Genomic DNA, 56,092 nt, shown 5'->3' with positions numbered 1-56,092 from the left:
GCTGGTCTCGCTGATCACGCTGTCCGACCTCGCCTTCAAGGCCCAGCAACTGAACCAGACGACGCTGCGCACGGTGGAAATCTTCGGCATCGTGCTGCTGATCTACCTCGCGCTGTCGCTGCTGCTGACCCTGGCCATGCGCGCGCTGGAGCGCCGCGCCGGGCGCAGGCTGCTGCGCGGCAAGGAGGCGCGTTGAACGCACACTGGGACTGGCACTACGTCCACGAGATCCTGCCGATTCTCGGCGAGGCCGCGCTGATCACGCTGCAGGCCACGCTGCTCGGCTTCGCCCTCGCGCTGGTGATCGGCCTCGTCCTCGCCATCTGCCGCATGGCGGCCAATCCGCTGGTGCGCCATGCGGCCGCCGCGGTGGTGGAGTTCATCCGCTCGACACCGCTGCTGATCCAGATCTTCTTCCTGTACTACGGCCTGCCGGAGTTCGGCCTCGCGCTCGACGCCATGCTGGCCGGCCTGATCGCGATCGGCCTGCACTACGGTGCCTACTGCGCCGAAGTCTATCGCGCCGGCATCGACAACGTGCCGCGCGGCCAGTGGGAAGCGGCGGCCGCGCTGAACCTGTCGCCGCAAGCCACCTTCCGCCGCATCATCCTGCCGCAGGCGATCCCGCCGATCGTGCCCGCCCTGGGCAACTACCTGGTCGCACTGTTCAAGGAAACGCCGCTGCTGTCGGCGATCGGCGTGCTGGAGCTGATGCAGACGGCGAAGATCCTCGGCTCCGAGAGTTTCCAATACACCGAGCCGATCACGCTGGTCGGCCTCTACTTCCTCATTTTCAGCCTGCTCTCGAGCGGACTGATCCGGCTCCTCGAACGCCGCCTCGGCGTGCGCGCCGCCTCCCGATCATGAACAACTCCACGGCCCCCTCCACCTCCGAAACACCGATGGTGCGCTTCGAGCGCGTCTCCAAGCGCTACGGCCCACTCACGGTGCTCGACCAGTTCGACCTCGACGTCGCCAGCGGCGAGAAAGTCGCCATCATCGGCCCCTCCGGCTCGGGCAAGACCACGGTGCTGCGGGTGCTGATGGCGCTCGAGCGCATCGACGACGGCGTGATCTTCATCGACGGCGAGCCGCTCACCCACATGCCGCAGGGCGACGGCCTGGTGCCGGCCGACGCCCGCCACCTGCGCAAGATGCGCAGCCGCATCGGCATGGTGTTCCAGCACTTCAACCTGTTCCCGCACATGAGCGCGGTACAGAACTGCATGGAAGCGCCGATCAGCGTGCTCGGCCTCGGCAAGGAAGAGGCCCACGCGCGCGCCGCCGAATTGCTGACCATGGTCGGGCTGGCCGACAAGCTCGACCAGCATCCCGCCCAGCTGTCCGGCGGCCAGCAGCAGCGCGTGGCGATCGCCCGGGCGCTGGCGATGCGCCCGCGCGTGATGCTGTTCGACGAAGTCACTTCGGCGCTCGACCCCGAGCTGTGCGGCGAAGTGCTGAACGTGATCCGCGAGCTGGGTTCGGCGCATCAGCTCACGATGCTGATGGTGACCCACCAGATGGGCTTCGCGCGCGAATTCGCCGACCGCGTCTGCTTCTTCGACGCCGGGCGGATCGCCGAACAGGGCAGTCCCGAGGAACTGTTCGGCTACCCGCAGCACGAGCGCACGCGGCAGTTCCTGCGCGCCGTCATGGAAGCGATCTAAGCGCGGCCTATCAGGGGTTCGGGACTTGCCCGAAACGGCGCATCAGCGTGCTCCTGAGGCTGGCGGTCGTCAGCTCGCCCATGTGGGTATCCACCAGCCTTCCCTGTTCATCGAAGAACAAGGTGGTGGGCAGGCCGCGCGAACCGAAGACCTGCATGGCCCGGGACGAGGGGTCGAGCAGCACATCCTTGAGCCTCAACTGCTCGCCTTGCAGGAAAGCGAGCGCCTGCTGCGCGCTTTCCCCCTGGTTGAGCATGACGAAGGCGAGCTGCGGGAAATCCTGCTGCGCCTGCTCGAACACCGGCATCTCGCGGCGGCAAGGCGGGCACCAGCTCGCCCACAGGTTGAGCACGACCGGCCGCCCTGCATAAGCACTCAAGCTGAGCGGCCGGGCATCGAGCGTGCTCACCTGCACCTCGGGCAGCGGCGGCCCGGACTGGTGCAGCAGCGCCAACACCCCGCCGCCGGCGAACCAGCCCAGCACGCCCGCCGCGATGCCCGCGACGACGGGGATGCGCAGCGCGGACATCGTGCGGCTTCGCCATCAGACGAGCAGCAGGGCCGCGACAACGCCGATCCACCAGGTGAAGCCGCCGTCGCCGATGGCGATCATGGAAGCCGGCGCCGCGGCGTATTCCTCCCACCACTGCGCGATATGGCCCAGGCGGGCGGCCAGCAGGCCCCAGAACACACTGTCGAACAGCAGCCCGCCAGCCGCCTTCCTGTACGCCCCGTCCGGCAGGCGCCTGGCGATCAGGCGCGCCACTGCCCAGGCCAGCAGCACGGCGCAGAAGACGATGACGACCCGGACCGGGAACGGACCGACGCCGATCATGTCGCGACTGCTTCATTCAAGCCGTAGAGGAAGGCATGCATATCGGCGCTGCGTGCCCGTTCACTGCATGCCAGGGCGTTTTCACGTACGCTGGACGAGGAGATGATCTGGATGTGTTGCATGGCATCGAAGTGTGAAGCATGAATCCGGTACAGCATATCGGCTTCCTGGCATTGCCATGGCCCCTGCTGCTCGCCGCCGGAGCCGCGGCCCTGGGTTTCGCGGTCGGCATGCTTCTGGACCGGCGCCAGGCCGCCGGGTTCTGGGCAGTGGCCTGGCGGGTGCTGCTGGCCACGCTGCTTGCCGCGCGGCTGGCTTTCGTGTTCGAGTATCGCGATAGCTATCTGCAGGCGCCGCTGGACATCCTGGACATCCGCGACGGCGGCTGGAATGGCCAGATCGGCGTGATCGCCGGCTGGCTCTACGCCCTGGCGCCGATGCGCAGGCAGCCATCCTTGCGCCGGCCGCTGATGGCGGGCATGGGCAGCGCCACCGCCGCCTGGGTGCTTGCCTCTGCGGCGCTGCTGCTGCACGCGGGCGACGACATCCGCGTTTCCGCGGCCATCGCCCGGACCCTGGACGGCACGCAGGTCGAACTGCAGTCCTTCTCGGGCAAGCCGGCCGTGGTCAATCTCTGGGCGACCTGGTGTCCGCCGTGCCGCCACGAAATGCCCTTGCTGCAACGGGCACAGGTCGAGTATCCACAGGTTCATTTCGTCTTCCTGAACCAGGGTGAACCCGCCGGAGACGTACAGCGCTTCCTCGACAGCCAGCAACTCGAGCTGCGCCACGTGCTACTCGACCCCAAAGGCCGGGCAAGTGCCAGTCTGGGCGGGCAGACGGGATTGCCCACCACATTGTTTTTCGATGCCCGGGGGCGCCTGGCCGCACGCTACGTCGGCGAGCTTTCGCACGACACGCTGGAGCGCTTGCTGGGCAGAATCGGCGTCCATCAGGCGCCTGCAGCAGCCCGGTGACGCTCGCCGGCAAGCACGGAATCCCGCGATGTTAGCGATCAGGACGGACGCAGCGGCACGGCAACACGTGCGATGGTGCCGCCGCCGGGGCGGGCAAGGAACGCCAGCCGGCCGCCGTGATGCTCGACCGCCGCATGCGCCAGCATCAGGCCGACGCCCATGCCTTCGGCGTGGCTGCCGAGCGGAGCATGGCGCGCTGCCTCGAGCCGTGCGTCGTCGATGCCGGGGCCGCGGTCCAGCACCTCGATGCGCAGCATGCCGCCGTCCGGCACGGCACGCACTTCCACCGCGGCGCCGGCCCGGCCTGCCGCCGCGTTGGCGTTGGCCGCGTTGTCGATGAGGTTCTGCAGCGCTTCGGCCAGGCTCGCGTCGGCGACGAGGCTGAGCGCGGACAGTTCGGGCGCGATGTCCAGCCGCAGGCCGGCTTCCGGGCGCAGGCGCTGCCAGCGCACCGCCGTCTCATGCAGCCAGGACCCGGCGCATTCCGCGCCGCCGCCTTCGGCACGCTGGCGGCCGGCCTCGCGCGTCAGGCTGTTGAGGATTTCGCGGCAATGCTCCAGCTGCTCGCGCATCACGCCGAGGTCTTCGCGCACCTCGGCATCCAGCTCCTTCCGCCGCAGGAGCTCCCCGGTCAGGATGCGCAGCGTGCCGAGCGGCGTCCCCAGCCGATGCGCGGCCCCCGCGGCCAGATTGCCCAGGCCGACGACGTAGGCGTCGCGCGCCCGCGCCGCGCGCGCCTCGGCCAGTGCGGCTTCGCCTTTCGTCAGTTCGGCATTGAGCCGGACGATGAACCACACCACGATCGCCGCGGCCAGCGAGAAGCTGAGCCACATGCCGGCCAGATGCCACTGCATCGCGGTGGCGGCATCGGCCAGTTGCACCGGGTGATGGAACTCCCACAGGGCCGCATAGATGCCGACCGCCACCGCGGCCAGCGCCCAGGCCTGGCGCGCAGGCAGGATCGACGCCCCCACCGCCACCACCGGCAGCAGCAGCGCAGCGGCGGGGTTGGTGACACCGCCACCGAAATACAGGAAAGCACCCCAGCCGAGCAGATCAAACAGCAGTTGCGCGAAGGCACCGCGCCGCCCATCGAGCCAGCGCGCCGGACCGGCGAGCAGCAGCAGGTTCGCCACCGCGAGGATCAGCGCCACGCCCAGCAGCGGCTGCACGGGTGATCCGGCGCCAGCAGCGGAAACACCAGCGCCGCCATCGCCACCATGGCGGCGACCGACAGCCAGCGCAGGTGCAGCAGGCGGCTGCCGCCGGTGCGCAGCGCGGCGATCTCGGGCTCGGCAGCCGCGGCGCCAGCGGGCTGCGGCTCGGTGGCGGCAGGCAGCGGGGTGTCGGGCTGGCGATGCAGTTGCTTCATTCAAATGAAATCCAGTACGGGGAGATACAGATACGGTTCGGGCGGAACGAGCATCCTTAACGCAGATCAAGGATCGCGGCTCCGGCCCGATCTAGAGTGGCCCTGCGACAAAACGCCGCAGGGCATCTTGTCAGAGGCATCCACTCCGCAAACAGGCGGGATGCGGATGTCCGGACGAACACCGATCAAGCCAGAACGGGAGCGACACGATCATGAACGAAGTAGTGAAGATGGACCAGGCCGGCACGATGCCCGACCCGAGCCGCCGCAAGTTCCTCAACACCGCCGCCTTCGCCGGACTGGCCGGTGCCGGCCTGTCGGTCGGGCTTTCGGCATGCAACAACGAATCCGCCCCGGCCGCGGCACCCGCAGCCACGCCCGCCGCTCCTGCTGCGGCCCCGGCTGCCGCGCACAGCTCGGTCCACCTGCAGCCGGGCGAGCTCGACACCTACTACGGCTTCTGGAGCGGCGGCCACACCGGCGACTTCCGCGTGCTGGGCCTGCCGTCCGGCCGCGAGCTGCACCGCGTGCCCTGCTTCAACCCCGACGCGCTGGTGGGCTGGGGCATCACCAACGAATCGAAGGAAGTCATGGGCACCAAGGCCGACGGCAGCCTGCGCTACACCGTCGCCGACACCCACCACACCCATGCCTCCTACAAGGACGGCAACTACGACGGCCGCTACGCCTGGATCAACGACAAGATCAACAGCCGCCTGGCCCGCATCCGCCTCGACTACCTGATCTGCGACAAGATCACTCAGCTGCCCAACGTGCAGGGCTTCCACGGCATCTTCCCGGACAAGCGCGACCCGGTCGACCCCGCGATCAACTACACCACCCGCGTGTTCTGCGGCGCCGAATTCCACATTCCGCTGCCCAACGACGGCCGCGACCTCGACAGCCCGGAGAAATACCGCACGCTGTTCTCGTGCGTCGACGCCGAATCCATGGAAGTGCGCTGGCAGGTGCTGATCGACGGCAACTGCGACCTCGCCGCCACCTCCTACGACGGCAAGCTGGCGGCCACCAACCAGTACAACACCGAAGGCGGCCACCACTACGAAGGCATGATGTCGGCCGAACGCGACGCCTGCCTGTTCTTCAACATCGCCCGCATCGAGCAGGCGGTCAAGGACGGCAAGTTCACCACCATCGGCAGCTCCAAGGTGCCGGTCGTCGACGGCACCAAGGACGCCAATACCGACCCGACCACCGCGCTGGTGGCCTACGTGTCGGTGCCGAAGAACCCGCACGGCGTCAATGCCAGCCCGGACGGCAAGTACTTCATCTGCGCCGGCAAGCTGTCGCCGACCGGTACCGTGATCGAACTCGCCAAGGTGCTCGACTGGTTCGACGGCAAGCTCGACGACGTCGACAAGACCATCGTCGCCGAAGTCGAACTCGGCCTCGGCCCGCTGCACACCGCCTTCGACGGCCGCGGCAACGCCTACACCACGCTGTTCCTCGACAGCCAGATCGTGAAGTGGAACGTCGATGCGGCAATCAAGTTCCATGCCGGCGACACCAGCGTGCAGTACGTCGTCGATCGCCTGGACGTGCATTACCAGCCCGGCCACATCAACGCCTCGCAGTCCGAGACCATGTTCGCCGACGGCAAGTGGCTGTGCGTGGGTTGCAAGTTCTCCAAGGACCGCTTCCTGCCGGTCGGCCCGCTGCACGCCGAAACCGAGCAGCTCGTCGATATCTCGGGCGACAAGATGGTGCTGATGGCCGACCACCCGGTCCGCCCCGAACCGCACGACTTCATCATCTTCAAGCGCGAGCTGCTGCAGCCGAAGCAGGTCTATGACCTCAACGAGTTCCCGAACGCGGTCAAGGATCCGAAGGAAGCCGGCGTGTTCCGCGACGGCAACAAGGTCACGGTCAAGATCACCTCGCTGGCGCCGGCTTTCGAGCCGCGCGAGTTCAAGGTCAAGGTCGGCGACGAGGTCACCGTGATCCTGACCAACCTGGACAAGATCGAGGATCTGACCCACGGCTTCGCGATTCCCAACTACAACATCAACTTCATCGTCAATCCGCAGGAGACCAAGTCGGTCACCTTCAAGGCCGACCAGGCTGGCGTGTTCTGGTGCTACTGCACGCACTTCTGCCATGCGCTGCACCTCGAAATGCGCAGCCGCATGATCGTCGAAGCCTGACGGTCGCACTCCGGCAACACACGGAACACAGGGGGCGCCAGCCCCTGTGGCTTTTCCGGGCCCCGGCGCAGCCCGGCAGGAATTGATCCGCGACAAATACAGCGCCGTTCCGCTTTCCTAGACTTCATCGCAATTCCCTTATGGAGAGCGCCATGAAGCTGCTGTCCGCACTGCGCGACTCCCTGTCCGCCCTGCTCCTCACCGCCGCTATCGCCGGCACCGCGGCCCCTGCGCTGGCCCAGACTGCGTACGAAGCCAAGCTGCCGCCCGAGGTCAATACCGCACCGGCACTGTGCGACCACGTGCCCTGTAGCGAAGTACTGCCCGGCGCGACGCGCTTTTCCGAGCGCAAGGGCCAGCCTTTCTACGTCGAGGGTTATGCCGAGGAGAACGGCACGCGCAAGCTGGTCGGCTACGTCGTGCTGTCGACCGACGTCACCGACACCCCGGCCTATTCCGGCAAGCCGGTGATCACGCTGATCGGCCTGACTCCCGACGGCCACTTCGCCGGCATCAAGATCCTCAAGCACTCCGAGCCCATCCTGCTGCTCGGCATTCCCGAGTCCGCGCTGGTCAAGTTCAACGACCAGTACCTAGGCAAGTTCGTCGGCGACAACATCGAGATCGGCCGCTCCCGCCCCGACGAGGACATCATCGGCCTGGACGCCATCTCGGGCGCCACCGTGACGGTCATCGCGCAGAACCAGGTGATGATGATGTCGGGCGCGGCGGTCGGCCGCCAGGTCGGCATCCTCGAAGCGACCGTGCGGCCGCAGGCGAACTTCGTCGACCGCGGCCGTGCGCTCGACTGGGACACCATGGTCAAGGAAGGCGTGGTCCAGCGCCTGGCGGTGATGCCCGAACAGGTCGGCCTCGAGCGCAGCAGCGAACCCTTCATCGAGCTGTGGTACGGCTACCTGAACCACCCCGAAGTCGGCCGCGCGATCATGGGCGAAGCCGGCTGGCGCACGCTGATGGGCCGGCTGGCCGAAGGCGAGCACGCGCTGTTCGTGATCCGCACCCGCGGCAACGAATCCTTCAAGGGCTCGGGCTTCGTGCGCGGCGGCATCTACGACCGCATCCAGGTCCGCCAGGGCCAGGACGCCTTCACCTTCCGCGACCTCGACTACCTGAACCTGTACGGCCTGTCCGCGCCCGGCGCGCCGGCCTTCAACGAATCCGGCATCTTCATCGTGCGCTCGCCGGCCTTCTCCGGCGCCTTCCCGTGGAAGTTCATCTTCCTCGGCAACCGCGTCGACCGCGCCACCGGCGCCCGCACCTTCGTCAATTTCGACCGCGAATACTGGCTGCCGGCGGCCTACCTGGAAGGCGGCCGCCCGGTGGTCAAGAAACCCGACGCGCCCTGGGTTCGCATCTGGAAGACGCGGGCAGTGGAAATCGGCCTGTTCTCCGCGCTGCTGCTGATGGTGGCAGTGGCCTACGCCAACCGCGACGCGCTGACGCGGCGCTCGACGCGCAAGAACAAGTGGCCGGTCAACGTGTTCAAGTACACCGCCTGGGTCGTCAGCATCGGCTTCGTCGGCTTCGGCCTGCTCGCCCAGCCCTCGATCACGCAGGTGCTGACCTGGTTCCACTCGCTGCTGTTCCAGTGGCAGTGGGAGCTGTTCCTGACCGATCCCTTCATCTTCCTGTTCTGGATCTTCATCATCGTCACCGTGTTCGTGTGGGGCCGCGGGCTGTTCTGCGGCTGGCTGTGCCCCTTCGGCTCGCTGTCCGAGCTGCTGCACAAGATCGGCACCGCGGTCGGCCTGAAGCGCTTCCAGTTCGAGATGCCGGCGAAATGGCACCACAAGCTGAAGTGGCTGAAATACTTCATCTTCTTCGGCCTGCTGGCGGTGTCGATGTTCTCGATGGGGCTGGCGGAGAAGCTCGCCGAAGTCGAGCCGTTCAAGACCACCTTCCTGGTCGGCATGTTCAACCGCAGCTGGCCCTACACGCTGTTCGCCGCCGGCCTGCTGGGGCTGTCGATCTTCACCGAACGGCCGTTCTGCAAATACCTGTGCCCGCTCGGCGCCGCGCTGGCAATGCCTTCGACCTTCCGCTGGTACGGCCTGCGCCGCAAGCAGGAATGCGACAGCTGCAAGGCCTGCGCGAAGGGCTGCGGTTCGCACGCGATCGACGAGAACGGCCGCATCGACCACCGCGAATGCATGCTGTGCCTGGACTGCATGGTGCTCTACACCGACGAGCACGCCTGCCCGCCGCTGGCGCAGGAACGCAAGCGCCGCACCAAGGCCGGCCTGCCGCTGACGCCGATCGGCAGGGACGGCTACTACATCCCGATCAAGCCGGTCGCGCCCACCGCGCCCCGCGCCTGACCTTCAAGGAGAACCGACCATGGCCGATCCACGCATCCTGACCGAGCCGGTCGAACCGCCCTACGCCGGCGAAGGCGCCGCCGCTCGCCTGCTGGCCGAAATCCGCGACCACCTGTGGCCCTGGAGCCGCAACGGCTTCCAGCGCCAGCGCTTCATCCAGGCCGCCGGCCTGGCGCTCGCGCTCGCTGCCAGCGTGGCCTGGGTGCTGGCAGCGATGGGCGACATGACGCCCGGCGCCATCATCGGCTGGTGGTTCGGCTGGAGCGTGTTCGAAGTGGCCGTGCGCATGGGCTCCAAGCCCTACGTCAAGGACGGCCCGTGGTGGGGCCGGCGCTACCGCCAGGCAAGCCTGATGGACATGGTCTGCTATGTCGGCTTCAAGAACCTGCTGATCGGCGCCACGCTGTTCCTGGCGCTGAAGAGCCTGGGGCTGATCCAGCTCTGACGCCGCGGTGGCTGGCGTCTGCCGCCAGGCCAGTGCAAGGGCTGCCCCATGCCTTGCCAATGGCATCAGCATCCCCTCCCCCGCTTCACCAAGATCAAGGAAGGCTGCGCAAGCGTCCGCTTATACTGAGCGCCATCGTCCAACGCCATCCACGCAATGCGTCTTGCCCGCCGCCTTCTCCATGCCCTCGCCGCCGCCAGCCTGCTCGCGGCGCTCGCCGCCCCGGCAGCGGCCGCGGTGTGGCGGGTGAAAGCGGGCGAATCCATCCAGGCCGCGATCGACCGCGCCGCACCGGGCGACACCATCGAAGTCGAGCGCGCCCGCTACGTCGAGAACCTGCTGATCACCCAGCCGCTGACCTTGCGCGGCATCGACCGGCCGACGATATCGGGCGGCCTGCGCGGCGACACCATCCGCATCAAAGCCGAGAACGTGACGATCGAAGGCCTGATCATCGCCGACTCCGGCGCCAGCCTGCGCGAGCAGAACGCCGGCATCTACGTCTGGCCGGGTTCGCACCATACCGTGGTGCGCAACTGCGATTTCTCCTACACGCTGTTCGGGCTGTGGATCGAGCAGTCGAACGACGTGCTGATCGAAGGCAACCTGATCACCGGCAAGCGCGAGCTGCGCTCCTCGCAGCGCGGCAACGGCATCCAGCTCTACAACACGCGCCGCGCCCGCATCATCGGCAACAACGTCAGCTTCGTGCGCGACGCGCTCTACGTCGATGTCTCGCACGACGCCCTGTTCCGCGACAACCGCCTGCACCACAGCCGCTACGGCACGCACTACATGAACGCCTACGACAACGTCTGGGAAGGCAACGACAGCTGGATGAACCGCGGCGGCCTGGCGCTGATGGAAGTGCGCCGCCTGACCGTGCGCAACAACCGCGCCTGGGCCAACTCGGACCACGGCATCATGCTGCGCACCATCCAGGACTCGGTGATCGAGAACAACGTCGTCGCCGGCAACCAGCGCGGCTTCTTCATCTACGACGCCGAGTACAACGAGCTGCGCGGCAACTCGGTGATCGACAACCGCGTCGGCATCCACCTGTGGGCGGGCTCGAAGAACAACAAGGTGGAAGGCAACGACTTCATCGCCAACCGCGAGCAGGTGCGCTACGTCGGCGCCCGCGACATGGTCTGGGGCGAGCAGCAGGGCAACCACTGGAGCAACTACCTCGGCTGGGACCGCGACGGCGACGGCGCGGGCGACGTCCAGTACGAGGCCAACGACATGGTGGACCGCCTGTCCTGGCGCCACCCGATGATGAAGCTGCTGCTGGCCAGCCCCGCGGTGCAGACGCTGCGCCTGGTCGGCCAGCAGTTCCCGCTGCTGCGCGCGCCCAGCATCGTCGACCCCAAGCCGCAGATGCAGCCGCACAACCCCGACTGGAGCCCATGGCGTGGCCGATATTTCCCCCGCTCCGAGTGACACGACCCGCAACACCGCCCGCGCGGTGATCGCCGCCCGCGGCGTGCGCAAGCACTATGGCGCCATCCACGCGGTCGATGGCGTCGATCTCGACGTGCACGAAGGCGAACTGTTCGGCCTGATCGGCCACAACGGCGCCGGCAAGAGCACGCTGTTCAAGATGATGCTCGGCCTGATCCCGCTTTCCGCCGGCGAGATCCGCATCGACGGCGCACCGGTGAATGGCGCCGGCGGCGACTTCCGCGCGGTGCGGCGCAAGATCGGCTACCTGCCCGAGAACGTGGTGCTGTACGACAACCTCACCGGGCTGGAGACGCTGCACTTCTTCGCCAAGCTCAAAGGCGTATCCGGGCAGAATCATGCCACCCTGCTCGAACGCGTCGGCCTCGCGCACGCCGCCCGCCGGCGCGTGCGCGAGTACTCCAAGGGCATGCGCCAGCGCCTCGGCTTCGCCCAGGCCCTGCTCGGCAGCCCGCGTATCCTGTTCCTCGACGAACCCACCACCGGCCTCGACCCGGAGGCGATCCGCGGCTTCTACGCCATCCTGCGCCAGTTGAAGAGCCAGGGCGTGACGATGGTGATCACCTCGCACATCCTCGCCGAGATTCAGGAGCGCGTGGACCGGCTGGCGATCATGACCGCCGGCAAGGTGCAGGCCAGCGGCACGGTGCAGGCGCTGCGCGAGCAGATGGACCTGCCCTTGTGGTTCAGCGTGCGGGTGGCGCCGGAGGATTTCGAGGCCGTGCGTGCCGCGCTCGGTTGCCTGCCGGTCGGCGCGATCGAGGCGCGCGACGATCACGTCGCGGTGCAGTGCCCGCGCGAGGCCAAGATGGCGGTGATCGCCGCGCTGGCCGCGCTCGGCGACAAGGTGCGTGATCTGAGCGTGCGCGAACCTTCGCTCGAAGACGTGTTCTTCGGCTTTTCGGACTAAAGGGGCGGACCATGGAGTTGTCGCAGATCGCCGCCATTGCCGGCAAGGAATTCTGGGATCGCATCCGCAACCGCTGGGTGCTGGCGGTGGCGCTGGTGTTCACCGCCTTTGCGCTGTCGATCGCTTATTTCGGTGCCGCCCAGCAGGGCGCGGTGGGTTTTCGCTCGATCGAGGTGACCATCGCCAGCCTGGTCAGCCTGGTGATCTATCTGATCCCGCTGATCGCGCTGGTGCTCGGCTTCGATGCGATCGTCGGCGAGCGCGAGCGCGGTTCGCTCGACCTGCTGCTGTCGATGCCGATCACGCGGCTGGAGCTGCTGCTGGGCAAGTACCTCGGCCTGGCCGGGGCGCTGGCCTTTTCCACCATCGCCGGCTTCGGCCTGGTCGGAGTGGTGCTGTCGGCGCAGCTCGATCTGAATGCCTTGTACCACTACCTGGGCTTCATGCTCAGTTCGGTGCTGCTCGGCTGCGCCTTCCTGAGCCTGGCGGTGATGCTGTCGGTGTTCGCCGCCGACCGCACCCGCGCTTCGGGCCTGGCGATCGCGATGTGGTTCTTCTTCGTGCTGATCTTCGATCTGCTGCTGCTCGGCGTGCTGGTCGTCACCGCCGGCCAGTGGGGCGGCGAGGCCCTGCCCTACCTGCTGCTGCTCAATCCGGCCGACGTCTTCCGCATCCTCAACATCTTCTCGCTCGAGGACGTGCGCTCGCTGTACGGCCTGGCCACCGTGTTCCCGTCCGCGCTGGCCAAGCCCTGGCTGCTCGGGCTGGTGATGGCGGGCTGGATCGTGCTGCCGCTGGCGATCGCCGCCTGGCGCTTCCGCCTCGGCGCGAGCCGCGCCTGACAACCCAAGATTGCGACAGGAGAACAGACATGTGCACACCCACGACTGCCGCCACAGCCATTTTGACCGGCGCCGCTTCCTGGTCGCCGGCGCCGCCGCCGGCCTGCTCGCCGCCTGCGGTGGCACGGATAGCGGCAGCGGCTCGGTCGTTGCGCTCGAGATCGACCGCAGCACCAGTTGCGCGCTCGACGGCATGCTGCTGGCCGATTACCCCGGGCCCAAGGCGCAGATCCACTACGCCGGCGTGGCCGAGCCCGATTGGTTCTGCGACACGCTGGAGATGTTCAACATCCACCTGAGCCCGGAGCAGGCGCGCCGCGTCACCGGCATCTTCGTGCAGGACATGGGCAAGGCCGACTGGGACGCGCCGGTCGGGCACTGGATCGATGCCCGCCAGGCCTTCTACGTCTTCGGCTCGAAGCGGCTGGGTTCGATGGGACCGACCGCCGCCTCCTTCGCCACCGAGGCCGATGCCCAGGCCTTCGCCACTCAGCATGGCGGCAAGGTGCTGAAGTTCAGTGAAGTCACGCCGGACATGGCCATCCTCGATGGCGGCGCGCTGCACGACCAATCCATGTAAACAAGGCCATCACATGAGCGCAACGATCTACGACGCCCTTCCCCCCGAAGCCGCCCCCGAGCTCGAACGGCTCGCCCGCCTGGTCTATGAAACGCGCGAGCACCGGCGCGCGGTGCTGCAGGCCGTCGGCGCAGCGGACGAACAGACCCTGCTCCAGCGCATCATCGACGGCGGCATCGACGAACACCCTGCCTACGAACACTACCTGGCGGCGCGCATCCTCGCCGATACGCACGAGGCCGCGCGCGAAGCGATGGCCATCAGCCTGAAGGAGCTCAACCAGCGATGAAGCTGCATACGGCCATCCTCGAACACATCGGGCGCGAACATGCGGACGCGCTCGCCGCGCCCCCACGGCTCACCCAGGACGCGCTGACCATCACCCTGCGCAACGGCGTCACGCTGACCGTGCGCTACGCTGCGCCCGACGCCTATTCGCTGCGCTGGAACAGCGGGCCGGACACCCTGGAGATGGGCATCAACACCGCTCCGATCCACCCCCACCTGTCCACTCATCCCAACCACTTGCTCCGCAGCGACGGCACGGCGGCGGCCGACCCGATCACCCGCATCGACGCCAGCCCCGAAGCCAACGTCGGCGCGCTGATCACCGCCCTCATGCGCGATCCCCTCATCGGCGCCACGCCTCCCGCCTCGCAGCCATGAACCTCACCGGCAGCCGCCCCTGCTGCTCGGTGCCGCGGTCCTCTGCACGGCGACGGCCGGCGCGCTGTTCGCGCAATTCGCAGCCAAGGGCAAAACGGTGGAATTCGTCCCGCCCGCCGAGGACATCTGCATCGTTGCGCCGGCGCGAGTGTCGGCCGCCCATCCCTACGACCCCGCATCCGGCCTGGACATGCTTGCAGCGCGCCCGGTACCGGCGGATGCGCGCTGCCCGGTGTGCGGCATGTACCCGGCACGCTTCCCGAACTGGGCGGCGCAGCTCATCTTCAGCGACGGCTCGGCGCATTTCTTCGATTCGCCGGTCGACCTCTTCGTCTTCCTGGACGAGCCGGCGCGCTTCGACGCCAGGCACACCGCGGAAGACGCCGCCGCGCTCTACGTCGCCGACCACCGCAGCGGCGGCTGGCTCGACGCGCGCAAGGCCGTCTTCGTCATCGGCTCCGGCGTGCGCGGCCCGATGCGCGGCCCCGATCTGCCGGCCTTCGCCGAAGCGGCCGCCGCCCAGGCCTTCATCGCCGAACACGGCGGCCGCGCCCTGGCCTTCGACGAAATCGACCGCAGCACGGTCCACGACTTGCGCAACGCCGCCCACGGCGGGCACGGACACTGACCGGGAAGGGCCGGGCTCCACGGTCGAGCACCCGCTGCCCGTCCGGCCATCACCTGCGCATGTCCGCTCCCTTTCCGGCATCGAAGGCGGCCTTGACCTGCCGCACGCTCTTTTCCAGCAAGCCCAGGCCGCCTGCCATCAGGTACCAGTTGGCGCCGTCCTGGTCGAGAAACACCACTTTTCCTTCCCGCCATGCCTTGCTGTTGGCAATGGCGGGCGTGGCGGCCATCGTCTGGGCGGCTTTGGCCTCGCCGAACGCGGCATTGCGGTCCACGACGAACAGCCAGTCCGGCTCCCTGGCCATCACCTCGGACAGATAGCGCTCCTCGGCAGCCTGCCGCTCTTTCTGCGCGGCCTCCGCCGCCGCCTTGGCCTCGGGGCCGTCATCCGCCGACGCGGCGGCCTGGGGCCTCCCGGTGCTCAAGCCCTGGCCCTCGTCCGGCCGCAGCGCGGGACGAATGCCGACCAGTTCATAGATCATGCCGAAGCGGGCATCCGGCTGCTGGGGCATCACGCGGTTGCCCACGGCGAACATCACCAGCCCCGTGCCCTGCTTGGCGGCCTGTTCGCGGAGCGCTCGGATTTCGCCCAACAGCGCATGCAGTCTGTCTCCGGCTTCTTTCTCGCGGCCGAAGGCCGCGCCGACGGTCAGGATGTTCTGGGCAACACTGGCCACCAGACTGGTGTTGCTGACCGACAGGTCGACGATGGGGGCGATGCCTTTCAGTTCGTCGAGCTGTCCGCCGCCCCGCCCGTCGACGATGATGAGATCGGGCCGAAGATCCTTGATCCCGGCAATCCTCGGATCGGCACCGCCATCCCGGGCCGCGGCGGGAAGCCGCACATATCGATCACCGGAATATCTGGCGACCAGATGTGCGGGCCAGCGGACGGTCGACTCCCCCGAAGGTGGAGCCGGAACCGCTGCCAGATCGACGCCAAGGGCGTCGAGGGTATCCAGCGCCGCCAGGCCGAGCACCGCCACCTTGCGGGGCACAGCCGGAAGTTCGGCAACACCCTGCACATGCGGAACCTTGCGCGATTCGGCTTGCACAGCCGAGGGGGCGCCTGAAAGCAGCGACAGGACAACACCTGCTGCGAGCATGCAACGGCTCGATATTTTCATGTCTTCTCTCCTTTGGACTGTACAAAAGCGTTTGATCGATGAATCGCGGTCACGACCCGAGCCACTCGAGCCGCAACATGTCTCCGGCGCTGCCATCCGGTACCGGAATCGCCGAGCCGATCGCAGCGGCGGCCAGGATCGGGCCGCTGAACGGAGCCGGCGACCGGGCAAGCACGGCGTTGAGGCGTGATGCGCACTCGGCACCGCCGGCCGAGTGCGCATCAGGGCGCAGGAACTGCAGCCAGCCGGCCCAGGCCAGGATTTGCAGCAGCAGATTGACGAAGCCCGGCCGCCGGGCATAGGCAGACAAGCCGGCCAGATCGGCATAACTGCACGGGCCGTCCTGCAGCAGGGCAAGCAGCGGCGCGACATCCCCCATCGGCAGGCTCACCGGCCCGATGCGGCTCGAGAACGTGATGCTTCCCCGTGCGGGAATCGGCCCGGCCGGCGCCGCGGGCAGCAGGCAGACACGCTGTCCGAGCAGCCCGGTCTGATGGGCCGGGTCGCTCAGCAGGTTGCCGCCGGGGCGCCGGCGCTGATAGATGTCGCAGCGCTGGGTCTGGTTGCGTGCGAGATCCTTGAAGGTTTCGACTACCGCCGCATCGGCACCGCTGCGGCGCAGTTCCTCGAGCATGCCCTGTGTCGCCGGCGGCATCGATGCGGAATCGATGTTCTCGCAGGGCGCTGCACTGCCGGCATATTCGCAACCGGCTTCGGCAAGCTCGGCCATGACGTCGGCGGTGTGCAGCACGTCCCAGTGTTCATTGAGATATTCGTGAGCGAGAAAGGCCGCAGTGGCGTCATCGATGGGCTGCGTTGCAGGCAGCATGCCCGGATGATCCTGAAAATAGCCCGCGCCGGCGTCCGACATGCGCTGCAGGAAGGCCATCGCGCTGCGTGCCTTGTCCGCGCTGGTGCAGGACGAATCCGCCGCCACCATGCGCATCAGCCGCCGCGCAGCGGCGAACGATGCGAAGCCGGGATGGCTGAGATAAGACAGGTAGAGCACGCCGCCCGGCTTGAGCTTCCGGGCGACGATGCGGCGAATGGCGGTCCTGGCCTCGGCAGAGACCCACGAATACACGCCATGGACGACGAGAAAGTCACATGCGGGAATGCCGTTCTCGGACGCTTCGAGCACCTGCTCGAAGCCCAGGCAATGGAAGCACGCATTGCCGACCCCGGCATCGCGGGCCAGGGCGCGCCCTTGTTCGATGGCCTGGGCATTGAAATCGATGCCGATGAAGCGTCCTTGCGGATTGGTGGCGGCGCCCACCACCACGTCCAGCCCGGAACCGCAACCCAGCTCCAGCCAGGTGTAGGGCCGTGTCAGATCGGGGGCACGCCGCCCGAGTGCAGTCAGGATCGCGGCACTCCATGCGGGCATGGTTTCCCGGTGGAAATGCCACGGATAGCCGGTGTCGGTGATGTAGCCCGGAGCGGAGGAAGAGCGGGTCATGTGATGAAATGGCGGGCAGACGGTGGTCCGCCGAACGGCATCGGCAGAACCCAGCGCATCCGGAAACTCAGAACGATGCCGTGTAGGTCACGTAGTAGGCCCGGCCCGGCTCGTTGTAGGTCTTCGCCCCGGCGCCGGTGGAAACGACCCGATCCTCGAAGGGAATCGTCGAGTCCGTCGGACTGTTGGCGGAGGCCAGACGGGCGGCCCGCTTGATTTCCTTGTCGAACAGGTTGCTGATGCCGAAACCCACTCGGTGATTCTTGTTGATCTCCCACGTGCCGTTCAGACCGAGCAGCGCGTAGGCGCTACGCTCCTGGACCGCATCGCCGATCATTCGCCAGCCGTGGTAGCTCACCGTGCGCGGCTTGCGGCGACCGTAGAAAGTGCCCGTCAGCTGCATCGAGAACTGCTCCGTGGCCTGCCATTGCAAGGTGGTGTTCAGGGTGTATTTCGGAATGATGGACACCGGCTGGCCGGTGTCCTTGTTGTGGTTCTTCAGCATCCAGGTGAAGTTGTTGATCAGCCTCAGCGTGCTGCCGTTGTGTCCCAGCAGCGGAATGCTGAGGTTGCCTTCCCAGCCGTGGATCAGCACCTTGCCCGCATTGACCCACTCGTAATCGACCGGATTGTCGAGATCGGTGATGTCGTCGAGCGCCTCCGCCAGCACCTTGTTCTTGTAGTCGTTGCGGAAGTAGGTCAGCGAGCCGTCCCAGCCACCCGGACCGTCCCAGGCCAGGCCGATTTCCTTGTTGACGCTGATCTCCGGCTTCAGGTCGGGATTGCCGCGCACGGTGCAGTCGTAGGAGTCGGGATCGAGGCCCATGCCGTTGTAGGGGCAGGTCGCGCCCAGGCCGGAGGCATAGAGGGGTGAAGTCTGATAAGGATTGGGCGCCTTGAACGTACGCGCGATGCCGCCCTTGAGGGTGAAGCCGCTGCCCAGTTCATACATCGCGTTGAGGCTGGGGCTCCAGTTGGTGCCGAACTGGCTATGGTGATCCAGACGCAGCCCCGGCGTCAGCAGGAAAGCATCGGTGATCGCCATGTTGTCTTCGACGAAGACGGCCTTGGTCGTGTTCTTCAGCTCGACCTGCTTCAACGGATCCGGCTGGCCTGTCGTCAGCAAGGCATTGTTGTCCGCCAGCGCCTGCCGGCGGTATTCGAAGCCGGTGGTCAGCATCTGGTCGATGCCTCCCAGCTGCAGTGGCGTGTTCAGCTCGCCGCTCAGGAAGTAGTTGTCCTGTTCCGACTGCTGCAGCGACGTACCGCTGCTGCAGTTGCCTTCACCCATGCCGCTGCTGCCCTGGCGGCAGTTGATCGTGCGCGTGTTCTCGTACTGGAAGGTAATGCGAGAATCGCCCAGCTCCCCCCATTTGCCGCGATGCGTGATGGCAGCTTGCTGGCGATAGACGCGGCGGGTTTCAGCGCCTTTGTCGGCCCACTCCTGCATCACTCCGGTGGGGCCGAGGGTCGAGGATTCACCGGCGTAGATGTTGCCCTGGCGGCTGAAGCCGGCCTCGAACTCCAGGACCTGATCAGGCGTGAGGTCCCAGCGCACCAAGCCATTGACGTCGCGGTTGCGGCGGCCTTCGCGACCGGCATACCAATAGGGTTCCACTTCGCCGGTCGTGGCGTTGAGCTGCGTGCCGTTGATCTGCGGCTTGTCGCCGCCTGTCTTGGCGGCATTGCCGTAAAGGCGGAAGGAGAGATTCTCGGCGAGCGGACCGGAAAGATTGAAACCCAGGCGGCGTGTGCCATTGCCTTCCAGGCTGTCTTCCGGCTTGCTCAGATAGGTGGTGACCGAACCGGACAGGCTGCCGCCGGGCTTCTTGGTGATGATGTTGATCACGCCACCCGATGCGCCCGAACCGTAGCGGGCGGCCGCAGGGCCACGGATGACTTCGATGCGCTCGATCTGGTCGGCCGGAACCCAGTTGGAGTCGCCGCCGGTGTCACGGTCGCCGGTGCGGCGGGTGATGGCGCCCTGGCGCGAATTCACCGGCTTGCCATCGACCAGGATCATGGTGTTTTCCGCCCCCATGCCGCGCAGGTCGATCTCGCGCTGGTTGCCGTAGGCCCCGACCGAGCTGGTGCCCGACAGGCTGACGCCCGGCTGGGTCATCAGGATCTCGGCCAGGTCGTTGGCCGGCGGACGCTTTTCCAGGTCCTCGCTCGTGATGATCGAAACACCGGTCATCTGCTTCAAGGTTTCTTCCGCAGTGCCCAGCACACGGACTTCGGACAGGGTCGTCTCCGGGCTACCCGATGCCGCCTGCTGCGCGCAGGCGCCATGGGCGAACAGAACAGAACCGACGGCGAAGGCGAGCGGCGTGAGCTTGAGCGAGGTTGGAGCGGAAACGGGCATGGTCATCCTCTTCGTGACAGTAGGTACGGAACATGGAAGTCATGCCTTCCACCCTCCGCAGCCGGAACGGCACGCGATTCGTCATCGAAACGACAAGCGCGTCCGTGGAAAATGAGGATGCGAACTATAATTATTTACTGTCTTGAGCATTTGTCGGAGCGCAGCCCGTTTGTGAGGGCTTACGGCAGCTTCGACATAATTTCCTCACAAATCCAATATATGACTGGATCCAGCAAAACCGGCACCAGTGGAACCAGCACAGTCATGAAACGAAATCGCATCCTGGTCGTGGACGACCACGAGGACATCCGTCATCCGCTCGCCACCTACCTGGGTCGCTACGGTCTGGACGTGAGTACTGCCGCCGACGCTGAAGACGTACGTGCGCTGCTTGCCGAACGGCAGTTCGATCTCATCGTCCTCGATGTGATGCTGCCCGGCGAGGACGGCCTTTCACTGTGCCGCTACATCTACGAGCACCTGAAGATCCCGGTGATCCTCCTGTCCGCGATGGTGGAGCCGGCGGATCGCATCGCCGGCCTCGAACTCGGCGCAGACGACTACGTTCCCAAGCCCTTCGATCCACGCGAACTGCTGGCACGCATCAAGACCGTGCTGCGCCGACTGGATGCAGTCGCAGCGCCGACCGAGCCGCCCCTCGGCGATGGCCACTACTACTTCGAATCATGGGTACTGGATGTCGGCCAGAGGGAGCTTCGCCACAGCGACGGTCGTACGATAGAACTCAGCCCGGTCGAATACCGCCTGCTGCGTGCGCTGGTGGAGCACCCCAATACGGTCCTGAGCCGGGAACGCCTGCTGAGCCTGACCAACCGCGACGACAGCACGCCCTTCGACCGCAGCATCGATACGCAGATCAGCCGCCTGCGCCGTAAACTCGAAGACGACGCACGCAGGCCCCGGTTGCTGCGTACCGCCTGGGGCGACGGCTATCTGCTGTCCGCCGACGTCCGCCGGCTGCGCGCATGAAATTCGGCAGGCTCCTGCCCCGCAGCCTGGTAGGCCAATTGATCGGCCTGCTGCTTGCCGGCATCATCGCCGCCCACCTCATCGCGCTGCCGCTCGACGGCACGGGCACTGGCCGTGTTCTCCCCCACGCACGCGACAATGCGCTGGAACGCATCGCCACCGCTTACCGCGTCACCGAAGCCTGCGGCGATTGCGATGTCGCCGCCGTACTCGAAGCCATGACAAGCCACGACGCGGAATTCAGCCTGAAGGCCTCCGCACCAAGGGCATTCGGCGAGACGAATGCCGAGCTCGCTACGCAACTCACGACGCTCGCGGGGCTCCCCGCGAATGCCGCGGTCCATGTCTACCTGGAGGACAAGGCGCCTGATCCCGATACGCTATCGCTCACCCGCCGCCCGCACGCCATCCTCGATGCGGCCCTGCCGCTGGCCGACGGACGCTGGCTGGTGGCAAACCTGCGCCCCACAGCGCGCTATCAATGGTGGCGCCCGCTGCCGGTCACGCTGTTTGTCAGCGTCCTGCCGGTTCTGCTGATCGTCAGTCTGTTCGCACGGTACATCCTGCGTCCCACCAAGGCACTGGCCGATGCGGCCGAGCGGGTCAGCCGGGGGGAGCGCATCGATCCATTGCCGGTCAGCGGCCCCGCCGAATTGCGCGAAGCCACCGCAGCCTTCAATACCATGCAGCAACGCCTCACCCGCTTCGTCTCCGACCGAACTGCGATGCTGGCCGCCATCGGCCACGATTTCCGCACGCCTCTTGCATCGCTGCGCCTGCAGGTCGAACTGCTGGACGACGAGGCCGTGCGCCAGCCGATGCGCCGAATCCTGGATACGATGCGCGACATGATCGACGAGACCTTGCGCTTTGCCCGCGACGACAGTGTCCGCGAGCCGACACGGGAAGTCGACTTGTCCGTATTGGTCGTCCAGGCTGGCGAAGAGCGGGTCGCGCTGGGGCAGCCGGTAAGCTGGCGCGTTCCCGAAACCTTGCCGTACCGCTGCCGGCCGCTTGCCCTGTCGCGCGCCCTCGGCAACCTGATCGACAACGCCGTCCGCTATGGCGGCAACGCGCACGTCAGCCTCGACCTCCACCCCGACGGCAGCAGGCTCTCCATCGCGGTGGACGACGACGGCCCGGGCATCCCTGAAAACTGGCTGGAGCGTGTGTTCGAACCTTTCGCCCGCCCATCGGCGGCGCGTAGCCAGGACAGTGGCGGGATCGGCCTCGGCCTGGCCATCGCGCGCTCGTGCATCGCCGCCCATGGCGGCGAAATCCAGCTCACGAACCGCCCTGCCGGCGGCCTGTCGGCACGCATCACCTTACCCGCCTGAACCCCCTACAGAGATCACAGCACAGGACGACGGCAGTCCGGCTTACCGGAAGCGGGACCGCGGGGGATGTCGTCCCGATCCACCAGGGTATGAAACGAAAAACGGAGGCTTCCGCCTCCGCCTGTCTGTCGCACACGATGCACGAGCCGCCGGGGCTCGCGTCATCGCGCGTGGCCGTGGCTCACTGCGACTTCGCCACCATGAAGTCCACTGCGGCCTTGACGTCGTCGTCGGGCAGCGTCGCTGCGCCGCCGCGGGCCGGCATCATGCCTTTTTCGCCGGTGTAGCCTTCGATCGCGTGCTTGTACAGGGTCTCGGTGCCCTGGGCGATGCGCGGTGCCCATTCGTCCTTGTTGCCGGGAACCGGCGCACCGGCGACACCTGCGGCATGGCACAGTGCGCAGGTTCTCTTGTAAACACTCTCGCCGCCGGCGTTGGCCGGGGCAGCGGCCGCCGGAGCAGGTGCGGGAGCCGGCGCGGGTGCAGCGGCAGCAGGCGGGGCGGCAGGCGCGGGTGCAGCGGGCGCCGGGGCGGAACCGGCGGAACTGCCGGAATCTTGCCCGCCACAGGCGGCAAGCAGACCGGCAAGGACGGCAGCGAGAATCAGCGGGGTCTTTTTCATTGGAACTCTCCGGTGGGTGTCGGACAAACGATGCGGCACGGGGCGCGACGCATCGCACGTGGGAATGCTACGTGCCGAGCGGAGAGCCTGTGATTGACAGGAATCAATTTGTCCTGCTAAAGCATTGGCTTGGCGCATGCAACCGGCCTCGCCGCCCGGGCCGCACCGACACCGTCGGCCCGGGTTGATGCAGAATCGGGAAGAATCACCCGCGGGACGGCTCCGGCACTGCCACGGCGCCCCGGCCGCCCCGCACCCGCTCCACCTCGACATGAACGCCCTTTCCCGTCCTCCTTTGCCATCATCCCATGTCGGCCGCTTCGCGCCTTCGCCCAGCGGCCCGCTGCATTTCGGCTCGCTGGTCGCGGCGGCGGGCAGCTATCTGGAAGCGCGCCGCCACGGCGGGCGCTGGCTGCTGCGGATCGAGGACGTCGACACGCCGCGCACCGTGCCCGGCGCGGCCGAAGGCATCATCGCCACGCTGGCGCGCTTCGGCTTCGAATGGGATGGCGAGATCGTCTGGCAGAGCCGCCGCAACGATGCCTACCGCGCCGCGCTGGAGCAATTGAAAGCTGCCGGCCACGCCTTTCCCTGCGCCTGTACGCGGCGCGAAATGGCGGATTCGGCGCTCGCCCGCGACGGTTCGCGGCGCTACCCCGGCACCTGCCGCAACGGCCTGCCGCCCGGGCGCACCGCACGCGCATGGCGGGTGCGGGCCGAGGGCGTGATCGGCTTCGACGACGCGATCCAGGGCTGGCAGCAGCAGGACCTCGCGCTCGATGCCGGCGACTACGTGGTGCTGCGCGCCGACGGCCTGTTCGCCTACCAACTGGCCGTGGTGGTGGATGACGCCGAGGCGGGCGTCACCGACGTCGTGCGCGGCGCCGACCTGCTCGACTCGACCGCCCGCCAGATCCATCTGCAAGGCCTGCTCGGCATGCCGCAGCCGGCTTACGCCCACCTGCCGGTCGCCACCAACGCCGCGGGCGAAAAGCTGTCGAAGCAGACCCTCGCCCGCGCCATCGACGAACATCCGCCGGCGGCGGCACTGTGCGCGGCGCTGCGCTTTCTCGGCCAGGCGCCGCCGGCCGGATTCGAGCGCGCCCCGCTGGCCGAAGTCTGGCACTGGGCCTTCCGGCACTGGCAACTCGACGCCGTGCCACGCCGGCGCCACGCCCCCGCAACCACCATCGACCCATCGAGGACATCATGCACCCCAACGACCTCTCCGCCGACCGCGGCGCCATCCGTGAGCTGCTCGCCACCGCCCGCAGAATCGCGATCGTAGGCATCTCGCCGAAGCCGCAGCGGCCGAGCAACGCGGTCGCACGCTACCTGCGCGATGCCGGCTATACCATCATTCCGGTGAATCCGGCCTACGACGAGGTGCTGGGCAAGAAGTGCTACCCCAGCGTGCGCGAGGCGCCCGGGCCGATCGACATCGTGGACGTGTTCCGCAAGCCCGACGAAGTGATGGCAGTGGCCGAGGACGCGATCGCCGCCGGTGCCGGCTGCCTGTGGCTGCAGCTCGGCGTGATCGCACCCGAGGCGGCGCAACGGGCTGCCGAAGCCGGGCTGAAAGTGGTGATGAACCGCTGCACCGAAGTCGAGCACATGGCGCTGGGCCGGCAGGGCTGAAGACTGCCGTGCAGGCAGCTCAGGAATAAAAGGCCTTTTGAAGCCCTTTGAAGGTAATTTCCACCGCCGTATAGGCAGCTTAGAAAAACGACATGCTGGCGCTGTGCCAGCAATGGTTCTTCACTGCCGTATAGGCAGCTTAGAAAACTACATCGGCACGCGCGATACCGAAGGCCCCCTTCCTTGCCGTATAGGCTAGCAAACCCGTATGTGGAAACCTCAATGCTTGCCGCCGTAGCCCGCCAGCCCGATCGCCAGGCGGACGATCTGGTACGAAGTCCAGGTCAGGACGCGCTGCAGCAGCGACAGCCGGCGCCAGTCCGACGGGCGCAGTTCCACCGCGCCGGCCTCCATCTCGCGCGCCAGGCTGGCGCGCAGCTTGGCGGCGAAGGCCTCGTCGTCGACGACGACGTTGGCCTCGCGCGCCAGCAGCAGGCTGAAGGCATCGATGTTGCTCGAACCCACCGTTGCCCAGCGGCCATCCACCACCGCCACCTTGGCGTGCAGCTCGCTGCGGTGGTATTCGAACAGCCGGATGCCGTGCTGCATGAAATACGGGTAGAGCGCGCGCGTGGCGTGGCGCTGCAGCGGGTGGTCGGCCACGCCCTGCAGCAGCAGGGTGACTTCCACGCCGCGCGCGGCGGCATCGACCAAGGCCTGGCGGAAACGCCGGCCCGGGAAGAAGTAGGCATTGGCGATGACGATCTCGTTCCTGGCGCTGCCGATCGCATCCAGGTAGGCATTCTCGATCGCGTGGCGAAAGCGCAGGTTGTCGCGCACGACGAAGGCGGCGCGGATGTCGCCGGCCGCCTCGGTCTGCGCCGGCGCGCCCAGCGGCTGATGCGAACGGCGGCGGAAGCTGGCCCATGACAGCAGGCGCCACAGGCGCTGCGCGGAAGCGAGGATCGGCGCCAGGATCGGCCCCTGCACATGCACGGCGTAGTCGTAGCGCGGATGCGCCGGGCCGTCGGCATGGAAATCGTCGATGATGTTGATGCCGCCGACGAAAGCCTCGCGCCCATCCACCACCACCACCTTGCGATGCAGGCGGCGCAGGCGATGGCGGCGCAGCGACAGCGCACGCAGTTCGGGACGATAGATCAGGACCTTGACGCCGTTTTCGAGCAGCCGCGGCAACAGGTGGACGACGAAGCTGCGACCGCCGAAGCCGTCGACCATCAGCCTGACCTCCACGCCGCGCGCGGCGGCACGTTCGAGCGCGGCGGCGATGCTGCGCCCGGTCTCGTCCGGCTCGAAGATGTAGCCCTGCAGGAAGATCTCCTGTCCGGCACGGTCGATCGCGTCCCGCAGCGCGGGGAAATACTGTTCGCCGTTTTCCAGCAGACGCACCGCGTTGCCGGACAGGAAGGCGATCAAGCCAGCGGCTCCAGTTCGGCCGTCAGCGCTGCGTGGTCGGAAATCTGTGCCCAGGGCGCGCCGAAGTGCACCTCGGCGCGCCGGATGCGGAAGCCCCGCACATAGATGCGATCGAGGCGAAAGAAGGGCAGCGCGCTCGGAAAGCTGCGCGCCGGCCGCCCGAGGTCGTTGCCGAAGGCTTCGACCAGGCCGAGCCGGCTGGCCAGCAGGCGGTCGGCGTGGTTGCGCCAGTCGTTGAAGTCGCCGGCGATGATCAAGGGCTCGCCGTCGGGTGCGACGTGTTCCATGCGTTCGGCCAGCGTTTCCATCTGCCGCCGCCGGCTGCCGCCCATCAACCCCAGATGCACGCAGACGCAATGCACCGGCGTGTCGAAGCCCGGCACTTCCACCTCGACGTGCAGCAGGCCGCGGCGCTCGAAGCGATGGTCGGACACGTCGTGATTGGCCTGGCTCAGGATCGCGTGGCGGCTGAGGATGGCGTTGCCGTGATGGCCATGGTCATACACCGCATTGCCGCCGTAGGCGGTCTGGTGCCAGTTCTCCTCGGCGAGGAACTCGTGCTGCGGCAGCACGGGCCAGTTCGGGTGGCGCTCGGGGTGGCGCAGGTGCAGCCCCTGCACTTCCTGCAGGAAGACGAGATCGGAATCCAGCGTACGCAGGCGGTCGCGCAGTTCGTGCACCACCATGCGGCGGTTGAACTGCGAAAAACCCTTGTGGATGTTGTAGGTACAGATGCGCAGGTTCATGAGCGGAAAAGTCCCCGGTCAGCATGCGGTCACGGGATATCATATGCGGCCCGCACGCGGAAATTAAAGCGTTTCCGCCACAAAAGCCTGCGCGGCAGCTGCGGAAGCAGGGTGCCAGGCCTTTTCAGGCGCGGCCGGGTAATGCAATGCGGCGACGCTTCACGTGCGCTCCCACGGCGGCAGCGGCTGGAAATGCCCCAGCAAGGCATCGAGAAAGACGCGCAGCTTGGGCAGGCGCACCCGGCTGGGGGTGTAGCAGGCGTACAGGTCGCGGCCGAACACGATGTCCGGCTCGTAGTCGTCCAGCACCGTCTGCAGGGCACCGGCCGCCAGTTCCCGATGGCACAGGTAGGTCGGCAGGATGGCGATGCCATGGCCGGCGCGCACCGCATCGAAAATGCAGTCGATGTTGTTGAAATGGATGCGGCTGCGCACCGGCACCACGGTCTCGACGCCCTCGCCGTCGATCAGCACCCAGCGCTTGTTGTCGCCCAGCACGTAGCTCAGGCACTGGTGCTGCAGCAGATCCAGTGGCTGGCGCGGGCGGCCATGGCGGACGAGATAGTCCGGCGCGGCACACACCACCCGGCGCAGACTGACGATGCGGCGCGCCACCGCGTCGTCCGGCGGCAGGCGCGTCATGCGCAGCGCGAGGTCGATGTTGTCGCCGACCAGGTCGACGACGCGATCGGTGAGGATCAACTCGATCTCGAGTTCCGGATGGGCCGCCGCGACCTCCGGCAGCAGCGGCGCCACGCAATGGCGGCCGAAAGCGACGGTGGCGCTCACCCGCAGCGTGCCGCAGGGCCGGTCGCCGAGATTGCGCACCGCGAGCTCGGTGCTGTCCACCGCCTCCAGCGCACGCAGCGCATGCTGGCGGAACACTTCGCCGGCCGGCGTCAGCGCCAGCCTGCGGCTGGAGCGCTCGAACAGCCGCGCACCCAGGCGGCGCTCCAGTTCGGCCATCTGCTTGCTGACCTGGGCGCGGGTGCAGCCCAGCGTGCGTGCCGCCGCCGCCATGCTGCCGCCTTCGGCGACGCGGACGAAGCAGTCCCAGGCAGGCAGCCAGTTCATGACATCTCCTTGCCGCGACATCCGGCATCGTGGGCTTGGTTCATCCTTGCTCTCCTGTGGCACGCGGGGGAAACACGCTGCGCTGCGGAACATGCCGCGTGCTTGCCGGCCGAGCAGACGGGGGGCCCGCCTTCGACATCGACACCGTCAACGAATCGTTGACATGATGCATCGAATCGCGGGCTTTTCCGTACTACGATGCGGAAACTATCCTCACGCCATCTCCCGCCGCGCCGGCGCACAGGCTCTGCAACCCGCCGAACGGCTCCACTTCCCACTCCTCCCCGGATCGCTCCGAATGTTCCACTCCCTGCGCCAGCCCGGCGTGCTCGCCATCACCCTCGCCGCCGCCGGCATCCTCGCCATCACGATGGGCGCACGCCAGTCGCTCGGCCTGTTCGTCAGCCCGCTCAACAGCGCCACCGGGCTGGGCATCGCCTCGATCAGCCTGGCACTGGCCGTCGGCCAGTTCACCTGGGGGGCGATCCAGCCCATCGCCGGTGCTGCCGCCGACCGCTGGGGGCCGCGTGCGGTGCTGGTCGCCGGCATCCTGGTGCTGGCGCTGGGCAGCGCGATCACGCCTTTCATGGATTCCACCTTTGGCCTGGTGGTGTCGCTCGGCCTGTTGTCGGCGATCGGCTCGGGCGCAGGCAGCTTCTCGGTGCTGATCGGCGCCGCCGCCCAGCGCCTGCCGGCGGAAGCGCGCGGCGCGGCCTCGGGCGTGATCAATGCCGGCGGCTCCTTCGGCCAGTTCGTGTTCGCGCCCCTGCTGCAGAAGCTGATCCAAGTGTTCGGCTGGATGGGAGCGCTGTGGTCGCTGGCGGTGATGACGCTCGCGGCACTGCCGCTGATCGGCAAGGTGGCCCAGAGCGACCATGCGGCTGCGCGGCCGGCAGAGGAAAAGGGCGGCCTGCGGCGCGCGGTGCGCGAAGCGATGGGCGATCGCAGCTATCTGCTGCTGCATGCCGGCTTCTTCACCTGCGGCTTCCACATCGCCTTCCTCGTCACCCACCTGCCGGGCGAGGTGGACCTGTGCGGCCTGCCGCCCTCGGTGGCGAGCTGGTCGCTGGCGATCATCGGCCTGGCCAACATCTTCGGCAGCCTGTACGCCGGCTCCTGGGTGGCGCGCTACCGCAGCCGCAACGTGCTGGCGCTGATGTACGCCTCGCGCGCAGTGCTGGTGGCGCTGTACCTGGTACTGCCGAAGACCGAATGGACCTTCTATCTGTTCGCCGCCGGGCTGGGCTTCACCTGGCTGGCGACGGTGCCTCCCACCGCCGCGCTGGTCGGCAAGCTGTTCGGCATCCGCTACCTCGGCACGCTGTTCGGCCTGACGCTGCTGTCGCACCAGATCGGCGGCTTCCTCGGCGCCTGGCTGGGCGGCATCAGCATCACGCTGACCGGCGACTACAGCTGGATGTGGTACGCCGACATCGCCCTGGCCGCGCTCGCCGCGGTGCTGAACCTGCCGATCCGCGAAGCGCCGGTGGTACGCGCGCCGCAGCCGGCCTGAAGCTCACCCCCCAACCCCCATTGCCCCAACCAAGGAGCATGCCCATGAGCATCCTGCGCCCCGACATCGACGTCGCCCTGCTGAACGAGCGCGGCGGCGAATACCTGCCCGGCTACCTCGGCATCGAGATCCTGAGCGTCGCCCAGGGAACGCTGAGCAGCCGCATGCCGGTGAAGAAGCTGCACATCGCCCCCAACGAGTTCCTGCACGCCGCCAGCGTGGTGGCGCTGGCCGACACCAGTTGCGGCTACGCCACCGTCGCCCATCTGCCGGCAGGCGCGGAATCCTTCACCACCATCGAACTGAAGAGCAACCACCTCGGCACCGTGCGCGAAGGCGCGATCCGCTGCGTCGCCACCGCCCAGCACCTCGGCCGCAACACCCAGGTGTGGGACGCGACCGTCAGCGACGAGGCCAGCGGCCGTACCATCGCACTGTTCCGCTGCACGCAGATGATTCTGTGGCCGAAGGCTTGAGGCGAACATGGCCCCAGGAGGGCACGAAACCGGGGCTAGGCCAGGAGACGTTCGACCACCGGTGATTGTTGGGAATAGGTCAGGAAAGCCTCGTGCGTCGCACGCGTTATGGCAACGTAAGTCAACCGAACGTCATCTTCGATAGAATCTGAAGACAGTGCCCCCAGCCCGCCGACCGCGACACATGGGAATTCCAGGCCCTTCGACGAGTGCATGCTGATGAACCTGACGGCATCGCGATCTGCCCGCACCCGGTTCTTGTTCTTCTTCGCCACGTCGACCGGAATGTCGTAGCGGGCGAAAGTCTTTTCGAATCGCTCCCCGATATGGTGTTGAGGATATAGCACCGCCATGTGGCCCCATTGATAGCCTGCCGTATGGCGCGCCAAAAGCCATTCGGCAATGGCATGTGCTTCGGCGACGTAATCCACGCACTTGCGCACTTCAGGTTCCAGCCCCTGCCGGCCTGCATCTTCGGGCAAAAGAATGGCGTCTTCATCGTCAGCGCAGACGCCCGGCGCACCCAGCACATCGGCAGCCACCTTGCGTGCGAAACGCAATATCTGCGCGGTATTGCGATAGTTGACCTTGAGCACCGTGGTGCGGCCCGAAGCTTCGATGCCGAGTTGCTTCCAGACGGGCCTCGAACGGCCCTTGTAAATGGCCTGGGCATCGTCATAGACGATCATCAGTGACTTCGTGTCCGGATTCACCATCCGGGCAGCGAGCTCAAGCCACTGCGGCTCGAAGTCGTGCGCTTCGTCGATCAGGATTGCGTCGTACTGCCCGCCGGCAATCAAGCCTCTATCCACCGCATCGGTGACGGCCTGGACACGCGCGGCCAGAAACTCATTGGTCGACGCATAGCCCTTCCTGGCCGGCGATTCGAGGTCACCGTGTTGCAGCATGCGCTCACACCAGGCATGAAAAGTGGAAACGATGACCCTGTCTTCCACGCCGCGATCCTGCATGGCGTTTTCCAGACGGCCGGCAATTGCGTTCGCGTAGCACAGCACGAGTACCGGCCGCGCCGCCGCCCGCGCCAGATGTTTGGCACGGAAGGCAAGGATCAGCGTCTTTCCCGAGCCCGCCACACCGCGAATGATGCGGTGTCCCTCGCCCAGGCTGCGCGCAATCAGTTCCTGCTGCATATCCATGACCGCGAGCATGCGATCATCTGCCGGGGAGGCAGATTTGCCCTCCGGCTCATCGAGCGGCAGGGCAATCTGCCTGACCTGTACTTCAGGAAACAGGCGCGCACGCACTCTGTCGAGCTGGGGCAGCCCCAGGCTCGGTCCCAAACGCGGCGATACCATCTTCCAGATGCGCTCCCGGAAATCTTCCGGATCGACGCTTTCGGTCATCTCGTCGCGAAAGATGCAGCGATTCGGCGGGAACACCTCGCGCAAGTCGGTGCCGTCGAACTGCCTGCGCGTGATGTTGGTGAACACCACGCCATGGCCGAAGGGCAAGACGAGCTGCCCCTTGAAGCGCCCCTCGTCGAAAACCAGGATCTTTTCCTGCCTCAGGGTACTGACCACATTGAACATGTAGCCGCGCACCTGTTCGAATGGATTCTCGTCACCGACGGAGCCCCGATCCGTCAATAACTCGACCCTCTTCTGGTCGGCATTGACGATGGTTTCCAGCCGCCAGTCCTTCACCTCCAGCACCACGATGCCCTGCTGAGGATGCAGCACGACGAAATCCGGATGCTTGCCAAACGGTCCGACCGAAAGGTTGTGCCAGACCCAGGCGTTGTCCTCCAGAAAATCCTTCAACCTTTCCGCGAGGCGTAGCTCGCCTCTGGCATCGAACCGTGCCGCACCCAAGGAAGGAATCAAGGTAGCCATGTTTCGATCGCAGTCATCTGAAAAGGCGCTTGCGCGCGCGTACCCTGATGATTGTATCTTTCACTGCCTTGGCCATGCCTCCAGCATCCGACCGCCGGTCCATGCCGTGGCTGAACGGCCTTCAGGCATAGGAAGCAAAGTCGTTGCCGTCGCGGCTCAGCAATTGCAGCAGCTTGGGATGCAGGAAGAGCTTTTCACGGCCGGCTGTGATCTCGCGCAGGACGCCGATGGCGACGAGGTCTTTCAGATAGCGCGAGGCGGCCTGACGCTGGGCAATGTCCTTGTCGATCAGGTCGCCGATGCGGCAATACGGCTGCTCGAAGATGACGTCGATCAGATCGCGGCTGTAAATTTTCGGCTGGCGGTCGCGGACGAACTCGGCGGTATGCTCGGACAGGGCCCGGATGGCGGCGATCTTGGCGGTCGTCCAGGCAGCGGTGTCGGCAATGGCGTCGAGCATGAACAGCGTCCATTCCTCCCAGGCAGCTTCCGTGGTGACGGCGAGCAGCAGTCGGTAATAGTCAGCCTTGTGCGCAATCAGGTAACGGGACAGGTAAAGAATGGGCAGGCTGAGCAGTTCTTCCTGGATCAGCCAAAGGATGTTGATGACGCGCCCGGTACGTCCGTTGCCATCGGTGAACGGATGGATGGCTTCGAACTGATAATGGCCGACCGCCATGCGGATCAGCGGATCGAGGTCGGTCGCACCGTGCAGGAAACGCTCCCAATCGGCGAGCATGTCCCTCAGGCGGTTTTCACCGTCTGGAGGCGTATAGATGACTGCACCGCTGCGGTCGTTGATGAGTTGCGTTCCGGGGGTACGCCGGATGTCCATCGCGACACCTTTGAGTGTGCTGCATACCTCGACAGCCGTGGCAGTACACAAGGGCTTGTCGGCCAGCGACAGATAGCCACGCCGCAAGGCCGATCGATAGCGCAGGGCTTCCTTGGTCGCAGGATCGGCGTGCGCGTCGCTCTGGGCGTGCTGGAAGAGTTTGTCGGTGGTGGTGACGATGTTCTCGATTTCCGAGCTGTCCTTGGCTTCGAGCAAGGGGATGGTGTTGATCAACATGCTCTGGTTCGGGATCAGCTCGGCTGCCTGCTTGAGTTCGGCCAGTGCCGCGCGGGCAAGGATGCAGCGCTTGAGCACAGCCTTGCTCTCCAGATCACAGGCTGGCGGCAGGCGCGGCAAGGCGTTGTGAGGCGTCGCGGGATTCCAGGCGGGCATTGCAGCGGTACCCAAGAGACGGTCGAAGCACCAGATTATGTCCTCGCCAGCGACAGGTCAATGAAACATGTCACTATTTCTCAAAAACATCGACACGTTTTTAGGACATGTCGCCGGCAGCGACATATCACCGGAACGTGTCGATGTTTCTCCATTTCGGCGACATGTCGCGACACGGCCTGATGCAAAAAGGGCGGCTCCCACGAGGAAAGCCGCCCTTTTCGTTCCTGCAGGTATGCGCTCAGGACACGGCCAGCATCCGGTCGAGGGCGATGCGGGCTAGTTCGGCCTCGTGCTGCGGCACCTTGATCTGGTTGACGACCTTGCCGTCGGCGAGGTTTTCCAGCGTCCAGGCCAGATGCTGCGGGTCGATGCGCTGCATGGTCGAGCACATGCACACCGTCGGCGCCATGAACTGGATGTGCTTGCCATGCGGCTTCATCTCCTCGGCCAGCCGGCTGACGAGGTTCAGTTCGGTGCCGACCAGCCAGCGCGTGCCTTCGGGCGCGGCGGTGATGGTGTTGATGATGTATTCGGTGGAGCCGACGTAGTCGGACTTGCGGCATACGTCGAGGCTGCTTTCGGGGTGCGAGATCACCAGGCCGCCCGGGTTCTTCTCGCGCCAGCGGTCGATATGCACCGGCTGGAACATCTGGTGCACCGAGCAGTGGCCCTTCCACAGCAGGATCTTGGCCTTGCGGATCTGCTCGGGCGTGAGGCCGCCGTATTCGAGGTCGGGGTCCCACACCACCATTTCGTCGAGCGGGATGCCCTTCTTGAAACCGGTCCAGCGGCCGAGGTGCTGGTCGGGGAAGAACAGCACTTTCTCGCGCTTGGCGAAGGCCCAGTCGAGGATGGTCGGCGCGTTGGTCGAGGTGCAGACGATGCCGCCGTGCTCGCCGCAGAAGGCCTTCAGGTCGGCGGCGGAGTTGATGTAGGTGACCGGCGTGATCAGTTCGTCGGGCTTGTCCAGCACTTCGGTCAGTTCGCGCCAGCAGCGCTCGACCTTGGCCAGATTGGCCATGTCGGCCATCGAACAGCCGGCGGCGAGGTCGGGCAGGATGGCAATCTGGCTGGGCTTGGACAGGATGTCGGCAACTTCGGCCATGAAGTGCACGCCGCAGAAGACGATGTACTCAGCTTCGGTCTGCGAGGCCAAGCGGGCCAGCTTGAGCGAGTCGCCGGTGAGGTCGGCATGCTGGTAGACGTCGGCACGCTGGTAGTGGTGGCACAGCAGCACCGCGCGATCGCCGAGGCGGGCGCGGGCGGCACGGATGCGCTCCTGCGCCTCGTCGTCGGCGAGCGCGTTGAAGCGGTCGAAGCTGATGGTGGCTACTTGCATGATGCGGGTCCGGTTCCTGTAGGAAGGGATGCAGGCCTGTCGGCCTTCGTGACTCGGAGCAGCCTCGCCCGGAGGGGTTCCGGTGGCGAGCGCCCGGATTGTAAGGAAAAGCTCAGCCCTGCTGCCAGGGCAGGCCGGCATGGCGCCAGCCGCCTACCCGGTTGCGCTGGCCGTTGGCGTCCTTGTCGCCTTCGAAGCCTTCAAGCACGTTATAGCAGTTGCTGTAGCCGGCTTCGACCGCCGCGCGGGCGGCACCGTCGGAACGGCCGCCGGAGCGACACAGGAACATCACCAGCGCCTCGGCATCGACCTGGTGCCTGAGCTGATTGACGAAACTGGCATTGCGCTGCATGCCGGGCCAGGACAGCCACTCGATCTCGACCGCTCCGGGCACCCGCCCGACCCAGTCGAGCTCGGCGCGCGTGCGCACGTCGACCAGCCTGGCACCCGGCGCCAGTTGCAGCACCTGCCAGGCTTCGGCCGGCGTCAGCGCGCCCTGGTAGGGCAATTCGAGGTCGGCGGCGCGCCGGCGGGCCAGCGCCAGCAGATCGGACAGGGTTCCCATGCGAGCATCCGTCTAGAATCGTGTATCGCGCGAAGTATAGCGCGTCATTCCCAGGCTCCTGCATGATCCACGTTCATCCGCACCCGCCCGCTGCCCGCTCCCCCTTGCCGCCGGACGGTGACGAGGCCCTGCGCAGCCGGGGCATCCAGCGCACCACGCTGATCGCCATCGCCACCAACGCACTGCTTTCGCTCGCGCAGATCACCGTCGGCCTGTTCGCCAATGCCTTCAGCCTGGTGGCGGATGCGGCCCACACGCTGTCCGATCTGGTCACCGACGTGCTGGTGCTGTTCGCCGGCCGCCGCGGCGCCGACCCGGCCGACGCCGGCCATCCCTACGGCCACGGCCGCATCGAAACGGTCACGACGATGCTGCTCGGTGCCGTGCTCGCGGCGGTCGGCATCGGTTTCCTGTGGAGCTCGGGGCTGCGCCTGCAGCACATGGACGCCTTGCCGGAACTACATCCGGCCGCCCTCGCGATGGCCTTGCTGACCCTGGCCGCCAAGGAAGGCCTGTTCCGCTACACGCTGGCCGCCGCGCGGCGGCTGAAGGCGCCGCTGCTGGAAGCCAACGCCTGGCATGCGCGCTCGGACGCGGCGTCGTCGCTGGTGGTGGCGATCGGCATCGGCGGCAGCCTGGCGGGCTACCCCTTCCTCGAACCGCTGGCCGCCGCGCTGGTGGGCTTCCTGATCGTGGGCATGGGGGTTCGCCTGAGCTGGCAGGCCGTCCGCGAGTTGATCGATACCGGCCTGTCGGAAGACGAGCTGGCACGCCTCCGGGAAACCATCGAAGCGACGCCCGGCGTCATCGGCCTGCACGACGTGCGCACGCGGCGCATGGCCGGCCGGGTGCTGTGCGACGCCCACGTGCAGGTCGAACCGCGGCTGACGGTTTCCGAAGGCCACCGGGTGTCGGACGAGGTTTACCTTCACGTGCGTGCGGCCCACCCCGAAATACAGGACATGCTGGTGCATATCGACCCCGAGGACGATGGTGGTTCACGGGCGGCGCCTGTCGGCCCGCTGCCCGCGCGCAAGGACGTCGCCGCCGCGGTCGGCCAGTTGCTCGGCCACGATGCCCCCGCCCCCCTGCAGATCCAGATCCACTACCTGGGCAAACGGATCGACGTCGAGGTGCTGCTGCCTGCCGCCGTGCCTACCGCCGTGCCTGCCGGGCAGGCGGAAACGCTCAGCCGGCGCACCGAAGCCTGGCTGGAAGCACATGCCGAATACCGCTCGATCCGCTTCTTCCAGCAGATCGCACCATGATGGTGCATGCAGCATAAACAAAGCACCTGTTTGGTGCATACCCCACACGGACCGGCACCGCCATTGCGCATCGGCCCTTGTGGCACAATGAGCCACGGACAGGCACCCTGCCTGGCACGCTTGATGCTTACTCGAACGACGAATTCCCGCCCACGGGTCCAGTACCGGTGTGCAAACCACCATTACGCAACCAACGCCTCATCTCATCAGGAGTGAATGCATGAACGCCCAAGACGTCATGAAGATGATCCAGGAAAACGAAGTCCGCTTCGTGGATCTGCGCTTCACCGATACCCGCGGCAAGGAGCACCACGTCGGCCTGCCGGTTTCCGCTTTCGAGGAAGAGCACTTCGAGCACGGTCATCCCTTCGACGGCTCGTCGATCGCCGGCTGGAAGGGCATCCAGGCTTCGGACATGATCCTGATGCCGGAACCCGCGTCCGCCTACATCGACCCCTTCTTCGACGAAACCACGCTGGTGCTGAGCTGCGACGTCATCGAGCCGTCCGACGGCAAGGGTTACGACCGCGACCCGCGCTCGATCGCCAAGCGCGCCGAGGCCTACCTGAAGAGCACCGGCATCGGCGACACCGCCTTCTTCGGCCCCGAACCCGAGTTCTTCATCTTCGACGCGGTCGAATGGTCGGTCGACATGTCCGGCGTCCCCAGCAAGATCATCTCGGAAGAGGCCGCCTGGTCCACCGCCGACAAGTTCGAAGGCGGCAACACCGGCCACCGTCCGCGCGTCAAGGGCGGCTACTTCCCGGTGCCGCCGGTCGATAGCCTGAACGACGTCCGCGCCGCCATGGTGCTGGCGCTCGAAGCCTGCGGCGTGCCGGTCGAAGTGCATCACCACGAAGTCGCCAACGCCGGCCAGTGCGAGATCGGCACCAAGTTCAGCACCCTGACCAAGCGCGCCGACTGGACCCAGGTGCTGAAGTACATCGTGCACAACGTCGCCCACCAGTACGGCAAGACCGCGACCTTCATGCCCAAGCCCATCGTCGGCGACAACGGCTCCGGCATGCACGTGCACCAGTCGATCTGGAAGGACGGCCAGAACCTGTTCGCCGGCAACGGCTACGCCGGCCTGTCGGAAACCGCGCTGTACTACATCGGCGGCATCATCAAGCACGCCCGCGCGCTGAACGCGATCACCAATCCGGGCACGAACTCGTACAAGCGCCTGGTGCCGCACTACGAAGCACCGACCAAGCTGGCCTACTCGGCCCGCAACCGCTCGGCTTCGATCCGCATCCCCTACGTCGCCAACCCGAAGGGCCGCCGCATCGAGGCGCGCTTCCCGGATCCGCTGGCCAACCCCTACCTGTGCTTCGCCGCGCTGCTGATGGCGGGCCTGGACGGCATCCAGAACAAGATCCACCCGGGCGATCCGGCCGACAAGAACCTGTACGACCTGCCGCCGGAAGAAGACGCGCTGATCCCGACCGTGTGCACCAGCCTCGACCAGGCGCTGGAGTACCTCGACAAGGATCGCGAATTCCTGACCCGCGGCGGCGTCTTCTCCAACGACTTCATCGATGCCTACATCGAGCTGAAGATGGAGGAAGTCACCCGCATGCGCATCACCACCCACCCGGTGGAGTTCGACATGTACTACAGCCTGTAATCCGAGGATTACTGCGCAGACAGGAGAGGACGGGCATTGCCCGTCCTTTTTTTATGGGGTCTAATCCAGCCACCATTCCATCAGGATGGCGCCGGCCCGACCCCGTCCGGCGCAGCGAACCGACGAACACGAGCATGCGCCTGCTTCGAATCCTCCCGCTGACCCTGCTGCTTTACGCCGCCCTTCCCGCCCAGGCGGCGGTCTACAAGTGCATCGACGCCGAAGGCCGCGTGACCTACACCAACGACCCCGGCGCGGCGCGCGGCTGTACCGCGCTCGATACCGGCCAGTCGGTATCGACCGTGCCCGCCCCGGTGCGCCGCCCGGCAGCGACGCCAAGCACCACGCCCTCCTCCTCGCCGTCGAACTTCCCCAGGGTCAGCCCCGGCGACCAGCGCGCTCGCGACGACGGCCGCCGACAGGTACTGCAGTCCGAACTGGAAAGCGAGGAGTCCGCACTGGCAAGCGCCGAAGCTGCGCTGGCCGAACAGGAATCGATCCGCCTCGGCGATGAGCGCAATTACCAGAAAGTGCTCGACCGACTGCAGCCCTACAAGGACAAGGTCGAACTGCACAAGCGCAACATCGAAGCCCTGCGCCGGGAAATTTCCGGCCTGAGGTGACGCGGCGGCACGGCTGCGCACCATCTTCGGGCGCCACGCCCCGTGGCCACACACTGGCGCGTATCTTGCGTGTCACCCTGGAGACAAACAGGACGCGCACATGCCGAAGCATCCTCCACCCATCGTCACCGGCCCTTTCGCCGGCCTCGAGCTGCTGTCGTCAGCCGTCGTGCTGGTCGATGAGAAGCTGATCATCCGCTACATCAATCCCGGCGCCGAGAATCTGTTCGCGATCAGCCGGCGCAAGCTGCTGGAGCAACCCCTGAGCCGCCTGCTCGGCACGCCGCCAGGGCTCTGCTCGGCGCTGGAAAGCGCCCTCCACACCAATTGGAGCTATACCGGCCAGGACATGACGATCTCGCGCGGCAGCGCCGAGCCGATCCGGCTCGACTGCACCGTCAGCCCGGTCGAGACCAACGGCGTCCGCCTGCTGCTGGAATTCCGCCCGATCGACGCCCAGTTGCGCGTGGCCCGCGAGGAGCAGTTGCTGCAGCAGCAGCAGGCCAACCGCGAACTGATCCGCAACCTGGCGCACGAGATCAAGAACCCGCTGGGCGGCATCCGCGGCTCGGCGCAGCTGCTGCAGCACGAACTGGACGACCCGCAGCTGCGCGAATTCACCGAAGTCATCATCGCCGAGGCCGACCGCCTGCAGGACCTGATGAACCGGCTGCTGAACTCGCATTCGATGATGCGGCCCGCACCGCTGAACATCCATGACGTGCTCGAACGCGTGCGCCGCCTGATCCTGGCCGAATTCCCCGCGCTCGAGATCCGGCGCGACTACGATCTGAGCCTGCCCGACATCACCGCCGACCGCGAACAGTTGATCCAGGCCATCCTGAACATCGTGCGCAACGCCGCCCAGGCGCTGGAGGGCATCGGCGAGATCCATCTGCGCAGCCGGGTGGCCCGCCAGGTCACGCTGGCCAAGCGGCGCTACAAGCTGGCATTGGAATTGCAAGTGATCGACAACGGCCCCGGCATTCCGGCGGAGATCCACGACAAGATCTTCTACCCGCTGGTTTCGGGCCGGGAAGGTGGCAGCGGCCTGGGCCTGTCGCTGGCCCAGAGCTTCATCGAGCAACATCAGGGCATGATCGAGGTGGATAGCCGTCCGGGGCGCACCTGCTTCACGATCCTGCTGCCGATTTCCGATCGTGCGCTGGCCGCCGGCAGCGCACCAGAATAGTGCATACGACATGAACAAAGTCTGGATCATCGACGACGATCGCTCCATCCGCTGGGTCCTCGAAAAGGCATTGAGCCGCGAGGACATCCCTCATCGCAGCTTCAGCTCCGCCAGCGAGGCGCTGGAAGAGCTCGACCGCAGCGGCCAGCCGCCTGCGGTGATGCTGTCCGACATCCGCATGCCGGGCGAATCCGGCCTGGATGCTGCTACAAAAGGTCAAGGAGCGCCATGCCCAGCTGCCGGTCATCATCATGACTGCCTACTCCGACCTCGACAGTGCGGTGTCGGCCTTCCAGGGCGGCGCCTTCGAGTACCTGCCCAAGCCCTTCGACGTCGATCAGGCGGTGACCCTGGTCAGGCGCGCACTGGAACAGGGCATGCCCGAGAAGAACGGCTCGGAGGAAGCGGCGCTCGCGCCCGAGATCCTCGGCCAGGCGCCGGCCATGCAGGAAGTGTTCCGCGCCATCGGCCGCCTCGCGCAGTCTCACGCCACCGTGCTGATCAACGGCGAATCCGGCAGCGGCAAGGAGCTGGTGGCGCGCGCGCTGCACCGCCACAGCCCACGGCGCGACGCGCCCTTCATCGCCATCAACACCGCGGCGATTCCGCGCGACCTGCTCGAATCCGAACTGTTCGGCCACGAGCGCGGCGCCTTCACCGGCGCCGCCGCCCAGCGCCGCGGCCGCTTCGAGCAGGCCGACGGCGGCACGCTGTTCCTCGACGAAATCGGCGACATGCCGGCCGAACTGCAGACCCGCCTGCTGCGCGTGCTGTCCGATGGCCATTTCTACCGCGTCGGCGGCCAGCAGCCGATCCGTGCCAACGTCCGTGTGATTGCCGCCACCCACCAGGATCTCGAGGAACGGGTGCGCCAGAACCTGTTCCGCGAAGACCTCTTCCATCGCCTCAACGTCATCCGCCTGCGCCTGCCGCCGCTGCGCGAACGGCGCGAGGACATCCCGCTGCTGGTGCGCCACTTCCTGCAGAAGAGCGCGCTGGAACTCGGCGTCGAGCGCAAGAGCATCTCGGACGCGGCGATCGAGTACCTGCAGTCGCAACCTTTCCCCGGCAACGTGCGCCAGCTCGAGAACCTGTGCCACTGGCTGACGGTGATGGCGCCGGCCCAGGTGATCGAAGTCGCCGATCTGCCGTCCGAGATTCGCAGCCAGCCGATGCGCGAGGCGCCGACGAGCTGGATCGACGGCCTCGCCGGCGAAGCCGACCGCCTGATCGCAGCCTCGCCGGGGACGGTGTTCGAACAGCTCACCCATACTTTCGAGCGCACCCTGATCCGCCGCGCACTCGCCGCCACCGGCGGCCGCCGCATCGAGGCCGCGCAGCTGCTGGGCATCGGCCGCAACACCATCAGCCGGAAGATCCAGGAGCTCGGCATGGACGAGGCCCCCAGCAGCGGGGACGACACGGCCGGCTGAAAGCCACGAGCCGGGCCATCGTCCCTCGCAATCACGCACCGGACTCGTGCGCCCGGCACGGTTGACGGATAATGCGGCCAGCCTAACCGTCAAGCGCCCGCCCGTGTCCGAAACCTCCGCCAGTACCGCCAGCCTCCTGTCCCATCTCGGCCCGCGCGCCTCGCGCTTCGCGGTCGCCTGGATCGACAGCTGCGCGTCGACCAACAGCAGCCTGATGGAACAGATGCCGGACGACGACGGCAGGGTGCATGTACTGGTCGCCGACCGCCAGACGGCGGGCCGCGGCCGGCGCGGCCGCCAGTGGCAGTCGTGGCCGGATGGCAGCCTGACCTTTTCGCTGCTGTGGCGCTTCGCCGCCGGCACGCCCGCCCCCGCCGGGCTGTCGCTGGCCGCCGGCCTGGCGGTCGCCCGCACGCTGGAACGCATCGGCGTGCCCGGCGTGCAGTTGAAGTGGCCCAACGACGTGCTGGTCAACGGCGAGAAGCTGGTCGGCATCCTGGTCGAACTGCAGCCGGCGCGCGACCGCTCGCTGGCGGCGGTGATCGGCATCGGCATCAACCTCAGCCTGCCGCCCGGCGCGCAGGTCGAACACCATGCCGGCGTCACCGATCTGGCGCGCGCGCTGGAATCGCCGCCGCCGTCGCGCCCGGCCCTGCTGGCCCACCTGCTGAGCGAGCTGCAGCAATTGCTCGATCTCTATGCCGTTGCCGGCTTCGCCGCGCTGAAGAGTGCATGGGAACAGCGCAACGCCTTCGCCGAACTGCCGGTGCGCATCAGCGGCGAGGACACCGCGATCGACGGCATCTGCCGCGGCGTCGACGACGACGGCGCCCTGCTGCTCGACACTGCCGAGGGCGTCCAGCGCATCCTGGCCGGCGACGTCTCGCTGCGCCCGCTCGGTGGAGAAGGCGCGTGATACTGCTGATCGACGCCGGCAACACCCGCATCAAATGGCGGCTGCAGGCCGCGGCGGGCGGCCTCGTCCACGACGAAGGCGCCGTTGCCCACGAAAACCTCGCGGCTCTCTCACGCCTGCGCGCCCGGGCTGCCGAGCCGCTCCGGGTGGTCGGCAGCAATGTCGCCGGCAGCGAAACGGCCCGGCGCATCCGCGACGCGCTGGACGTCGAACAGATCGAATGGCTGCGCCCCGGCGCACAAGCCTGCGGCGTGCGCAACCTGTATGCCGAGCCAAGCCAGCTCGGCGCCGATCGCTGGGCGGCGCTGATCGGCGCCCATGACCTGCACGCCGGCGCCTGCCTGGTGGTGATGGCCGGCACCGCCACCACGGTGGACCTGCTGTCGGCCGACGGCGATTTCCTCGGCGGCCTGATCCTGCCGGGCGTCGAGCTGATGCAGCAGTCGCTCGCCAACGGCACCGCACAGCTGCCGCTGGCCGCGGGCAGCTTCGCGACCCAGCCGCGCTGCACCGCCGATGCGATCCGTTCCGGCTGCCTGCAGGCCCAGGCCGGCGCCATCGAGCGCATGTTCCGCCAGGTCGCCGCACGACCCGGCGCACTGTGCCTGCTCGGCGGCGGTGCTGCCGATGCCTTTGCGGACCTCCTCGAGCTTCCGCTGAAACGCTTCGACAACCTGGTCCTGCACGGGCTGGCCACGGTCGCCGCCGTATCCGGGCCCCAGCCGGCTGGAAACACGGCATGAGCACGCACCGCATCCTCATCATCATCCTGCTCGCGCTGAACGCGATCGCCTTCGCCGGCATCCAGGGCTGGTTCGGCGGCTCTCCGCCCCGCACCGAGCCCGAACGCCTCGCGCAACAGCTCGATCCGGAGCGCATCCGCCTGTCCTCCGATCCGCCGGTTGCCGCCATACCGGAAGCTGAGGCCGCCACGGACACGGCCGCCTTGCAGCCTGAAGAGCCCGTGGGCACGACAGCCGAAGCCGGCGCCGGCGCCGCAGAAATCCCTCCCCTTTCGATGGAGCCCGACAGCAGCGTCGAAACCGCCATGGCGGAAGCTCCCGCGGCAGAAACCGTTGCAGCCGAGACCCCAAGGGCTGAAACATCTGCTCCGGAAACGCCACCCACGGCCGTCACGCCTCCCGTGCCCACGAGCTGCGTCGCCTGGAGCGACCTCAGCGAAGCCCAGGCCGATGCGCTGATGCGCCAGCTGCGGAACAGCGGCGCCAGCGCCGAGCGCCGCAAGACCGAAACGCCCAGCTCATGGTGGGTGCGCGTTCCACCCCAGGGCAGCCGCGAGCAGGCCGAAGAGCAGGCCCGGGCGCTTCGCGCCCTCGGCGTCCGGGACTTGTTCATCGTGCAGGAACGTGGACCGGCGCAGTATGCGATTTCGCTCGGCGTGTTCCAGACCGAGGCCCGGGCACGCCAGATGCTGGCCGAGCTGCGCGCCCAGGGCGTGCGCAATGCCGGCGTGGCGCCGCGCATGAGCACCACCCACCGGATCCAGGCCCAGCTCACCGCCGACGCGGAGCGCGAAGCCGAACGCGGCGTGCGCGGCCTCGCTTCACGGCGCACGACCTGCGCCCAGCGCTGATAGCCTCACCACCATGACCAGCACGCCGTCCTCGCCTCCCTTCATCGTCGGCCTGACCGGCGGCATCGGCAGCGGCAAGAGCGCCGCCGCCGATCTCTTCGTCGTCCATGGCGCCAGCCTGGTGGATACCGACGCCATCGCCCATGCGCTGACTGCAGCCGACGGCGCCGCAATGCCGGCCATCCGCGCACGCTTCGGCGATGCCGTCGTTGCCGCCGACGGCAGCCTGGACCGTGCCGCGATGCGCGCGCGCGTGTTTGCCCAGAATGAGGCGCGGCAGCAGCTCGAAGCCATCCTGCACCCGATGATCCGCGACGAGAGCGCCCGCCAGTGCTCGGCCGCACGCGGCAGCTATGTCATCCTGGCCGTGCCGCTACTGATCGAGTCGGGCAGCTACCGCGCCCGTTGCGACCGGATCTGCGTGGTGGATTGCCCGCCGGAGCTGCAGATCGAGCGCGTGCAGGCCCGCAGCGGGCTCGAGGAAGCACAGATCCGCGCCATCATGACCGCCCAGGCCAGCCGCGAGCAGCGGCTGGCGGCCGCGGACGACGTCATCGACAACGGCGGCTCGCTGGAACATCTGCGTGCCCAGGTCGCCGCCCTGCATGCACGCTATGCCGCCCTCGCCGCCCGACTGCCTAGCTGAAGACCCCGCCGGCGCCAGGGCCTTGGCGCGGAGAGCCAAATGGGCTCTGTGCTATCATCGGCGAAACTTACGAGGCACGATTGTTGCGGAAAATGTGCGGTGATTAGCTACGAATATCCTCTCAACGAGCGCATCCGCACCCTGCTGCGACTCGAGGACCTTTTCGTCAAGCTCGCGCACTTCGTCGGGCGCGACGCCCCGCAGGACCATCACGTCGCTCTGCAGACCATTTTCGAGACGCTCGAAGTCGCCAGCCGCGCCGATCTCAAGGTCGACCTGGTGCAGGAGCTCGAACGCCAGCGCCAGATCCTGATGTCCTTCCGCAACAACCCCGAGATCTCGGAAGAAGCCCTGTCCGGCGCGCTGTACGAGATCGAACAGGCTTCCACCGGCCTGCTGGCGATGGCGGGCAAGATCGGCCAGTACCTGCGCGAGAACGAATGGCTGATGAGCATCCGCAGCCGCGCGGCGATACCCGGCGGCGTCTGCCAGTTCGACCTGCCTTCCTACCACTACTGGCTCAACCGCGACCCCGCCGTACGCCGGCACGACCTCGACGCCTGGATGTCGCCGATGGCGCCGATCCGCGAAGGCCTGGAAATCGTGCTGCGCCTGCTGCGCGCCAGTGGCCGGCCGGAAACGCAGATGGCACGCAGCGGCGCCTACCAGTTGACCATGGCCGGCCGCAGCGCCCAGATGCTGCGTGTGCGCGTGCCCCGGGCCGATGCGGTGGTGCCCGAGATCAGTGCCAACAAGTACGCGCTGAACATCCGCTTCATGCTGCCCGAAACCGTCGCCCGCCCACGCCTGGCCGAGCGCGACGTACAGTTCGAGCTCACTTTCTGCAGTCTCTGAGCGAAGCCATGGGCGACACGCCGCGCACCGTATCCTGCCCGACCTGCGGCAAGCCCGTGGTCTGGAGCGCCGAGAGCCGCTACCGGCCGTTCTGCTCGGCGCGCTGCCGCCAGATCGACCTCGGCGCATGGGCGTCCGAAGCCTATCGCGTTCCCACTTCGCCACCCGATGCCGGCGACGCCGAGGATTTCCTGCCGCCCGGACAGACACGCGACTGAAACCCTCCGGAGCGAAAAAGCACGCGCCGCATCACCACCGTCGAATCGGACGGAATGCCCCCATGGGAACGGCTTCAGCCGGGGGCGCCGAGCCGCAAGGCACTTCCCGTAAGCGACTGCAGCCGCGATAGCAGCCATGGGAGCGCATTGCAGCCCCGTCCGCGGCTAAAAAGCCGCTCCCACTGGTACAGTCCTTCAGCTGTCAAACGCTCCACGCCCCGCGGATTGCGGCAATGCCATGTGCGCCGGCATCGCGCGCTTTTTCCATGTTCTCCGGCTGCAGACCGCCCAGAGCCAGTACCGGCAATGGCAGGCCGGCCGCCAGTTCGGTAAAACGCGTCCAACCCAGTCCTGCTTGGCCGGGATGGCTGGCCGTCGGCGCCACCGGGCCGAGCAGGGCGTAGTCCAGCCCCAGCCCGGCAGCCCGCTCGAGTTCCCCGCGGTCGTGGCAGGACGCGCCCACCCAGGGGCAATCCGGACGTTCATCCAGAGTCGCCAGCATGCGTGCGGGCAGATGCACGCCGTCGGCACCGACTGTCCTGGCCAGGTCCGGATCGCCATTGATCAGCACCAGGCCGCCGCAGCCGTGGACGCGCGCAACCACTTCGCGCGCGAAGCGCTCACGCTGCATGGCGTCGAGTGCCGGTTCGCGCACCTGCACCAGCCGCAGCCCGTCCGCCAGCGCGCGATCGAGCGCCGCGAGCTGGGCGTCGATGCCGATCTCGCCGGCATGGGTGATCGCCATCAGGCGCGGCAGGCGCAAGGCCTTCAGGATCGGGCCGTTGGCCGGCAGCATCGGTTCGCGCGTGGCCTGCTCCGGCATCACCCAGTCGAGCACGCTGTGCACCTTGCCATGCGGTTCGCCTTCCCAGGCCGAGACCTCGAAGAAGTGCAGGCGGACGTGGGCGTGCTCGTACAGGTGTTCGCGCAGCATCCAGGGCCGCAGATGGGTGACGCGGATGCCGAGCTCCTCGTCGAGTTCGCGGCACAAGGCCTGCGCCGGCGTTTCGCCCGCCTCGACCTTGCCGCCCGGAAACTCCCAGTAGCCGGCATACACGGTATCCGGCCCGCGCTGGCCGAGCAGGTAGCGCCCGTCGGCGCGCAGCAGCACGCCGGCGGCCACTTCGACACGCTTGCGCGTCACCGTTCGGCTCCTTCGCCGTGCTGCGCGATCTCGCCGATCTGGCCCGCGTAATCGCGCGCGAACTGCCAGGCGACCCGGCCCGAGCGGGAGCCGCGCATCAGCGCCCACTGCAGCGCCTCCTGCCGCGCCGCGTCGATGCGCGCCTGCGGCAGACCGAAGCTGGCGAGCCAGTGCGCGACGATGTCGAGATATTCGTTCTGGCTGAAGGGATAGAAGGAAATCCACAGCCCGAAGCGCTCGGACAGCGAGATCTTTTCCTCGGTCGCCTCGCCGGGATGGATCTCGCCGTCGATGTGGCGGGCCTGCAGGTTCTCGTCGTGGTACTCGGGCATCAGATGGCGGCGATTGGACGTGGCATAGATCAGCACGTTGTCCGCCATCGCCGACACCGAGCCGTCGAGCACGCTCTTGAGCGCCTTGTAGGCATCCTCGCCTTCCTCGAAGGAGAGGTCGTCGCAGAACAGGATGAAGCGCTCGGGCCGGCCTTCGACCAGTTCGACGATCTCCGGCAGATCGACCAGGTCGGTCTTGTCGACTTCGATCACGCGCAGGCCGCGATCGCTGTATTCGGCCAGCAAGGCCTTGATCAGCGAGGATTTGCCGGTGCCGCGCGCGCCGGTCAGCAGCACGTTGTTGGCCCGGCGGCCGGCGAGGAACTGCTGCGTGTTGCGGTCGATGCGTTCTTTCTGGTCGTCGACGTCCTGCAGATCGGCCAGGCGGATGCGGTGCGGCGAGCGCACCGGTTTGAGCATCGCACGGCCATGGCGCCGCTGCCAGCGGAAAGCCACCGCGGCACCCCAGTCGGGCGCCGTGGCGGGGCCGGGCAGCAGCGCCTCGAAGCGCTCCAGCAGCCGCTCGGCGCGGCTCATCAAGTCTGACAGCTCAGTCATCGTGTTCGTCCTTGTTGTCGCCGGCGTCTCCCCGCCGCGGCCAGGTCGCCCAGACGATGATCAGCAGCAGCACGAGTGCCAGACCTGCTTCGAGAAAGATCACCCACATCGCAAACCTCGGGGCCGGGATGCTGCCACCGGTATCTGTTGTCCGAAAGTTTCGCAGTCTAACCGATCCCCTCCATGATTCTGGCTCCCTCCCGCCTGGCACGCCCCGCGCTGCCCTTCCTGCTCGCCCTGCTCGGCGCCTGTGCAACCCCGCAACAGGCACCCGATACCGAAGCACCGTGTCCGCCGCAACGCGCCTGTCCGGCCTGCCCCGCTTGTCCGCCGCCGACGACGCCCACCCCGCCAGCCAACGCAACGGCAGAGCCTCCGCCCGCCGTCCAGGCAAGCTGGTCCGCCCTCCCCGGCTGGAGCGAGGACGATCCGGCCGAAGCCTGGCCGGCCCTGCTCGCCTCCTGCTCCAGGCTCGCCCGGCAGATGGACTGGCAGTCCGTCTGCGCAGCGGCATCCGCGCTCGGCAGAACGCCCTCCAGCCAACAGGCACGGGCGTATTTCGAGCAGCACTTCGTCCCCTGGCAGTTGTTCAACGGCGGTCCCTCGGCGGACGGCCTGGTGACCGGCTACTACGAGCCGCTGATCCGCGGCAGCCGCAGCCGCTCCAGCCAGTATGCGTGGCCGATCCATGGCGTGCCGGCGGACATGCTGACGATCGAGCTCGGCGACGTCTATCCCGAGCTCAAATCCATGCGCCTGAGGGGACGCATCGTCGGCAACAAGATCCTGCCCTACTGGACGCGGGGACAACTGGAGGAGCGCGGCAGTCAGGTGCCCGCCCCGGTGCTACTGTGGGCGAACGACCCGATCGACCTGTTCTTCCTGCAGGTGCAAGGTTCGGGGCGCGTCCGGCTGCCCGACGGCAAGACCGTCCGCATCGGCTACGCGGACCAGAACGGGCATCCCTACCAGTCGATCGGCCGCTGGCTGGTGGCGCAGGGAGAACTGAGCCTGGACCAGGCTTCGATGGACGGCATCAAGCGCTGGGCGCGCGGCAACCCCGGCCGCCTGCGCGAAATGCTCAATGCCAATCCGAGCTACGTCTTCTTCCGCGAACTGCCGGCTTCGGATGGCGGGCCGATCGGCGCACTCAGCGTTCCACTGAGCGAAGGCCGCAGCATCGCGGTCGACCCGCGCTACGTACCGCTCGGGGCGCCGGTGTTCCTGGCGACGAGCCATCCGCTGAGCACGCGTCCGCTGAATCGCCTGGTGCTGGCGCAGGACACCGGCAGCGCCATCAAGGGCGCGGTACGGGCGGATTTCTTCTGGGGATTCGGCGAAAGCGCCGGACGAGAGGCCGGAAGGATGCGCCAGCAGGGGCGGATGTGGGTGCTGCTGCCCAAGGGAATGAAGCCGCCCCGCTGAACGATCGCCCCTGGCGCCTTTTCGGCGCCGGGGGCGGTTCGGGTCACTTGGACTTGGATGCGGCCTTGGGCTTCACTTCGGCAATCGCCTTTTCGAGTTCCGCCGCCGGCATGTAGCCGCCGATGCGGGTGCCGTCGGCCAGGAAGATCGTCGGCGTTCCAGTGATGCGCAATTGCTGGCCCAGTTGCACGTTCTGCGCCACTGCGGTGACGTCGCAGTCGGCGGCAGCCGGCTCCTTGCCGTCCAGCACCCAGTCCGTCCAGGCCTCGGCCCTGTCCTTCGCGCACCAGATGTTGTTCGATTTGCTGGCCGAATCCTCGCTGAGGATCGGGTACAGGAAGGTGTAGATCGTGATGTCGTCCATGCCGGCCAGATCCGCGGCCAGCCGCTTGCAGTAGCCGCAGTTCGGATCCTCGAAGGTCGCGATCACGCGCGTGCCCTTGCCCTTGACCTGCTTGACCGCGCGCTCCAGCGGCAGCGAGGCGAAATCGATCGCGGACAGTTCGTTCAGGCGTGCCTGGGTGACGTCGCGGCGGGTCTTCATGTCGATGATGCTGCCGTCGATGACGAACTCCGCCTTGGCATCGGTATAAACGAGCTGGCCGTTCTTCAGCAGCACTTCGTACAGCCCCCCGTACGGCGTCTTCGTCACCGACTCGACCGCGGGCGCGCCGATGAAGCTTTCCATGCCCTTCTTTACCGCCTCTTCCGAGGCCTGCGCGAGCCCCATCGTCGTCAGGCCCAGCAGAAGTGCGATCGAACGCGCCACGGTAGGTTGAGCAAACAAAGTCATCGATATCTCCGGATAGTTTCAGAACCGCCCATTGGCCGCATAGCGCGTCAAGGCGTTGGTTAGGACAGGCAGGCTGCCGGTGAGGTTCATCCCGGTGTTGCGCAGCGCAGCAAGAATCGGGTTGGGGTGGCTGAAAAGGCGGTTCAGGCCATGGGTGAGGTACTGCATCAGGAAAGGCTCTTCCGCCCGCGCACGGGCATAGCCGCGCAGGATGGCAAGCTCGCCGATGTCCCGCCAGGCGGGCGTGTGCGCGAGCACCTCGGCCAGCGCCTTCGCGTCCTGAAAGCCGAGATTGATGCCGTGGCCGGACAAGGGATGGATCGCGTGCGCCGCATCGCCGATCAGCGCGATCCGCGGCTTGACCACCGATTCGACCCGCATCAGTCGCAGCGGAAACGCCGCCCGCGGCGTGATCAGGTCGAGCTTGCCCAATGCGTGCCCCCCCGCAGCAGCCACCTTGTCGCAGAAAGCAGCGTCATCGAGCGCAAGCAGGCCATCGGCAACCTCGTCCGGCGCCGACCAGACCATGGACATCCGGTTTCCCGGCAAGGGCAGCCAGGCCAGGATGCCGTCGTCGCGGAACCACTGGAAGGCCGTCGCACGATGCGGCAGGGCGCAATCGAAATTCGCCACCACGCCGCGCTCGCCGTAGGCGGAGACGCTGGCCTCGATGCCGGCCTGCTGGCGAACCCAGGACTCCCGCCCATCGGCACCGACGACGAGGCGCGCCCGCAGCACTTTGCCGTCCTGCAGCCCCAACGAAACCCCTTCGTCCGAAACCGTCAGGCTGGCCGGCGAGGCCGGGCAGAACAGCGTGACGTTGTGCTGCCGCTTCAGGCTTTCCCACAGTTCACGGTGAATACGGCTGGACTCGCCGATCCAGGCAAGTTCGGACAGGCCGCTGTCGTAGGCGGAAAAACGCAGCGCACCACCCGCGTCGCCGAAGATCCTCATTTCGGCAACGGCTTGCAGGCGCTCGCGCTCCAGATGCTGCCAGACACCCAGCTCATCCATGAAGCGGATGCTCGCCGGGCTATAGGCATACACCCGCTGATCCCAATCCGCCGGCACGCGTGGCGCACCCGCCTCGATGACGGCCACCTTCAGGTGAGTGCGGCGCAACGCAACCGCGAGCGCCGCGCCAGCCAATCCGCCGCCGACGACAATCAGGTCGAAATTCATTCAAGCATCCAGGCGTTGCCCTCGAGCCCGCCATTGTGCCGAATGGAGGGTTTGCCGTCACGCTTTGGCCAGTCCCGCCGGCTCGGCGCCGGTCCGCGCACGTGCTTCACGTGCCAAAGCTTGTCGCTGTAGACGTAAAAAAGCCCGACCAGGGGGTGTTGGTCGGGCATTTTTACGGAATAGTTAGTCTGACGATGACCTACTTTCACGAGGGCGGACCTCACTATCATCGGCGCGTTTGTGTTTCACGGTCCTGTTCGGGATGGGAAGGGGTGGTTCCACAAAGCTGTGGTCGTCAGACTGTGACTTGTTCCCTGCGCGGGGTGCAGGGCAAAGTAGGAAGAAGTGTGGGTGTTGTGTGATTGGTGCGCGTGTTGCGCACGTTACGAGTTCTAGTGTGTTTCAAGGTTATAGGATCAAGCCACACGGGCAATTAGTATCGGTTAGCTCAACGTGTTGCCACGCTTCCACACCCGACCTATCAACGTTGTGGTCTTCAACGACCCTTCAGGGGGCTCGAGGCCCCGGGGAAGTCTCATCTTGAGGCGAGTTTCCCGCTTAGATGCTTTCAGCGGTTATCTCTTCCGCACATAGCTACCCGGCGATGCGACTGGCGTCACAACCGGTACACCAGGGGTGCGTCCACTCCGGTCCTCTCGTACTAGGAGCAGGCCCTCTCAAACTTCCAGCGCCCACGGCAGATAGGGACCAAACTGTCTCACGACGTTTTAAACCCAGCTCACGTACCACTTTAAATGGCGAACAGCCATACCCTTGGGACCGACTACAGCCCCAGGATGTGATGAGCCGACATCGAGGTGCCAAACTCCGCCGTCGATGTGAACTCTTGGGCGGAATCAGCCTGTTATCCCCAGAGTACCTTTTATCCGTTGAGCGATGGCCCTTCCATACAGAACCACCGGATCACTATGACCTGCTTTCGCACCTGCTCGACGTGTGGGTCTCGCAGTCAAGCCACCTTTTGCCATTGCACTATCAGTACGATGTCCGACCGTACCTAGGTGACCTTCGTACTCCTCCGTTACCTTTTGGGAGGAGACCGCCCCAGTCAAACTGCCCACCATGCACGGTCCCCGACCTGGATTCACAGGCCTGGGTTAGAACCTCGACGACACCAGGGTGGTATTTCAAGGATGGCTCCACCGGAACTGGCGTCCCGGTTTCATAGCCTCCCACCTATCCTACACAAGTCCCGTCAAAGTCCAATGCAAAGCTACAGTAAAGGTTCATGGGGTCTTTCCGTCTAGCCGCGGGGAGATTGCATCTTCACAAACATTTCAACTTCGCTGAGTCTCAGGAGGAGACAGTGTGGCCATCGTTACGCCATTCGTGCAGGTCGGAACTTACCCGACAAGGAATTTCGCTACCTTAGGACCGTTATAGTTACGGCCGCCGTTTACCGGGGCTTCGATCAAGAGCTTGCACCCCATCACTTAACCTTCCGGCACCGGGCAGGCGTCACACCGTATACGTCCACTTTCGTGTTTGCACAGTGCTGTGTTTTTAATAAACAGTCGCAGCCACCGATTCTCTGCGGCCCCTTCGCCCTTCGGATGTTCTCCTACAAGCTAACGGGGCATACCTTCTCCCGAAGTTACGGTATCAATTTGCCGAGTTCCTTCTCCTGAGTTCTCTCAAGCGCCTGGGTATTCTCTACCAGCCCACCTGTGTCGGTTTGCGGTACGGTCAGTTCTAGACTGAAGCTTAGAGGCTTTTCCTGGAAGCAGGGTATCAGTTGCTTCGGACCCGAAGGTCCTCGTTATCACGCCTCAGCTCAGCCCGGCGGATTTGCCTACCGGGCACGCCTACACGCTTGAACCACCTATTCCAACAGATGGCCAACCTAACCTTCTCCGTCCCCCCATCGCATCTAGAACCGGTACAGGAATATTGACCTGTTTCCCATCGACTACGCATTTCTGCCTCGCCTTAGGGGCCGACTCACCCTGCGCCGATGAACGTTGCGCAGGAAACCTTGGGCTTACGGCGAGGGTGCTTTTCACACCCTTTATCGCTACTCATGTCAGCATTCGCACTTCCGATACCTCCAGCATCCCTTACGAGACACCTTCGCAGGCCTACGGAACGCTCCCCTACCACGTGTCAAAGACACATCCGCAGCTTCGGTTCATGGCTTGAGCCCCGTTACATCTTCCGCGCAGGACGACTCGACTAGTGAGCTATTACGCTTTCTTTAAAGGATGGCTGCTTCTAAGCCAACCTCCTAGCTGTCTGTGCCTTCCCACCTCGTTTGCCACTTAGCCATGCATTTGGGACCTTAGCTGGCGGTCTGGGTTGTTTCCCTCTTGACACCGGACGTTAGCACCCGATGTCTGTCTGCCGTATATCACTTTGCGGTATTCGGAGTTTGCTATCGCGGGGTAGATCGCAGTGACCCCCCCAACGATTACAGTGCTCTACCCCCGCAAGTGTCCGTACGACGCACTACCTAAATAGTTTTCGGGGAGAACCAGCTATTTCCGGATTTGTTTAGCCTTTCACCCCTATCCACAGCTCATCCCCTAACTTTTCAACGTTAGTGGGTTCGGACCTCCAGTGCGTGTTACCGCACCTTCATCCTGGCCATGGATAGATCATCCGGTTTCGGGTCTACGCCCAGCAACTACGACGCCCTTATCAGACTCGCTTTCGCTACGCCTCCCCTATTCGGTTAAGCTCGCTACTGAACGTAAGTCGCTGACCCATTATACAAAAGGTACGCAGTCACCCCTTTCGAGGCTCCCACTGTTTGTATGCATGCGGTTTCAGGATCTATTTCACTCCCCTCCCGGGGTTCTTTTCGCCTTTCCCTCACGGTACTGGTTCACTATCGGTCGATCACGAGTATTTAGCCTTGGAGGATGGTCCCCCCATCTTCAGACAGGATTACACGTGTCCCGCCCTACTTGTCGCACGCCCAGACCCGCCACCGGCTTTTCGCATACGGGACTATCACCCTGTATCGTCGGACTTTCCAGACCGTTTTGCTAAGCTGATGGTTTAGTCGTGCAGGCTCTTCCGTGTTCGCTCGCCACTACTTACGGAATCTCGGTTGATTTCTGTTCCTGCGGCTACTTAGATGTTTCAGTTCGCCGCGTTCGCCTCCTCTGGCCTATGTATTGAGCCAGGGATGACCCTTGCGGGCCGGGTTTCCCCATTCGGACATCGTGGGATCAAAGCTCTATTGCCAGCTCCCCCACGCTTTTCGCAGGCTTACACGTCCTTCATCGCCTGTGATCGCCAAGGCATCCACCACATGCACTTAGTCGCTTGATCCTATAACCTTGGTGCCTCCACAGAAGCACCCCTGTCACAGGTCGAACTCGTTTGTGCGGCCCAAACTGTGCTGACAACGCAGTTTGAGCCAATGCAATCACACAACTGCAGTACGCACCGGCTCGATGCGTACTACACTTCTTCCACTTTGTTAAAGAGCAAACCTCAAACCGGTATCGCTACCGATCAAGAAGTCAGAGATGGTGTCTATCTAAAACACCATCTCTGACTTCCCGAAACGCGCATGACCTGGTGGAGCTGGTCGGGATCGAACCGACGACCTACGGCTTGCAAAGCCGCCGCTCTCCCAGCTGAGCTACAGCCCCCTTGTCTTCAGCAACCAAGGCTTCAAGCAACCCTAAATCCTGGTGGGTCTGGTTGGGTTCGAACCAACGACCCCCGCCTTATCAAGACGGTGCTCTAACCAGCTGAGCTACAGACCCTCTTCTCATGCACCTTCGAGGCTCTTCGCCTGAACAACCGATAAGTTGTGGATACTTGGCAACCATGACCTCTTTTCTCTTGAAAGGAGGTGATCCAGCCGCACCTTCCGATACGGCTACCTTGTTACGACTTCACCCCAGTCATGAATCTCACCGTGGTAAGCGCCCTCCCGAAGGTTAAGCTACCTACTTCTGGTGAAACCCACTCCCATGGTGTGACGGGCGGTGTGTACAAGACCCGGGAACGTATTCACCGCAGCATGCTGATCTGCGATTACTAGCGATTCCGACTTCACGTAGTCGAGTTGCAGACTACGATCCGGACTACGATCGGCTTTAAGGGATTGGCTCCACCTCGCGGCTTGGCAACCCTCTGTACCGACCATTGTATGACGTGTGAAGCCCTACCCATAAGGGCCATGAGGACTTGACGTCATCCCCACCTTCCTCCGGTTTGTCACCGGCAGTCTCACTAGAGTGCCCAACCTAATGATGGCAACTAGTGACAAGGGTTGCGCTCGTTGCGGGACTTAACCCAACATCTCACGACACGAGCTGACGACAGCCATGCAGCACCTGTGTTCTGGCTCCCGAAGGCACTCTCGGCTCTCACCAAGATTCCAGACATGTCAAGGGTAGGTAAGGTTTTTCGCGTTGCATCGAATTAATCCACATCATCCACCGCTTGTGCGGGTCCCCGTCAATTCCTTTGAGTTTTAACCTTGCGGCCGTACTCCCCAGGCGGTCGACTTCACGCGTTAGCTGCGTCACTCAGTGCATTGCTGCTCCGAACGACTAGTCGACATCGTTTAGGGCGTGGACTACCAGGGTATCTAATCCTGTTTGCTCCCCACGCTTTCGTGCATGAGCGTCAGTACAGGCCCAGGGGGCTGCCTTCGCCATCGGTGTTCCTCCACATCTCTACGCATTTCACTGCTACACGTGGAATTCCACCCCCCTCTGCCGTACTCTAGCCTGCCAGTCACAAGCGCAGTTCCCAGGTTAAGCCCGGGGATTTCACGCCTGTCTTGGCAAACCGCCTGCGCACGCTTTACGCCCAGTAATTCCGATTAACGCTCGCACCCTACGTATTACCGCGGCTGCTGGCACGTAGTTAGCCGGTGCTTCTTAGTCCGGTACCGTCATCCACACCCTCTATTAAAGAGCGCGATTTCTTCCCGGCCGAAAGAGCTTTACAACCCGAAGGCCTTCTTCACTCACGCGGCATGGCTGGATCAGGGTTGCCCCCATTGTCCAAAATTCCCCACTGCTGCCTCCCGTAGGAGTCTGGGCCGTGTCTCAGTCCCAGTGTGGCGGATCATCCTCTCAGACCCGCTACAGATCGTCGCCTAGGTGGGCCTTTACCCCACCTACTAGCTAATCTGACATCGGCCGCTCCAATCGCGCGAGGCCCGAAGGTCCCCCGCTTTCTCCCTCAGGACGTATGCGGTATTAGCACATCTTTCGATGTGTTATCCCCCACGACTGGGTACGTTCCGATGCATTACTCACCCGTTCGCCACTCGCCGCCAGGCCGAAGCCCGCGCTGCCGTTCGACTTGCATGTGTAAAGCATGCCGCCAGCGTTCAATCTGAGCCAGGATCAAACTCTTAAGTTCAATCCTACAAAGTACTCAAAATACTGACTTGCAGTATGAGCACCTAATCATTGTGAAACCGCAGCAAAAAGCTGCCGAGACCACAACCACCAAGCACCCACACTTATCGGTTGTTCAAGTTTTTAAAGAAACGTGCCGGTCAGCACAGAAGCGAGATTATGATCAACAAACAACACCCTGTCAACCACCCCGAACTGCCTTCCTGAAAAACCAAAACCAGAAAAACAACCCGGAAAAGCCCGCCTCCAAACCCACCCGGAAGCCCCGCATCACCCACCCAAACCACCCGGGCGCCGCGAGAAAGATCGGCATTATAGACACCAA

At 65.9% G+C, this 56,092-nt stretch carries 52 protein-coding genes, 2 tRNA genes, 3 rRNA genes and 1 pseudogene (1 of these 58 cut by a window edge); 32 read left to right on the top strand and 26 right to left on the bottom strand.

Annotated features, from left to right (window positions below; translation table 11 throughout):
- The 3 genes in view from ehuC to ehuA are tightly spaced (each overlapping or abutting the next) and all read left to right on the top strand, a layout consistent with a single transcriptional unit that may run on beyond the window.
- Nucleotides 1-196: the 3' portion of an ectoine/hydroxyectoine ABC transporter permease subunit EhuC gene (gene ehuC / locus AAFL97_RS01270; RefSeq protein ID WP_341643403.1), read on the top strand. The gene continues 587 nt to the left of window position 1, outside the view; the window shows 196 of its 783 coding nt (coding positions 588-783); the start codon falls outside the window, past its left edge; it ends in the stop codon at nucleotides 194-196.
- The gene (ehuD, locus tag AAFL97_RS01265; RefSeq protein ID WP_341643402.1) at nucleotides 193-867 is read left to right on the top strand and encodes an ectoine/hydroxyectoine ABC transporter permease subunit EhuD; all 675 of its coding nucleotides are present in this window, start codon (nucleotides 193-195) and stop codon (nucleotides 865-867) included. The genes ehuC and ehuD overlap by 4 nt, the downstream gene beginning before the upstream one ends.
- On the top strand, nucleotides 864-1,667 hold the full coding sequence (ehuA, locus tag AAFL97_RS01260) for an ectoine/hydroxyectoine ABC transporter ATP-binding protein EhuA (protein ID WP_445954457.1): 804 nt from the start codon (nucleotides 864-866) through the stop codon (nucleotides 1,665-1,667). Before ehuD ends, ehuA begins: the two co-directional genes overlap by 4 nt.
- A 10-nt stretch (nucleotides 1,668-1,677) precedes the next feature.
- Here ehuA and AAFL97_RS01255 read toward each other — a convergent pair whose 3' ends face one another.
- The 3 genes from AAFL97_RS01255 to AAFL97_RS01245 are packed head-to-tail and all read right to left on the bottom strand — an operon-like array spanning nucleotide 1,678 to nucleotide 2,660.
- Nucleotides 1,678-2,196: a TlpA family protein disulfide reductase gene (locus AAFL97_RS01255; protein WP_341643401.1), complete on the bottom strand. Its 519-nt coding sequence runs from the start codon at nucleotides 2,194-2,196 to the stop codon at nucleotides 1,678-1,680.
- Nucleotides 2,197-2,211: 15 nt separating this feature from the next.
- The gene (locus AAFL97_RS01250; protein ID WP_341643400.1) at nucleotides 2,212-2,502 is read right to left on the bottom strand and encodes a prolipoprotein diacylglyceryl transferase family protein; all 291 of its coding nucleotides are present in this window, start codon (nucleotides 2,500-2,502) and stop codon (nucleotides 2,212-2,214) included.
- Entirely contained in the window at nucleotides 2,499-2,660 is a 162-nt protein-coding gene (locus tag AAFL97_RS01245; RefSeq protein ID WP_341643399.1) for a hypothetical protein, read from the bottom strand. The genes AAFL97_RS01250 and AAFL97_RS01245 overlap by 4 nt, the downstream gene beginning before the upstream one ends.
- On the opposite strand from AAFL97_RS01245, the gene AAFL97_RS01240 reads away from it, so the two are divergent.
- On the top strand, nucleotides 2,643-3,479 hold the full coding sequence (locus tag AAFL97_RS01240) for a TlpA family protein disulfide reductase (protein WP_341643398.1): 837 nt from the start codon (nucleotides 2,643-2,645) through the stop codon (nucleotides 3,477-3,479). The genes AAFL97_RS01245 and AAFL97_RS01240 overlap by 18 nt on opposite strands.
- Before the next feature lie 38 nt (nucleotides 3,480-3,517).
- On the opposite strand, the gene AAFL97_RS01235 is transcribed toward AAFL97_RS01240, so the two are convergent.
- Entirely contained in the window at nucleotides 3,518-4,651 is a 1,134-nt protein-coding gene (locus tag AAFL97_RS01235; RefSeq protein WP_341643397.1) for a sensor histidine kinase, read from the bottom strand.
- Nucleotides 4,624-4,851, bottom strand: coding sequence for a hypothetical protein (locus AAFL97_RS01230; RefSeq protein ID WP_341643396.1), 228 nt, complete (start codon nucleotides 4,849-4,851; stop codon nucleotides 4,624-4,626). The genes AAFL97_RS01235 and AAFL97_RS01230 overlap by 28 nt, the downstream gene beginning before the upstream one ends.
- 212 nt (nucleotides 4,852-5,063) lie before the next feature.
- Between AAFL97_RS01230 and nosZ the strand changes: the two genes are divergently transcribed.
- The 10 genes from nosZ to AAFL97_RS01180 all read left to right on the top strand — a co-directional run bounded on the left by nosZ (nucleotide 5,064) and on the right by AAFL97_RS01180 (nucleotide 14,890).
- On the top strand, nucleotides 5,064-7,016 hold the full coding sequence (gene nosZ / locus AAFL97_RS01225; RefSeq protein ID WP_341643395.1) for a TAT-dependent nitrous-oxide reductase: 1,953 nt from the start codon (nucleotides 5,064-5,066) through the stop codon (nucleotides 7,014-7,016).
- Nucleotides 7,017-7,168: 152 nt separating this feature from the next.
- Complete coding sequence (locus AAFL97_RS01220; protein ID WP_341643394.1) at nucleotides 7,169-9,355, top strand: 4Fe-4S binding protein; 2,187 nt, start codon at nucleotides 7,169-7,171, stop codon at nucleotides 9,353-9,355.
- Between the two features lie 19 nt (nucleotides 9,356-9,374).
- Complete coding sequence (locus tag AAFL97_RS01215; RefSeq protein WP_341643393.1) at nucleotides 9,375-9,800, top strand: transcription regulator; 426 nt, start codon at nucleotides 9,375-9,377, stop codon at nucleotides 9,798-9,800.
- A gap of 156 nt (nucleotides 9,801-9,956) precedes the next feature.
- The gene (locus AAFL97_RS01210) at nucleotides 9,957-11,243 is read left to right on the top strand and encodes a nitrous oxide reductase family maturation protein NosD (protein WP_341643392.1); all 1,287 of its coding nucleotides are present in this window, start codon (nucleotides 9,957-9,959) and stop codon (nucleotides 11,241-11,243) included.
- On the top strand, nucleotides 11,215-12,174 hold the full coding sequence (locus AAFL97_RS01205; RefSeq protein ID WP_341643391.1) for an ABC transporter ATP-binding protein: 960 nt from the start codon (nucleotides 11,215-11,217) through the stop codon (nucleotides 12,172-12,174). Before AAFL97_RS01210 ends, AAFL97_RS01205 begins: the two co-directional genes overlap by 29 nt.
- Nucleotides 12,175-12,185: 11 nt before the next feature.
- Nucleotides 12,186-13,016 carry an ABC transporter permease gene (locus AAFL97_RS01200; RefSeq protein ID WP_341643390.1) on the top strand — a complete coding sequence of 277 codons (831 nt, stop codon included), beginning with the start codon at nucleotides 12,186-12,188 and terminating at the stop codon, nucleotides 13,014-13,016.
- Between the two features lie 31 nt (nucleotides 13,017-13,047).
- Nucleotides 13,048-13,596 carry a nitrous oxide reductase accessory protein NosL gene (locus AAFL97_RS01195; protein ID WP_341643389.1) on the top strand — a complete coding sequence of 183 codons (549 nt, stop codon included), beginning with the start codon at nucleotides 13,048-13,050 and terminating at the stop codon, nucleotides 13,594-13,596.
- A gap of 13 nt (nucleotides 13,597-13,609) precedes the next feature.
- Entirely contained in the window at nucleotides 13,610-13,885 is a 276-nt protein-coding gene (locus tag AAFL97_RS01190) for a hypothetical protein (RefSeq protein ID WP_341643388.1), read from the top strand.
- Nucleotides 13,882-14,262: a hypothetical protein gene (locus tag AAFL97_RS01185; RefSeq protein ID WP_341643387.1), complete on the top strand. Its 381-nt coding sequence runs from the start codon at nucleotides 13,882-13,884 to the stop codon at nucleotides 14,260-14,262. The genes AAFL97_RS01190 and AAFL97_RS01185 overlap by 4 nt, the downstream gene beginning before the upstream one ends.
- Before the next feature lie 97 nt (nucleotides 14,263-14,359).
- Nucleotides 14,360-14,890 (top strand): nitrous oxide reductase accessory protein NosL, encoded by a 531-nt coding sequence (locus tag AAFL97_RS01180; protein ID WP_341643386.1) that lies wholly within the window; start codon nucleotides 14,360-14,362, stop codon nucleotides 14,888-14,890.
- A gap of 49 nt (nucleotides 14,891-14,939) precedes the next feature.
- Here the strand turns inward: AAFL97_RS01180 and AAFL97_RS01175 are convergent, their stop codons facing one another.
- The 3 genes from AAFL97_RS01175 to AAFL97_RS01165 form a co-directional block, all read right to left on the bottom strand.
- The gene (locus AAFL97_RS01175; RefSeq protein WP_341643385.1) at nucleotides 14,940-16,016 is read right to left on the bottom strand and encodes an ABC transporter substrate-binding protein; all 1,077 of its coding nucleotides are present in this window, start codon (nucleotides 16,014-16,016) and stop codon (nucleotides 14,940-14,942) included.
- Between the two features lie 49 nt (nucleotides 16,017-16,065).
- On the bottom strand, nucleotides 16,066-17,475 hold the full coding sequence (locus AAFL97_RS01170; RefSeq protein ID WP_341643384.1) for a class I SAM-dependent methyltransferase: 1,410 nt from the start codon (nucleotides 17,473-17,475) through the stop codon (nucleotides 16,066-16,068).
- Nucleotides 17,476-17,542: 67 nt separating this feature from the next.
- The gene (locus tag AAFL97_RS01165; RefSeq protein ID WP_341643383.1) at nucleotides 17,543-19,840 is read right to left on the bottom strand and encodes a FepA family TonB-dependent siderophore receptor; all 2,298 of its coding nucleotides are present in this window, start codon (nucleotides 19,838-19,840) and stop codon (nucleotides 17,543-17,545) included.
- 264 nt (nucleotides 19,841-20,104) lie between these two features.
- Here AAFL97_RS01165 and AAFL97_RS01160 point away from each other — a divergent pair, with 264 nt between their 5' ends.
- Together AAFL97_RS01160 and AAFL97_RS01155 are read left to right on the top strand one after the other, a co-directional pair.
- Nucleotides 20,105-20,830: a response regulator gene (locus AAFL97_RS01160; RefSeq protein ID WP_341643382.1), complete on the top strand. Its 726-nt coding sequence runs from the start codon at nucleotides 20,105-20,107 to the stop codon at nucleotides 20,828-20,830.
- 38 nt (nucleotides 20,831-20,868) lie between these two features.
- Complete coding sequence (locus AAFL97_RS01155; protein WP_341643381.1) at nucleotides 20,869-22,167, top strand: ATP-binding protein; 1,299 nt, start codon at nucleotides 20,869-20,871, stop codon at nucleotides 22,165-22,167.
- Nucleotides 22,168-22,348: 181 nt separating this feature from the next.
- On the opposite strand, the gene AAFL97_RS01150 is transcribed toward AAFL97_RS01155, so the two are convergent.
- Nucleotides 22,349-22,789 carry a c-type cytochrome gene (locus AAFL97_RS01150; RefSeq protein WP_341643380.1) on the bottom strand — a complete coding sequence of 147 codons (441 nt, stop codon included), beginning with the start codon at nucleotides 22,787-22,789 and terminating at the stop codon, nucleotides 22,349-22,351.
- Between the two features lie 271 nt (nucleotides 22,790-23,060).
- On the opposite strand from AAFL97_RS01150, the gene gluQRS reads away from it, so the two are divergent.
- Both gluQRS and AAFL97_RS01140 read left to right on the top strand, forming a co-directional pair.
- Entirely contained in the window at nucleotides 23,061-24,077 is a 1,017-nt protein-coding gene (gluQRS, locus tag AAFL97_RS01145) for a tRNA glutamyl-Q(34) synthetase GluQRS (protein WP_341643379.1), read from the top strand.
- Nucleotides 23,999-24,427 (top strand): CoA-binding protein, encoded by a 429-nt coding sequence (locus AAFL97_RS01140; RefSeq protein WP_341643378.1) that lies wholly within the window; start codon nucleotides 23,999-24,001, stop codon nucleotides 24,425-24,427. Before gluQRS ends, AAFL97_RS01140 begins: the two co-directional genes overlap by 79 nt.
- 219 nt (nucleotides 24,428-24,646) lie before the next feature.
- Here the strand turns inward: AAFL97_RS01140 and clsB are convergent, their stop codons facing one another.
- From clsB to AAFL97_RS01125, 3 genes are all read right to left on the bottom strand, one after another.
- Nucleotides 24,647-25,801, bottom strand: coding sequence for a cardiolipin synthase ClsB (gene clsB, locus AAFL97_RS01135; protein WP_341647069.1), 1,155 nt, complete (start codon nucleotides 25,799-25,801; stop codon nucleotides 24,647-24,649).
- Nucleotides 25,801-26,550: an endonuclease/exonuclease/phosphatase family protein gene (locus AAFL97_RS01130; RefSeq protein WP_341643377.1), complete on the bottom strand. Its 750-nt coding sequence runs from the start codon at nucleotides 26,548-26,550 to the stop codon at nucleotides 25,801-25,803. Before AAFL97_RS01130 ends, clsB begins: the two co-directional genes overlap by 1 nt.
- Nucleotides 26,551-26,709: 159 nt before the next feature.
- Nucleotides 26,710-27,624, bottom strand: coding sequence for a LysR family transcriptional regulator (locus AAFL97_RS01125; RefSeq protein ID WP_341643376.1), 915 nt, complete (start codon nucleotides 27,622-27,624; stop codon nucleotides 26,710-26,712).
- Nucleotides 27,625-27,922: 298 nt separating this feature from the next.
- Here AAFL97_RS01125 and AAFL97_RS01120 point away from each other — a divergent pair, with 298 nt between their 5' ends.
- Nucleotides 27,923-29,137, top strand: coding sequence for an MFS transporter (locus AAFL97_RS01120; protein ID WP_341643375.1), 1,215 nt, complete (start codon nucleotides 27,923-27,925; stop codon nucleotides 29,135-29,137).
- A gap of 44 nt (nucleotides 29,138-29,181) precedes the next feature.
- A complete protein-coding gene (locus AAFL97_RS01115; protein ID WP_341643374.1) occupies nucleotides 29,182-29,613 on the top strand; it encodes a PaaI family thioesterase in 432 nt (143 codons plus the stop codon).
- A gap of 35 nt (nucleotides 29,614-29,648) precedes the next feature.
- On the opposite strand, the gene AAFL97_RS01110 is transcribed toward AAFL97_RS01115, so the two are convergent.
- From AAFL97_RS01110 to AAFL97_RS01095, 4 genes are all read right to left on the bottom strand, one after another.
- Entirely contained in the window at nucleotides 29,649-31,466 is a 1,818-nt protein-coding gene (locus tag AAFL97_RS01110; RefSeq protein WP_341643373.1) for an NERD domain-containing protein/DEAD/DEAH box helicase, read from the bottom strand.
- Between the two features lie 121 nt (nucleotides 31,467-31,587).
- Nucleotides 31,588-32,709 carry a protein adenylyltransferase Fic gene (gene fic, locus AAFL97_RS01105; RefSeq protein ID WP_341643372.1) on the bottom strand — a complete coding sequence of 374 codons (1,122 nt, stop codon included), beginning with the start codon at nucleotides 32,707-32,709 and terminating at the stop codon, nucleotides 31,588-31,590.
- Between the two features lie 226 nt (nucleotides 32,710-32,935).
- Nucleotides 32,936-34,036, bottom strand: coding sequence for a quinolinate synthase NadA (nadA, locus tag AAFL97_RS01100; RefSeq protein WP_263463058.1), 1,101 nt, complete (start codon nucleotides 34,034-34,036; stop codon nucleotides 32,936-32,938).
- 112 nt (nucleotides 34,037-34,148) lie between these two features.
- A complete protein-coding gene (locus AAFL97_RS01095; RefSeq protein WP_341643371.1) occupies nucleotides 34,149-34,601 on the bottom strand; it encodes a rhodanese-like domain-containing protein in 453 nt (150 codons plus the stop codon).
- Nucleotides 34,602-34,663: 62 nt separating this feature from the next.
- On the opposite strand from AAFL97_RS01095, the gene AAFL97_RS01090 reads away from it, so the two are divergent.
- From AAFL97_RS01090 to yacG, 11 genes and pseudogenes are all read left to right on the top strand, one after another.
- The gene (locus AAFL97_RS01090) at nucleotides 34,664-35,869 is read left to right on the top strand and encodes a cation diffusion facilitator family transporter (RefSeq protein WP_341643370.1); all 1,206 of its coding nucleotides are present in this window, start codon (nucleotides 34,664-34,666) and stop codon (nucleotides 35,867-35,869) included.
- Between the two features lie 220 nt (nucleotides 35,870-36,089).
- Nucleotides 36,090-37,499, top strand: a complete 1,410-nt coding sequence (gene glnA / locus AAFL97_RS01085) for a type I glutamate--ammonia ligase (RefSeq protein ID WP_341643369.1) — start codon at nucleotides 36,090-36,092, stop codon at nucleotides 37,497-37,499.
- Nucleotides 37,500-37,633: 134 nt separating this feature from the next.
- Entirely contained in the window at nucleotides 37,634-38,122 is a 489-nt protein-coding gene (locus tag AAFL97_RS01080) for a DUF4124 domain-containing protein (protein WP_341643368.1), read from the top strand.
- A 100-nt stretch (nucleotides 38,123-38,222) separates the two neighbouring features.
- A complete protein-coding gene (gene glnL / locus AAFL97_RS01075) occupies nucleotides 38,223-39,314 on the top strand; it encodes a nitrogen regulation protein NR(II) (protein ID WP_341643367.1) in 1,092 nt (363 codons plus the stop codon).
- A 10-nt stretch (nucleotides 39,315-39,324) separates the two neighbouring features.
- Nucleotides 39,325-40,747 (top strand): annotated as a pseudogene (gene ntrC / locus AAFL97_RS01070) (nitrogen regulation protein NR(I)).
- A 103-nt stretch (nucleotides 40,748-40,850) separates the two neighbouring features.
- Nucleotides 40,851-41,663 carry a biotin--[acetyl-CoA-carboxylase] ligase gene (locus AAFL97_RS01065; protein WP_341643366.1) on the top strand — a complete coding sequence of 271 codons (813 nt, stop codon included), beginning with the start codon at nucleotides 40,851-40,853 and terminating at the stop codon, nucleotides 41,661-41,663.
- Nucleotides 41,660-42,406: a type III pantothenate kinase gene (locus AAFL97_RS01060; RefSeq protein ID WP_341643365.1), complete on the top strand. Its 747-nt coding sequence runs from the start codon at nucleotides 41,660-41,662 to the stop codon at nucleotides 42,404-42,406. Before AAFL97_RS01065 ends, AAFL97_RS01060 begins: the two co-directional genes overlap by 4 nt.
- Nucleotides 42,403-43,257: an SPOR domain-containing protein gene (locus AAFL97_RS01055; RefSeq protein ID WP_341643364.1), complete on the top strand. Its 855-nt coding sequence runs from the start codon at nucleotides 42,403-42,405 to the stop codon at nucleotides 43,255-43,257. Before AAFL97_RS01060 ends, AAFL97_RS01055 begins: the two co-directional genes overlap by 4 nt.
- Nucleotides 43,258-43,270: 13 nt before the next feature.
- A complete protein-coding gene (gene coaE, locus AAFL97_RS01050) occupies nucleotides 43,271-43,903 on the top strand; it encodes a dephospho-CoA kinase (RefSeq protein ID WP_341643363.1) in 633 nt (210 codons plus the stop codon).
- A 99-nt stretch (nucleotides 43,904-44,002) separates the two neighbouring features.
- Nucleotides 44,003-44,758, top strand: a complete 756-nt coding sequence (zapD, locus tag AAFL97_RS01045) for a cell division protein ZapD (protein WP_341643362.1) — start codon at nucleotides 44,003-44,005, stop codon at nucleotides 44,756-44,758.
- A gap of 8 nt (nucleotides 44,759-44,766) precedes the next feature.
- Nucleotides 44,767-44,976 (top strand): DNA gyrase inhibitor YacG, encoded by a 210-nt coding sequence (gene yacG, locus AAFL97_RS01040; RefSeq protein ID WP_341643361.1) that lies wholly within the window; start codon nucleotides 44,767-44,769, stop codon nucleotides 44,974-44,976.
- Between the two features lie 202 nt (nucleotides 44,977-45,178).
- Here the strand turns inward: yacG and AAFL97_RS01035 are convergent, their stop codons facing one another.
- Both AAFL97_RS01035 and AAFL97_RS01030 read right to left on the bottom strand, forming a co-directional pair.
- Entirely contained in the window at nucleotides 45,179-46,120 is a 942-nt protein-coding gene (locus tag AAFL97_RS01035) for a Nudix family hydrolase (protein WP_341643360.1), read from the bottom strand.
- Complete coding sequence (locus AAFL97_RS01030) at nucleotides 46,117-47,010, bottom strand: ATP-binding protein (protein ID WP_341643359.1); 894 nt, start codon at nucleotides 47,008-47,010, stop codon at nucleotides 46,117-46,119. Before AAFL97_RS01030 ends, AAFL97_RS01035 begins: the two co-directional genes overlap by 4 nt.
- A 183-nt stretch (nucleotides 47,011-47,193) precedes the next feature.
- On the opposite strand from AAFL97_RS01030, the gene mltA reads away from it, so the two are divergent.
- Nucleotides 47,194-48,435: a murein transglycosylase A gene (gene mltA / locus AAFL97_RS01025; RefSeq protein WP_341643358.1), complete on the top strand. Its 1,242-nt coding sequence runs from the start codon at nucleotides 47,194-47,196 to the stop codon at nucleotides 48,433-48,435.
- 43 nt (nucleotides 48,436-48,478) lie between these two features.
- Here mltA and AAFL97_RS01020 read toward each other — a convergent pair whose 3' ends face one another.
- From AAFL97_RS01020 to AAFL97_RS00985, 8 genes are all read right to left on the bottom strand, one after another.
- Nucleotides 48,479-49,228 carry a DsbC family protein gene (locus AAFL97_RS01020; protein WP_341643357.1) on the bottom strand — a complete coding sequence of 250 codons (750 nt, stop codon included), beginning with the start codon at nucleotides 49,226-49,228 and terminating at the stop codon, nucleotides 48,479-48,481.
- An 18-nt stretch (nucleotides 49,229-49,246) separates the two neighbouring features.
- Nucleotides 49,247-50,410, bottom strand: coding sequence for a UbiH/UbiF family hydroxylase (locus AAFL97_RS01015; protein ID WP_341643356.1), 1,164 nt, complete (start codon nucleotides 50,408-50,410; stop codon nucleotides 49,247-49,249).
- Between the two features lie 186 nt (nucleotides 50,411-50,596).
- Nucleotides 50,597-50,710 (bottom strand): 5S ribosomal RNA (gene rrf, locus AAFL97_RS01010).
- 112 nt (nucleotides 50,711-50,822) lie between these two features.
- Nucleotides 50,823-53,707 (bottom strand): 23S ribosomal RNA (locus AAFL97_RS01005).
- 250 nt (nucleotides 53,708-53,957) lie between these two features.
- A tRNA-Ala gene (locus AAFL97_RS01000) sits at nucleotides 53,958-54,033 on the bottom strand.
- A 40-nt stretch (nucleotides 54,034-54,073) separates the two neighbouring features.
- A tRNA-Ile gene (locus AAFL97_RS00995) sits at nucleotides 54,074-54,150 on the bottom strand.
- Between the two features lie 82 nt (nucleotides 54,151-54,232).
- Nucleotides 54,233-55,768 (bottom strand): 16S ribosomal RNA (locus tag AAFL97_RS00990).
- The 16S, 23S and 5S rRNA genes sit together here with 2 tRNA genes alongside, the layout of an rRNA operon.
- Before the next feature lie 139 nt (nucleotides 55,769-55,907).
- The coding region (locus tag AAFL97_RS00985; RefSeq protein WP_341643355.1) for a hypothetical protein at nucleotides 55,908-56,092 on the bottom strand (185 nt) is incomplete at its 5' end.

Source organism: Thauera sp. SDU_THAU2, assembly GCF_038260575.1.
GTDB lineage: Bacteria > Pseudomonadota > Gammaproteobacteria > Burkholderiales > Rhodocyclaceae > Thauera.
The sequence above is the reverse complement of the archived record's forward strand: the minus strand, read 5'-3'. Positions and strand labels throughout refer to the sequence as shown.

What these genes read in the sequence shown, in the direction of transcription:
- ehuA (WP_445954457.1), top strand. Translation starts at nt 864, where the DNA reads ATGAACAACTCCACGGCCCCCTCCACCTCCGAAACACCGATGGTGCGC.
- AAFL97_RS01255 (WP_341643401.1), bottom strand. Translation starts at nt 2,196, where the DNA reads ATGTCCGCGCTGCGCATCCCCGTCGTCGCGGGCATCGCGGCGGGCGTG.
- AAFL97_RS01250 (WP_341643400.1), bottom strand. Translation starts at nt 2,502, where the DNA reads ATGATCGGCGTCGGTCCGTTCCCGGTCCGGGTCGTCATCGTCTTCTGC.
- AAFL97_RS01240 (WP_341643398.1), top strand. Translation starts at nt 2,643, where the DNA reads ATGAATCCGGTACAGCATATCGGCTTCCTGGCATTGCCATGGCCCCTG.
- AAFL97_RS01245 (WP_341643399.1), bottom strand. Translation starts at nt 2,660, where the DNA reads ATGCTGTACCGGATTCATGCTTCACACTTCGATGCCATGCAACACATC.
- AAFL97_RS01230 (WP_341643396.1), bottom strand. Translation starts at nt 4,851, where the DNA reads ATGAAGCAACTGCATCGCCAGCCCGACACCCCGCTGCCTGCCGCCACC.
- nosZ (WP_341643395.1), top strand. Translation starts at nt 5,064, where the DNA reads ATGAACGAAGTAGTGAAGATGGACCAGGCCGGCACGATGCCCGACCCG.
- AAFL97_RS01220 (WP_341643394.1), top strand. Translation starts at nt 7,169, where the DNA reads ATGAAGCTGCTGTCCGCACTGCGCGACTCCCTGTCCGCCCTGCTCCTC.
- AAFL97_RS01215 (WP_341643393.1), top strand. Translation starts at nt 9,375, where the DNA reads ATGGCCGATCCACGCATCCTGACCGAGCCGGTCGAACCGCCCTACGCC.
- AAFL97_RS01210 (WP_341643392.1), top strand. Translation starts at nt 9,957, where the DNA reads ATGCGTCTTGCCCGCCGCCTTCTCCATGCCCTCGCCGCCGCCAGCCTG.
- AAFL97_RS01200 (WP_341643390.1), top strand. Translation starts at nt 12,186, where the DNA reads ATGGAGTTGTCGCAGATCGCCGCCATTGCCGGCAAGGAATTCTGGGAT.
- AAFL97_RS01190 (WP_341643388.1), top strand. Translation starts at nt 13,610, where the DNA reads ATGAGCGCAACGATCTACGACGCCCTTCCCCCCGAAGCCGCCCCCGAG.
- AAFL97_RS01185 (WP_341643387.1), top strand. Translation starts at nt 13,882, where the DNA reads ATGAAGCTGCATACGGCCATCCTCGAACACATCGGGCGCGAACATGCG.
- AAFL97_RS01175 (WP_341643385.1), bottom strand. Translation starts at nt 16,016, where the DNA reads ATGAAAATATCGAGCCGTTGCATGCTCGCAGCAGGTGTTGTCCTGTCG.
- AAFL97_RS01170 (WP_341643384.1), bottom strand. Translation starts at nt 17,475, where the DNA reads ATGACCCGCTCTTCCTCCGCTCCGGGCTACATCACCGACACCGGCTAT.
- AAFL97_RS01165 (WP_341643383.1), bottom strand. Translation starts at nt 19,840, where the DNA reads ATGCCCGTTTCCGCTCCAACCTCGCTCAAGCTCACGCCGCTCGCCTTC.
- AAFL97_RS01160 (WP_341643382.1), top strand. Translation starts at nt 20,105, where the DNA reads ATGAAACGAAATCGCATCCTGGTCGTGGACGACCACGAGGACATCCGT.
- AAFL97_RS01150 (WP_341643380.1), bottom strand. Translation starts at nt 22,789, where the DNA reads ATGAAAAAGACCCCGCTGATTCTCGCTGCCGTCCTTGCCGGTCTGCTT.
- gluQRS (WP_341643379.1), top strand. Translation starts at nt 23,061, where the DNA reads ATGAACGCCCTTTCCCGTCCTCCTTTGCCATCATCCCATGTCGGCCGC.
- AAFL97_RS01140 (WP_341643378.1), top strand. Translation starts at nt 23,999, where the DNA reads ATGCACCCCAACGACCTCTCCGCCGACCGCGGCGCCATCCGTGAGCTG.
- AAFL97_RS01130 (WP_341643377.1), bottom strand. Translation starts at nt 26,550, where the DNA reads ATGAACCTGCGCATCTGTACCTACAACATCCACAAGGGTTTTTCGCAG.
- AAFL97_RS01125 (WP_341643376.1), bottom strand. Translation starts at nt 27,624, where the DNA reads ATGAACTGGCTGCCTGCCTGGGACTGCTTCGTCCGCGTCGCCGAAGGC.
- AAFL97_RS01120 (WP_341643375.1), top strand. Translation starts at nt 27,923, where the DNA reads ATGTTCCACTCCCTGCGCCAGCCCGGCGTGCTCGCCATCACCCTCGCC.
- AAFL97_RS01115 (WP_341643374.1), top strand. Translation starts at nt 29,182, where the DNA reads ATGAGCATCCTGCGCCCCGACATCGACGTCGCCCTGCTGAACGAGCGC.
- AAFL97_RS01110 (WP_341643373.1), bottom strand. Translation starts at nt 31,466, where the DNA reads ATGGCTACCTTGATTCCTTCCTTGGGTGCGGCACGGTTCGATGCCAGA.
- nadA (WP_263463058.1), bottom strand. Translation starts at nt 34,036, where the DNA reads ATGCAAGTAGCCACCATCAGCTTCGACCGCTTCAACGCGCTCGCCGAC.
- AAFL97_RS01095 (WP_341643371.1), bottom strand. Translation starts at nt 34,601, where the DNA reads ATGGGAACCCTGTCCGATCTGCTGGCGCTGGCCCGCCGGCGCGCCGCC.
- AAFL97_RS01090 (WP_341643370.1), top strand. Translation starts at nt 34,664, where the DNA reads ATGATCCACGTTCATCCGCACCCGCCCGCTGCCCGCTCCCCCTTGCCG.
- glnA (WP_341643369.1), top strand. Translation starts at nt 36,090, where the DNA reads ATGAACGCCCAAGACGTCATGAAGATGATCCAGGAAAACGAAGTCCGC.
- AAFL97_RS01080 (WP_341643368.1), top strand. Translation starts at nt 37,634, where the DNA reads ATGCGCCTGCTTCGAATCCTCCCGCTGACCCTGCTGCTTTACGCCGCC.
- glnL (WP_341643367.1), top strand. Translation starts at nt 38,223, where the DNA reads ATGCCGAAGCATCCTCCACCCATCGTCACCGGCCCTTTCGCCGGCCTC.
- AAFL97_RS01055 (WP_341643364.1), top strand. Translation starts at nt 42,403, where the DNA reads ATGAGCACGCACCGCATCCTCATCATCATCCTGCTCGCGCTGAACGCG.
- coaE (WP_341643363.1), top strand. Translation starts at nt 43,271, where the DNA reads ATGACCAGCACGCCGTCCTCGCCTCCCTTCATCGTCGGCCTGACCGGC.
- yacG (WP_341643361.1), top strand. Translation starts at nt 44,767, where the DNA reads ATGGGCGACACGCCGCGCACCGTATCCTGCCCGACCTGCGGCAAGCCC.
- AAFL97_RS01030 (WP_341643359.1), bottom strand. Translation starts at nt 47,010, where the DNA reads ATGACTGAGCTGTCAGACTTGATGAGCCGCGCCGAGCGGCTGCTGGAG.
- mltA (WP_341643358.1), top strand. Translation starts at nt 47,194, where the DNA reads ATGATTCTGGCTCCCTCCCGCCTGGCACGCCCCGCGCTGCCCTTCCTG.
- AAFL97_RS01020 (WP_341643357.1), bottom strand. Translation starts at nt 49,228, where the DNA reads ATGACTTTGTTTGCTCAACCTACCGTGGCGCGTTCGATCGCACTTCTG.
- AAFL97_RS01015 (WP_341643356.1), bottom strand. Translation starts at nt 50,410, where the DNA reads ATGAATTTCGACCTGATTGTCGTCGGCGGCGGATTGGCTGGCGCGGCG.